The following is a 56,508-nucleotide window of genomic DNA, read 5'->3' on the forward strand; positions in this document are numbered from 1 at the left end:
GACCCCGTCCTCGGTCCGCACGCGTACGAGCACGTGCTCGGCCGTGTGCACTTCGCCGCTGGCGAACCGCAGCGGCTTCCGGTACGGGATGGCGAACGGAATCGCCTCGATGGCGGTGATCTTCATGATCGTTCCTCGGAGGTGGTGGGGCTCGCGACGTCCGGGGCGGACCCGATGGCCAGGTGCCCGGTCAGCGCCTCGATGAGCCGGTGAAGAAGCGGGGAGGAGTCGTCGGCGCGCCACGCCAGGGCGAGGTCGACGGTCACGGCGTCCCGGACGGGGCGGAACGCCACCCCGTGCAGCGCGACCGACTTGACGGAGGACGGGACGAGCGCGATGCCGAGGCCAGCCGCCACCAGGGAGAGCACGGTGCCGGTGCCCGCCCCCTCGTGGGCGCGGCGCGGGGTGAACCCGGCGAGATGGCAACTGCGCCGTACGGCCTCGTTGACGATCGACCCTTCGCCGGTGTACATGACGAACGCCTCGTGCCTGAGCTCGTCCATGGTGACGTCGTCCCGGTCCGCGAGACGGTGACCGACCGGCACCACGAGGATCAGCGGCTCCGCCGCTATGGTGCGGGTCTCGATCAGGTCGTCATGGCGCAGCGGCGGTCTGAGCACGCCCACGTCGACACGTCCGTCGAGCAGCGCGTCCTCCTGCTCTGGCGTGAGCATGTCGCTGTGGACTTCCAGGGCCACGTCACCGAGGTGTTCCCGGACGATCCGGGCGATGCCGGGGAGGTACTGGTACGCCGCGGTCCCGGTGAAGGCCACGCGCAGCACCCCGGCCTTGCCGGCGGCGATCTTCCGGGCGCGGGCGACGCCGTCGTCGAGCGCCCTGAGCAGCCGGGTGACGTCGTCGTGAAAGGACTGCCCCGCGGGAGTCAGGCTGACCCGGCGGGTGGTCCGGGTGAACAGCTCGGCGCCGAGCTCCGCTTCGAGCTGGCGGATCGCCTGGGACAGCGGCGGCTGGGCCATGTGCAGCCGCTCAGCCGCCTTGCCGAAATGACACGTCTCGGCGACCGCCGCGAAGTACCGCAGGTGTCTCAGCTCCACTGAACGCCCTCCTCGGACACGTGTACGGCGGCGAGTACGCGTACCGTCCCAATGTGCCCTCACCCTAGGCGGGCGGATTAATCCGCGACAAAAGCTGAGTTGTGCCGGATTGAGAGTCATGGCGTCTCATTCAGCCCTGGTCGCCGCCGCCGACGGGGAGCACGCTCCCCGCCACGTAGCTCGCCTCGTCGGACGCGAGGAAGACGATCGGACCCACCTGCTCCTCGAGCGTGCCGTACCTCTTCATGAGGGAGGAGTCGACGGTCTGGTCGACGATGGCCTGGTACCAGGAACGCTCCTGCTCGTCCTTCGCCTCGGGGCCGCGCCTGACCCGGCGCTCCGGCGCCTGGGTACCGCCGGGAGCGGTGGCGACGACGCGCACCCCCTTCGGCGCGCACTCCATGGCGAGGGACGCGGTGATCGCGTTCACCCCGCCCTTGGCGGCCGCATAGGGGACGCGGTGGATCGAGCGGGTCGCGATGGAGGACACGTTGACGATCACCCCGCGCCCGGCGTCGATCATGTACGGCAGCGCCGCGCGGCATGACCAGAGCGTGGTGAACAACGACCGGTCGATCTCGGCCCGGATCTCGTCGGGCGCGTAGTGCTCGAAGGGCTTCGCCCAGATGGTGCCGCCGACGTTGTTGATCAGCACGTCGATGCGCCCGAACCTCTCGACGACCTGTGCGTACCCGTCCGCGCAGGAGTCGTAGCGCTCGAGGTCGACCTCCAGCGCGACCGGCTCGCCGCCGAGGCCGCGCAGGCTCTCGGCGACCTCGTGGATCAGAGGAGAGCGATCCACGAGCACCACCGTGCCGCTCTCCCGGAGCAGCCGCCGGGCGACGGCCAGCCCGATTCCCTGGACTGCGCCGGTGACGATGACGACCTTCCCCGCGAACCGCTCGGGACTGAAGATCTCTCGTGCGCCGCTCATCGGGCCACTCCCGCGTTCGCCGGTTCCTCCACCGCTGCCACGCGTCCGGCCGCGGCGTCCTTTCGCTTGAGGTACGTCGCCCACAGCGCGGTGCCGGTCGGCGCGAGGATCGCGGTGACCACGACCGACGCCGCGACGAGGAGGGTCGCGGCCGGCGCGGCCTCGGCGTAGGCCGGGTTGACGCTGGCCACGATCGCGGGCACGGCGGCCGCGTTCCCGGCCGTGGTGGCCGCGGCGATCCCGGCCACTCCGCGGCCGCCGGTCAGCACGTCGGCGACCATCAGGACCAGGCCGGTCACTACAAAGACGAAGACGCCGAGGAGGACGCCGAGCAGGCCCGCCGACCAGACGGCCGTGAGGTCGATCGTCGCACCGAGCGAGAACGAGAAGAGGGGAATCAGAGCCGGGCAGATCCCGCCCATCCAGGAGCGGATCTCCGGGTCGAGGTTGCCGAGGATCGCGCCGACCAGGAGCGGGATGATCGCCCCGACGAGCGCCTGCCAGGGGAAGGCGGCAAGGCCGGCGGCGCCCAGCGTCACCATGGTCAGGAACGGCCCGGACTCGATCGACATGATGGCGTAGGACGCGACGTCCTTCGCCTTGCCGAACTGGCCCATCAGGGTCATGTACATCGAGCCGTTGGTGTCGTTCATCGCCGCGACCAGGGCCAGGACGGAGATGCCCGCGAAGAAGCCCGTCTCGACCGGCCCCTCGCCGAGCACCCGACCGAGCACGATGCCGACGACCGCGGCGGTGAGCGTCTTGGCGGCGAAGAGCGCACCGCCCTTCTTGATGATGTACGGCGTGGCCTTGAACTCGATGGTCGTGCCCATGCACACGAAGAACACCGCGATGATCGGCAGGGCGCCGGTGAACAGCGCGCCGGTGAAGGAGCCGAAGTACTGGCCTGCGCCGGGAAACGCTGTGTGGATGACGGATCCGATGAGAAGAGGGACCACCATCATTCCCCCGGGGATCTTCTCCAGGGAACGTTTGATGGGCACGGACATCTAGGGCTCCTTGCCTGTGGGTGAGGTCGGACTCCGGGGCCCCCGTGCCCTTGTGGGTCGTCGCGTTCCCACCAGGTTAGGAACCGGTCACCGGCCCGTGAAATATCGATTTCAGCCGCATTGAGACGCAGCACGTCATAAACCGGTCACCATGTGACGAACGGCCCCGGCCAGTCCTCTGGCGGGCGGCCCGAGGCCCCGGGCACGATCCCGAGTCCAGGCAGGTGGATGACCTGTTCCGAGCCGCGTGAACGCTTCTCCGAAAGCCCCAGCCACCAGGGGCGCACGCAGCGGGAGAGCGGCACCGGATGGACGAGGCTGCCGGGCCGGATCGGTCACGATGAAGTTCTGCCGGAGGGTGTGCCCGGCGCCCGTCGGGAACGATCGGGACCGAACTGATCGGCCCGCCCTAGCCGAGGGCCACGAGCTGTACGGAACTCCATCCGTGACGGTGACGGATTAATCGATGGATTCGCTGGTCGGGGCGCACGCCCGCCTGCGCGACCACTTCCCCGACGAGGAGCGCAGGGCCGGTCTGGTACGGCTCCGGTTCCGATGCCGGTTCGACCGCCGATGCGAACACCGCTCTCGGCACCACCGGCACCGGCACCGGCACCGGCGTCGTCTCGCTCGACCATCTGCGTGAGGCCCGTGGATCCCGGTCGGATCAACGGGCCAATCCCGCGATCCTCCGCGAGGGCCTGAACCGGCTCGACGCGCTCCTGGCCGGTGGTGGCACCGTAGTGTGGGACGCCACGGCCCTGAACGGGCGGCAGCGCTCGCTCGTGCACGCGGTGGCCCGCCGTCGCGACGCGCTGACGACGCACGCGGTCATGCTGGTCACCGGCGATGAGCTGGCCCTGCGCAACGCCGGACGCGCGGACCGGGTGCCGTCCGAGGTGCTCTCGGCCCAGCTCCGGCGCTTCGCACCGCCCTTCCCATGGGAAGCCCACCGCACCTGGTACGCCGGGCCGGACGGGCGGGTCCACGACACCGCGGGAGCCATCGAAAGTACGGACTGAGCCCATGCGAACGAGCGAAGAGATCTATCACCGGGTCCGGTGGGACCCGCGCTTCGATCCGGCGCGTTTCGTGCTGGGGATCAACGTGCGGGGAGCCGCCCCCAAGCGCGTGCCGCTGCCCGCGTTCGTGCCGGGGGGTGACATCCCCTGGCATCGGATCCTGTTCGTCGAGGCGGACGGCGAGATGGTCTGGGATCGGGCATCCGGTCTCGACCGCCTCGACGAGTCCCGGGCCGGGCGTGTACAGGAGCCCCGCAGGTTGCGGGAGCCGTCCTTCGCCGCGTGCACCCCGTTCGCCTGGGACCCGGTCGCCGGTTGGTGTCCGGCCCCTGCCGTTCCCGCCGGGAAGCCCCTCGCGCCGGGCGCCCTCGGGACACGCCTGCGCGTGCTGACCTGGAACACCCTGTGGAACCGCTACGACAGCGACCGGATCGACACCGCCCGGCGCAGGCCGCTGCTGCTGGACGCGCTGGCGCGGGCCGACGCCGACGTCATCGCGCTGCAGGAGGTCGAGACGGGGCTGCTCGACATGCTGCTGACGACCCCGTGGGTTCGCTCCGCGTACACGCTGGGCACCGATCCGACCGGCCGGGACGTCGACGACAACGGTCTCCTCCTGCTCAGCCGCCTGCCCGTCCGGGAGGCGGGCCGGCATTCCCTCGGACCGCACAAGGCCGTGGTCGCCGTCACCGTCGAGACCGCCGCCGGGCCGATCGTGGTGGCCGCTACGCATCTCACCAGCGACCACTCGGAGGACGGCGCGGCCCGGCGCGAGGCCGAGCTTCTCCGGCTCGCCGAGGTACTGCGCGGCGTGGACGGCGACATCGTCCTGCTCGGCGATCTCAACGACGGCGGCGACGGACCCGCCGCCGTGCTCGACCTGCGCGACGCCTGGACCGAGGTGCACGGGCCCGACGACCAGACGCCGACCTTCGATCCACGGGCCAATCCGCTGGCCGCCGTCTCCTCGCTCTCCGGCCGCGCGTCCCGGCTCGACCGCGTACTGCTGGGCGGGCACGACCTGCGAGCCGACACGGCGGACCTGAGAGGCGACTCCCCCGCGACGCCGGACGGCCTGTTCCTGTCGGATCACTACGGCGTCGCCGTGGACCTCGTCATCGGAGAGAACGAGCACGGGCGGCCCGGCCTCCTCGACGCTCGCCCCACCGCGCGTACGGCGGTGGCGTGGATCCCGCCGGAGGAGCTCTGGCCCGCGATCCAGGAGATCCGCCGGGGACACGACCCCAAGGTGGACCGGTGGCCGCCCCACGTCACGCTGATGTTCGGTTTTGTGCCGGAATCCGACTTCGAGGAGGCGGCGCCTCTCGTGGCGGCCGCCGCGGCCGCGACCGCCCCGTTCACCGCCCTCCTCGAAGGCGTACGCGCGTTTCTCCACCGTGACGGCTCCACGGTCTGGCTGGACCCGGCTGCCGCCGGGCGGGAGCCGTGGACGGAGCTGCGCGGCGCGCTGGAGCGTGCGTTCCCCCGCTGCCGGGGCCGTAGGGAGGGCTACACGCCGCACCTCACCCTCGGGAAGGCCCGCGACCCGGAACGGCTCATCGACGAGTGCGCGGCACGACTCGGCGGCAGGTCCGTGCGCGTCGGACAGCTGGTCCTGCTGTCCCGCCGGGGCGACGAGCCGATGCGGTCCCGAGCGGCCATCGCCCTGGGAACCGGCGAGGTGCGCTGGATCACCGAGGACTCCTGCGGATCCGGCCCGCACGCCCCGGCGCGTGAGCGCGGAGTGGGAGAGGGTTCCCGATTCGCGGACCTGCCCACGGCGCGGGAGATCGTGGCACGGCTGCGGGGCTCACTGGCCGAAGGCGTGATTCACGTCGCCGGGTCGCGACGACTCGGGTGCGCACTGCCCGAGGCGGACCTCGACCTGGTCGTGGCCCTGCCGGGTGAGCCCGATCTCGCGGACGTCGAGGCGCGCGTGGCGGCCGCGCTGCCGGAGGCGAGGGGGATGCGGCGTGTGGTCGGTGCCCGGGTCCCCGGCGTGCGGCTGCGCGTCGGCGATCTCGACGTCGATCTGGTCATCGTCCCAACCGCCGACATGCTTCCCGCCGAGGCGGTGATCCGCCGTACCGAACTGGGTGAGGAATCCGCCCTCGCCCTGAGCGCGATCAGCGACGCCGACGCCATACTGGCCGCCGTCGCCGGCCGGGCTTCCGGCACGGAGGGCGTCGGCGGAGCGGGTGATAGCGCCTTCACCCGGCTGGCCCGAGTCGTGAAGGCGTGGGCGAAGGCGCGCGGGCTGGACTCGGCTCCGTTCGGCGGGCTTCCTGGCCTGGCCTGGGCCATCCTCGTGGCGCGGACGATGCGGGAGGCCGGGGAACTTCCGCCCGGCGACCAGCTGCGCCACTTCTTCGGCATGTGGGCGGCATGGGACTGGCGGCAGGCGATCACCCTGTGGCCGGAGGACGCCTCGGGCGGAGAAGGCGGAGAAGAGAGACCGCCCCGACCCGGCCCGACACCGGGCGGGCGCCCGAGCGAGCCGCCGGACACGGCGGCGGGCGATGGCACGGGCGAGCCGCCGGACGGGAGCACGGGTGCCGCTGTGCGGATCATGACTCCTACGGCCCCGGTCCGCCTGTGCAGCGAGCAGGTCGGCGCCGGCTGGCGGGATCTTCTGACGCGGGAGCTCTACAACGCCTGGGAGCTCACGGAAGCGGCGGCGAAAACCCACCGCGATCCCCTGCCGGAGCTGCTGTCACCGCCGCCGCTGCATCGGCGACACGCGGCCTGGGCGGTCGTGACCGTACGGGCCGGGCGGGCGGAGGAGTTCGACGTGACGCTGGGACGGGTCCGGGGCCGGATGCGGGCACTGCTCACCCACCTGGAACGCGCGGGAGTCCATGACGCGCACGCCTGGCCCCAGCCGTTCGACACCGGGCCGGGGCGGGCGCGGTTCGCCATCGGACTCGGCCGCACACCACCGGCCCCGGCCGCACTGGCCCAGACAGCGGGCCCGTGGGCCGCCGGCCTGCGCGGAGTCGCCGTCGAGTGGACCGAGGGCGGCGCCGTACCGACGCTGGGCAGCGCTTCTCAGTGATCGGCGCGCGGACACCGACCGTCCCGATGGGGTGGGCGTGCTGGTGAGCGGTCATGCGGCTGGTTCTCAGCCGAGCAGTTCCACCGAGCGGGCGGCGGCGTGGAGGAAGACCGGGTCGCCGGTCCGCGCGTGCTGACGGAGCGCCGCCTCGGTCAGCTTGATGGCGTGGGCGTCGCCGGTCTCGGCGGCCCTTCCGGCCAGTTCGACCGGCGCCAGGGGGTCGCCCGAGGGAAGCGGCTCGACCGTGCCCTGATAGGCGAACCCGCTGTACAGCGCGGCGGCCACCTGCCACAGGGCGTCGTACGTGGGCCGCCACAGCCCCCTGGGCAGGTGCTCCAGCACCGACGACACGGCCACCGGCGCCGTCACCGCGTGGATGAAGTCGATCGGCGCGTGCCTGCCGTGCGTCAGGAACACCCCGGCGAACACCCGGGTCAGTTCGGTCAGGTCGGCGGCGACGTCCGTGGGCGGACGCAGCGAGGACACGACTCCGGCGAACTCCGGAAGGTCCCGCAGATGTGCGAGGTGCGCCACGATGAGCTCGGTCGGCGCCAGCTCCAGGATCGGCAGGACCGCGACCGCCTGTTCCAGCGTCCGCACACCGCTGGTCAGCGGCCGCCCTGGCAGCTCGACGTACCCGGCCGCCCAGTAGGCCAGCGCCTGGGCGAGCTCGGTGACCCTCGGCTGAGTCGCCTGCTCGGCCAGCGCCCTGACGGCGTGCGAGGTGCGGATCACGCCGTGGGTCGCGCCCGCGGCCAGGCCGGGGGTGAGCCGCGGCCACCACTCGGCCAGGACCTCACTCCAGGGAGCCTCGGCCAGGCGCTCGGTGAAGTAGGCGGTCCAGTCGCCGACCCTGCGCCGGTCGCCGAGCGCCACCCGCCAATCGGTGATGCGGCCGCGTGCGTCGGGGCTGTCTTCGAGCCGGGGCAGGTAGCCGGAGACCCAGTCGGGGATCGTCTCCGCCGCGCCCAGCCGTACCAGGGCCTCCACCACCATCGGGCCGTGGTTGGACAGGCCGCCGCGGAACTCGGGGCCGGTAGGCGCCAGCCGTACCAGCGCTTCGTCAAGATGATCCATATCGCTTCCCTTCTATATAGGCTCACCACTATATAGCTCAGAGGCGATATGCTCTCCGCCGTGGACATCGAGGTGCTTCGCGCGCTGGCCAATCCGGTACGGCTCGGGATCGTGCGCAGGCTCGCGGTCGAGCCCGACACCTGCGCGTGCGACTTCACCGACGAGTTCTCGGTGAGCCAGCCGACGATCTCCGCGCACCTGAAGGTGCTGCGCGAAGCCGGGCTGGTGCGTACGCGGCGCGAGGGCACCACCATCTGCTACTCGCTGGTGCCGGAAACGCTGGCCGGGCTCGCGAACGAACTCCACCAGTTGGCCGACCTCCAGGAGCTTCAGAAGAACCAGAGGTAGGCCGGGCTCGAGAGCTTCAAGAGCCGGCCGCTTTCCCAGACCAACAGGCCCGAACGCCGGTCGCCGTAGGCGATCACCAGGTGCGAGACCGGCCGGTTGTGCGGTCGCTCCAGATCGCGGCGGTCAGCGCGACGGACCGAGGCTTTCGAGATGGGCGGCGGCCACCCGCTTGGGAACGGCCATCCGCCACGCGTCGATGACGATCTCCCGCATCTCGACCTCGTCGATCGCGGCCATCGTGAGCCGGACCCAGTTGTACCGCTCGTCGGACGGGCGCGGCATGTGGAACTTCTCGGGCTCGGCCGCGATGAGCGCCGCGCGTTCCTCCTTGGGGAAGGCGAACCCCATCGTCGTCTCGTCGGGTGAGAACGCGAGGTAGACGATCCGGCCCACGCGGAACTTGATCCGGTCCCTGATCAGATGCTCCGAGGTGCGCGGCAGGGCCAGCGCCACCCGGCGCACGTCGTTGACCGTGATCATCGGCAACCACCTTCTCCAGTGCGTGCGTCTCTCGGCGTGACTCGTACCGAACGAGTCCGACCAGCATGCCCGCCGGGCGGCGCGCGCATAAGGCCCTCCGCGTGTGACCACGACGAGCGGCGGACCCGGCCGGTGGTGGAGTCGCAGCGTCCCGAGCTGCTGCCGTTCGACCTCTCCGACGAACTGCACCTGCGCAGCGACGCCCTGCAGGTCGCCTATCGCCGGCGCCGCGCCCAGCTCATCGAGCGCGGGTGGTGGGTCGGCGGGGACGACGTCGTCACCGGCGACGGCCCGCGCCGTACCGCGACCGTCATCCCCTCTCCCGCTCGGCGGGACGATCCCGAGCTCGCACGCGCCTGGGTGCACAATGCCAGGGGTGGGAGCGGCGCGCCTGTCTCGGACGATGCCACCTGATCACGGTGCCGGCAGGACCCGAGGCCGCGGGCGCGTCCTGGAGAAAATCTCTGGGGTGCTGTCGATCTGGCCGCATCCCGTTCGTCGTCATGGTGGGCGGCGCTTTGCCCCGCCAGGAAACAACGGGAATCTGACAGGAGTTCAAGCCGTGAAGTACATGCTGCTGATCAACGCCGGCACGGTCGACGCGAACGGTGCGGCCGCCGAGTGCGAGGTCCAGGAATGGATGGACTACGACAAGGCGGTACGGGACGCGGGGATCTGGGTCTCGGGGGAGTCGCTGGCAGACCTGGTCACCGCCACCACGGTCCGGGTCGGCCCGGACGGCGAGCGGTCTGTCGTCGACGGGCCGTTCGCTGAGACCCGCGAGGTGCTCGGAGGTTTCTACGTCATCGACGTCCCGGATCTGGATGTCGCGCTGAACTGGGCGGCCCGCTGCCCCGGAGCGCGCGGCAGCGGCTCGGTCGTGGTGCGGCCGGTCGCCGATTTCGGGGCCTGAGCGAGGTGCAGGAGCAGGCACCCGGCACCGGCAGGGCCGTGGAGTCGGTGTTCCGCGAGGAGCACGGTCGCCTGCTGGCCTCTCTCGTTCGCCGATTCGGCGACCTCGAGCTGGCCGAGGAGGTCGCCTCCGAGGCGATCGAGGCGGCGCTGGTGCACTGGCCGGTGCAGGGTGTCCCGGCCAGGCCCGGCGCCTGGCTGCTGACGACGGCCCGGCGCAAGGCCGTCGACCGGCTGCGCCGGGACCAGGCTTACGCCGCCCGGCTCGCCGTCCTGCAGGTGGATGCGGACCGGTCTGCTCCCGCCCCGCCTGCGGACGCCGGCGCCGACCTTCCCGACGAACGACTGCAACTGTTCTTCACCTGCGCCCATCCGGCCCTGCCGAGCGAGGCGCGCGGGGCGCTGATGCTGCGCTGCCTCGCCGGGCTGACGACACCAGAGGTTGCGCGCGCTTATCTTGTCCCGCCGCCGACGATGGCCCAGCGGATCGTGCGGGCGAAGAAGAAGATCCGTGAGGCTCGGATCCCGTTCCGGGTGCCCGGTGCCGACGAGCTGCCCGAGCGTCTGCCAGGAGTGCTTCAGGTCCTGTACTCGGTCTTCACGGAGGGGTACGCGGCCAGCTCGGGCCCCGATCTGCAACGGCCGGACCTCGCCGAGGAGGCCATCCGGCTGACGCGGATTCTGCGACGGCTGCTGCCCACCGAACGGGAGGTCACCGGGCTGCTGGCGCTCATGCTGTTGGTCCACGCGCGGCGCGCGGCCCGCACCGGCCCGGACGGGGAGCTGGTGCTGCTGGAAGACCAGGACCGCGGCCGCTGGGACCGCACCATGATCGCCGAGGGCCTCACGCTGGTGGCCGCCGCACTGACCGGCGGCCCGCCCGGGCCGTACGGAGTGCAGGCCGCGATCGCTGCCCTGCACGACGAGGCGGCGGACCTGGCGACCACCGACTGGCCCCAGATCGTGGCGCTCTACGACGTCCTGGTCTCGCTCACCCCGTCCCCCGTCATTGCGCTGAACCGGGCGGTGGCCGTGGCGATGTGTGACGGCCCGGAAGCGGGCCTGGCCTTGCTCGACGAACTGGCCGGGGAGGAGCCGTTGCGCGACTACCACCCCTACCACGCTGCCCGGGCGGACCTGCTGCGGCGGCTCGGACGACTCGCCGAGGCTTCGACGGCCTACCGCCGGGCACTCGAACTGGCCGGCACCGAACCCGAACGGGCTCACCTGCGGCGCCGGCTCAGCACGTCCGGATCACCCGCCCCGAACGGCGCAGTGGACACATGAGTGCCCAGCACCCTCTACGTCAAGGACTGCCTGCACCGACCCGATGATCTACGAGCACTGCGTGTCGTATATATTCAGAATATGGTGAATATATCTGGAGTGTTCCGCGTGGCGGGCTGTGACCTCCGCTACTGGGATCACCCAGGAGAGGGCATCCCCGTAGTGTTCTCGCACGGCGCGGGCGCCGATCACGTGATGTTCCAGGCGCAGGCCGACCACCTCGCTGGTCTCGGCCACCGGGTTATCACGTGGGACATGCGCGGCCACGGGGCGTCCCGGCCCACGGGCGCGCCCTTCACGGCGGCGCGGGCGATCGCCGATCTCCTCGCGCTGCTCGAACACCTCCGGCTCGACCGCGTCGTCCTCGCCGGCCAGTCACTCGGAGGCAACCTCAGCCAGGCTGTCGTCCGGCTCCACCCGGAGATCGCCCTGGGGCTGATCGTCATCGGCTCGGCGTGGAACGCGGCGCCGCTCTCGCGGCTCGAGCGGCTGCTGCTCCGAACGGCCGCCCCGGGCCTGTCGATGATCCCCGCCGGACGTCTGCCCGCCGTGCTGGCACGCGCGTCCGCCATAACGGAGGGCGCGCGAGAGGATGCCCGCCGGGCGTTCTCCCAGCTGACGAAGCGGGAGTTCCTGGACGTCTGGCGGGCGACCACCGACCTGCTCGACCCGAATCCGGCGTACCGGACACCGGTGCCGCTGTGCCTGATCCGCGGCGAGCTGGACCGGACCGGCAACATCGCTTCCGGGATGCCTCAGTGGGCGCGGGTCGAGGGGATCGACGAGATCGTGATCCCCGGCGCCGGACACATCGCGAACCAGGACGCCCCCGACACCGTGAACGCCGCCATCGAGTCGTTCCTTCTCGGCGCGGCGGCGCGGGAGGTCCGGAACGGTGAGTGAAAGGTGAGTGAAAAGCACAGACGCGATGCGTTCATCACATCTGTCGGCGACCTTCTCGCCTCCTGGAACCTCCCGCACGCGACGGGACGGACCTACGGCCTGCTCCTGATCACCGAGGAGCCGATCTCCCTCGACGAGATCGGGGCGCGGATCAGCCTGAGCAAGGGGGCGGTCAGCACCGCCGTACGCCAGCTCGACTCGTGGGGCCTGGTCAGGGTCATCCCTCAGCCGGGCAGCAGGAGGCTCCTGATCGAGGCCGCGGGCGGTATCGAATCCCTCCTGGAAGCGAGCCACGCCCGTGCCCGCACTTTGATCGCCGCGCTGCGTGAGGGGGAGGCGCTGGTCGCCCCCGGCCCCGCGAGGTACCGCCTCCACGACGTCGTGGGCCTCTTCGCCGCCTACGTCGACGTCGGACAGCAGATGCTCGAACGGCATCGCCGGGGATCGGACGCCTCCTGACCCGCGGCCCGTGGCCCGTCGCCCAACGTTGGTCAGGTGATCGATCTCAGGCCGTGAGCGGTACAGGGAGGCGATCAGGACAGATCATCGCGGGTTCCCTCACGTCCCGCCGCCGTGGCGCGACCGCCGCCCGCACTTGTCCCACTGAGCGGGACCCAGGGCGCACAAGATCACATACTGGCTGGTAATCGAGTTGGGACCGCTGGCACGACCTGCCCGGCGCCGTACCAGATCTCCGCGATCCGCAAGGAGGAGCCAGTGCCCGAGGACGGCAGCCGCCCTCTGCTCTCCGACGACCGCCCCGCCCGTCAGATCACCTTCGCCGAGCTGGTCGCGGCACGCGCCGACGACGACCGCCCTGGGCTGAAGTTCGAGGACCGGTCCTGGACCTGGCGGGAGATCGTCACCGAGGCCAGGCTGCGCGCCGGGCTCGCCCGCGACCTGAGACGGCTCGGCCCCTGGCACATCGGCCTGTTCCTGGAGAACACCCCCGAGCACCTCTTCTGGCTGCTCGGCGCCGCCCTGGCCGGGGCGACCGTGATCGGGGTCAACCCGACCCGGCGCGGTGCCGAGCTGGCCGGCGACATCGACTTCACCGACTGCCAGCTCCTGATCACCGAGACCGGACGGCGGCACCTGCTCGACGGTCTCACGCTGGACTGCTGGGACCGGGTGCTGATCACCGACTCGGACGAGTGCGCCACGGCTCTCGCCGGAACCGCGCCGCTGGCCATATCCGCACACGCCGCCGTGGACGCGGGCGGGGCCGTGGTGCCTCCTGAGACGTACTTCTCGTTGATCTTCACCTCCGGGACCACGTCCGCGCCGAAGGCGGTGATCTGCACCCAGGGCCGGATCGGGCGAATCGCCCTCCAGCAGCGCCGCCGCAGGAATCTCGGTCCGGACGACGTCTTCTATGTCGTGATGCCGATGTTCCACTCGAACGCGATCATGGCGGGCATCGCACCGGCCGTCGCCTCCGGCGGATGCGTCGTGCTGCGCCGCAAATTCTCCGCGTCCGCGTTTCTGCCCGACGTCCGCAAGTACGGGGTGACCTTCTTCAATTACGTCGGCAAGCCGCTCAACTACATCCTCGCGGTGCCGGAGCGGCCCGACGACGCCGACAACCCACTGCGCATCGCGTTCGGCAACGAGGCGGGCGACCGCGACATCGAGGAGTTCGGGCGGCGTTTCGGCTGCACGGTCATCGACTCGTACGGCTCCAGCGAGGGTGAGATACGGCTCAACCGCGTTCCGGGTACGCCACCCGGCTCCCTGGGGGTGTCGGAGGCGGGCACCATCGTCGTCGATCCCGAGACGCTGAAGGAGTGCCCGCGCGCGGAATTCGACGAGTCGGGCGCCCTCCTCAACGCCGAGCAGGCCATCGGGGAGATCGTCAACACGGTCGGAGCCGCCGCGTTCGAGGGCTACTACAAGAACCCCGAGGCCACGGCGGCACGGATCCGGGGCGGCTGGGTGTGGTCGGGCGACCTCGCCTACCGCGACGCCGAGGGTTTCTGGTACTTCGCCGGGCGGAACAGCGACTGGCTCCGGGTTGACGGCGAGAACTTCGCCACCGCGCCCGTGGAGCGACTGCTCGCCCGCTTCGAGGCGTTCGCCGATGTCGCGGTGTACGCCGTCCCCGACCCCGCGGTCGGTGACCAGGTGATGGCGGCGGTCGTCCTCGCCGACGGCCACGCCTTCGACGCGGAGCGCTTCGCCGACTTCCTCGGCCGCCAGCCGGACCTCGGGACCAAGTGGGTGCCCCGGTACGTCCGGATCATGGCCGACCTGCCCCGCACGGCCACGAGCAAGGTGGTCAAGCGGCCGCTGCGGGACGAGGCATGGCACACGGCCGACCCCGTGTTCGTACGGCACGGCACCGCCCTCGCGTACGAGCCGATCGTGCCGGAGACGACGCCGTGACCGGCGTGACCAGCGACGCCTTCCGCGGCCTGCGAACCCAGGGCTGATGGAGGCCCGGGCGGCTCCATAACGGGGCGGCTCCACGGTCTCCGGAGCGATCAGCTCCGGTACCGCACCGCCCCCCTCGGAACCGCCTTCACTTCCGCCTTGGTCGGGGAGGATGGAGCCGTGGTTGATCCCGACACCGACGGGCCGACGACCGAGTTCGCCAGTAGACAGCCCGCGCCGTCCCTGCGGAGATTCGTCGCCGCCTACAGCGGATATCGCGAGGCCGGCGTGGCTCCGGCCATGCACCGGGGGCTGCCCTCGCCGTACCTCACGCTGATCATCACACTCGACGATCCGCTGGTGGTGGCCGCGCATCCGGACCCGCTCACACCGCCGTGCACGTACGACACGCTCGTGGGCGGCCTGCACAGCACACCGGCGCTGATCACGCATGACGGCCGGCAGTCCGGGGTCCAGCTGGCCCTGACGCCGTTGGGCGCCAGGGCGCTGCTCGGCCTGCCGGCCGGGGAGCTGTCCGGCATCGACCTCCACGGGACCGACGTCCTCGGCCGCACGGCGTACGAGCTGCGCGAGCGCCTCCTGGAGGCGACCAGGTGGACCGAGCGGTTCGCCGTGCTCGACACGATGCTCGGTTCGATGCTCGGTTCGACGCTCGGTTCGACGCTCGGTTCGACGCTCACCTCAGGTCCCGGCACGGCCCTCGGCGGCGGACCGGTGACACGTCACGGCGCCGAGGCGTCCATACCCGCCGAGGTCACGTGGGCCTGGCGGCGGCTCCTGGCGACCGCGGGCGGAGTCGGTGTGTCCGAACTGGCGCGCGAGGTCGGCTGGAGCACCCGTTACCTGGGACGGCGGTTCCGCGAGGAGATCGGCCTGGGCCCGAAGGAGGCGGCCCGAGTGGTGCGCTTCGACCGAGCCCGCCGTACGCTGCAGCGCCTGTCCGTCGAGGGTGCCGCTCCGACCCTGGCCTCGCTCGCGGTGGAATGCGGCTACTACGACCAGGCCCATCTCGCCCGCGAGTTCGGCACTCTCGCGGGATGCTCCCCGAGCCGGTGGCTCGCCGAGGAGTTCCGAAACGTCCAAGCCCCGCCCGCGTCCCCAGCGGGAGACTGGCTCACATGACTGACAACACACCATCACCGCAGGTCTGGCCCTCGCTGCGGGCTCGCGACGCGCGCGGCCTGATCCGCTTCCTCGTCGACGCGTTCGGCTTCGAGGAGACCGCCGTGTACGGCGAGGGCGAACGGGTCGATCACGCCCAGCTGTCGTGGCCTCTCGGCGGCGGCATCATGCTGGGCTCCGTCCGGGACACGCCGGACGACAAGTGGAATCTGACACCCGGTGCGTTCGGCGCGTACGTCGTCACGGACGATCCGGACGCGCTTCACGCGAGGGCGACGGCGGCGGGAGCGCAGGTCGTCCAGGAACCGCACGACACCGACTACGGCTCACGCGACTTCGCGGTCCGTGATCCGGAGGGCAACCTCTGGTCGTTCGGCACCTATCGGGGCGAGCCGCGCAAAGGCTGAACACGACAGTGGTCCGGGCCTCACCCGGGGGAGGCCCGGCATAGCGATCACACATGTCCCAGCAGTGCCATATGCCCCAAGAGCGGGTCCTTTAAGTAGCGTGTACCGATCAGGCAGTACCGCCCGCTCTGGAGGAGTTCGTGTCGACATCCGCCCATCCCCTGGTGCTGCTCGACGTGGACGGGGTACTCAACCCGTTCCACCGTCCCTCCCCGCGGTTCACGCGGTACGAGTGCGTCGTCGACGGCTGCTCGTACCAGGTCCTGCTCAACGAACGGCACGGCACGGAACTGCGCTCCCTGGCCGATGACACCGGCGCGGAGCTGGTCTGGGCCACCACCTGGGAGGAGAACGCCAACGAGGAGATCGGCCCACGTCTCGGCCTGCCTCGGCTGCCCGTGATCAAGGTGACGGCGGGGGCGGGCGCGACGCGCGGGGAGCTCTTCAAGACCGGCCCGGTCGCCGAGTACGTCCGCGGCCGGCCGTTCGTGTGGTTCGACGACGAACTCACCTCGGCCGACTGGGAGTACCTGACCGGCCACCCGGACGTCGCCGACTTTCTGCTCGTCGAGGTCGACCCCCGGAACGGGCTGTCCGGCTGGGACATCGACCGCGCCCGCGAGTGGCTGACCACTCCTCGCGGCTGAGCCGCCGGTCGTCCGGCCACGGTCGGGCGGTCGAGGCGAAGCAGCCGCGCCCTCCGCTACGCGCTCATCCGAACCTCCGGTCGATCGTGTAGTCGGCCGCACGCGAGACCGATTCAGATCGCCGAGTTCTCCAGCCAGCGGGCGAGCAGGCCCTCGTCGCCGAAGACCTCGAACCGGCCCGCGTCCGGCCGCAGCCTCCCGTAGACGAGCAGCAGCAGGTCGCTCGCGGCTCCCCGCACCGCGACCGTGCCCTTGCCGTGTCCGCGTTCCCAGGTGAACCCCTCGGGATGGAGCGTGACCATCCATTCGCCGTCGGCGTCCGTCGCGTGCAGGTGCAGTGTCTCGCCGTCGCCGCGGAGCTGTCCGGTACGCTCGGCCGCCCAGACGGCGAACGCCAGGTTGCCGAGGAACTCGTCCACGCCGTCGATCGCGGTCCCGGCGTCGATCTCGGGCTCGCGGCCCAGCGCCAGCTCGGCGTCGGCGAGGTGGACCACCAACTCGTGCAGCATCCGGCGGGACCAGAAGCGGGCGTGCTGGTCGCCGCCCCAGGCCCAGACCGGCGTCTCCGGCGTGGTCGCGCGCAACGTCGCCAGCAGCCGCGCGGCACCCGCCGCGAGCCAGGCCGCGGCGTCGTCCCCCTCCCCGAGCCGGTCCATCGGGACGTCACGCGCTCCGACACGCTCCGGAGCGCGGGTGCGCACGAGGTGCTCCACCCAGCGCTGGGTGATCCCCACGTGCTTGGCCAGCTTGGCGATCGTCCATCCGGGACAGGTGGGCACGGGAGCGGCCGGGTCGGCCTCCGCGACCAGCGCGACCAGCCGGGCCGCGTCCGCCTCGATCGCGGCGCAATACTCCTCATGGGGCCGGTCGCCGTGGATCAACTCAGTCATGTCGCCGACCGTACCCCTCCCGTCCCGGAAGCGGTACGGCCCCGCGCCCGGTCAACCGGTGATCAGGGCGACGACGACCGTGCCGGGCGCGAGCTCGCGCGCCAGCGCGTAGATCCCGTACATCATCTTGGCGACGTAGATCAGGTCGAGCCGGAGGCCGTGCCGTACGGCGAAGTCGGAGGCGAACTCTTCGAGCTCCGGCCTGCTACGGGCGTAGCCACCGAAATGGAAGCCGCACTCGATCCGCCAGTTGCCCGTGACCCGGCCGAGCGCCTCGCGCTGGAGCCGGGCGACCTCTCCGGCCAGGAACTCGCCGCCTTTCAGCACCGAGAACCCGACGGCCTCCCGGCCAGGGGCGAGCCCGGCCGCGATGCCGGCGAGCGTCCCGCCGGTGCCGACCGGGCAGCAGACGAGGTCATAGCTGTCGAGCTGCGCGTCGAGCTCGGCCGGGATCTCGGCGCACCCGCGTACGGCCGCCGCGTTGCTGCCGCCCTCGGGCAGGAGGCGGAAGTCGCCGAACTCGGCGCGCAGCGCGTCGATCACCTCGGGCGTGTGCTTACGCCGGTACGTCGACCGGTCCAGGTAGGTCAGCCGCATCCCCCGGCTCACCGCGTACGCCAGGGAGGGGTTGAGCGGCAGGTGTTCCTCGCCGCGGATCACGCCGATGGTCTCGAACCCGTAGGCCGCGCCCGCCGCCGCGACGGCCCTGATGTGGTTGGAGTACGCCCCGCCGAACGTGAGCACCCGGCCGGGCCCGAGGTTGTACTTCAGCTTGCGCCACTTGTTCCCGGAGATCTCGGGATGGATGAGGTCGTCGCGCTTGAGCAGCAGCCGGACCCCTCCGAGGCGCTCGTCGCGCACCTCCTCGATCGGCGAGGGCACACGCGCCACCGTGATCGCCGACCCCGCCAGACCTGCCGGGACTTTCATATGGTCAAGGCTGGCACACGAGCGCTGACTCGCTAACCTACGTGCAAGCCGTTTGTTGAGGAGTGTTCGATTATGCGTGTTGTTGAGGCTTTCCGTGCGGCGTACGGAAGCGACCCCGCGGGTGTCTGGCACGCGCCGGGCCGGGTCAACCTGATCGGCGAGCACACCGACTACAACGACGGCCTCGTGTTGCCCTTCGCCGTCCCGTGGGGCGTGACCGCCGCGGTCAGCCCCCGCCCCGACGGCGTCGTACGGCTGGCTTCGGTCCAGGCGCCGGGCGAGGAGCAGGTCGTCGACGACCTCGACCAGGCGCGCGGCTGGGCCCGCTACCCCGTCGGAGTCGTCTGGGCACTGCGGCGCGCGGGCCACCCGATCGGCGGCGCCGACATCGTGATCGACGGCGACGTGCCCAGAGGAGCGGGGCTCTCCTCCAGCGCCGCGCTGGAGGTCGCGACCGCGCTCGCGCTCGACGACCTCCACGGACTGGGCCTGCCGCGGATGGAGCTGGCCAAGATCGCACAGCGGGCCGAGAACGACTTCGTCGGCATGCCCTGCGGGATCATGGACCAGGCGGCCTCAGCCCTCGGCGAGGAGGGCCGTGCGCTGTTCCTCGACTGCCGCTCGCTCGGCTACCGGCCGGTCCCGCTCGACCTGGCGGCGCACGGCCTGCGGCTACTGATCATCAACACCGGCGTGCACCACGAACTGGCCGACGGGCAGTACGCCAGGCGTCGCCAGGACTGCGAGAACGCCGCCAAGCGGCTGGGCGTGCCCGCGCTCAGGGACGTCACCGACCTCGCCGGGGCGCTGGCCAGGCTGACCGGCGACGAGCGGAAGCGGACCCAGCACGTGGTCACCGAGAACCACCGGGTCGAGGCGCTGGTCGGCCTGCTCCGGGCGGGAGCCGTACGCGAGATCGGCGCGCTCCTGAACGCCTCGCACCTTTCGCTGCGCGACCAGTTCGAGGTGTCGTGTCCCGAACTGGACGTGGCCGTCGAGGCGGCGGTCAGGGGCGGCGCGCGGGGCGCCAGGATGACCGGAGGCGGCTTCGGCGGCTCCGCCATCGCCCTCGTTCCCGAAGAGCGCCTCGCGGCCGTCCGGGACGAGGTCCTGCGGGCCTACGAGGACCGTGGCTGGGCCGCCCCCGCCTTCCTGGAGGCGACGCCCGCCCCCGGCGCCCGGCGCCTCCGCTGACGGATCACGCCCCGGCGCACGGCGGATCCCCCAGGGGACCGGCCGCGGCCGGATCGGGAACGCCTCCGCCCGGACCGCGGCGCCCTCACAACGGCCGGAAGTTCGGCGGGCGGCGCTCCAGGAAGCCGGCGACGCCCTCGGCGAAATCGGGCCGTCCGAACGACTCCATCATGAGCCGGACGGCCCGGTCCCTCGACTCGTCGATGCCGCGCTCCCAGTCGCCCCACACCTGCCGCTTGATGATCGCCATCGACGCGGGCGAGCTGTGCGCCGCCAACTCTCCGGCGTACGCCAGGACCTCCTCAAGGAGCCGCTCCCCCGGGACGGCCCGGCACGCGAGGCCCAGCGCGTACGCCTCGGAGCCGGTGAAGGTGCGGCCGGACAGTAGGAGCTCCATGGCCGCGGCCTGACCGGCGAGCTTGGGGAGGATCCAGGCCAGGCCGTACTCCGCGATGAGCCCGCGCCGGGAGAACGCGGTGGTCCATTTGGCGTCCTCCGCGGTGAAGACGAGATCGCAGACGAGGGCGTAGACCATGCCCAGACCGGCGCAGGCGCCGTTCACCGCGGCGATGACCGGCTTGCGGATGGTCATCGGGAAGGTGGCGGGCCGGGGATCCGGCTCGAAATCCGGCAATCCCGTCCGGACCCCGGCATGACCCTCATCACGGTTTCCCGCCCGGAGTTCGGCGTGATCTTCATCACCGTCTCCGGCCAGGGGCTCGGCGTGATCCACGAACCGCGCCCCCGCTTCGTCGCCCGCGCGCGCCGCGGCCGCCTGAATCGCAGCGAGCGCCTCGAAGTCGGCGCCGGAGCAGAATCCCCTCCCCGCGCCCGTGACGACGATGACGCGGACCTCAGGATCGCGCTCGGCCTCTTCGAGCAGATCGAAGTAGCGCCGCCCCATCTCGGGAGTCCAGGCGTTCAGCCGCTCCGGTCGGTTGAACGTCAGGACCCGTACGGCGTCATGGTTCTCGGACAGCACCAGCATGTCGGCCTCCCTGCACCGAACTACGTTCTACACCAGTGCGGGCGACGTGATCGACCCCGGGAACGAAAGCGAGCCCGGAACTGAGCGAAGCCGGAAGCGAGCGAGCCCGGCGGCGAACGACTGCGGGACCGAAGGGACCCGGAAACGAACGAACCCCGAAACGCCGCGAGGCCGGGTGATCTTTCGATCACCCGGCCTCGGAGCCGATGGCTCCCGCGATAGGACTCGAACCTATAACCTGCCGGTTAACAGCCGGCTGCTCTGCCGATTGAGCTACACGGGATTGCAGCGTTGCCCCGCCCTTCCGGCCTTGCGGCTTTCCTTGCGGCGCGGAACTAGATTAGCGCACTCCGAGGGGTTCGTGTCACATCGGTTGCGCTTGGATAGAGCGTGGCCCCCAGGGTAGGAGGCCGGAGACATTGAGTGGGGAGGTGGAAGATGCGCTACAAGGTGATCTTCGCTGCCGGGTTGGCCATCGGTTACGTCCTTGGCACTCGGGCCGGGCGGGAACGGTACGAGGAGATGAAGCGCCTGGCACAGCGGGTGTCCGACAGCCCGACGATCCAGGAGGCCGCGGGTCTGGTCGGTGCCCAGGCGGCCCGGGTCGCGGACAAGGCCAAGGGCTTGATGGGCGACAAGTTCGGCGGCAAGGTCCCGTTCATGCGCAAGCCCGAGCACGAGCCGTGGTCGGCGGAGTCGGCGGAGAAGGTGCCCAGCGGACCCGGTTGGCCCGACCCCGGAACGACCTGATCGCAGCCACGCCTGACGGCGTGTCGCGCCGGCGACCGGTCGCCCCCGACCACCCGGCGCCTCAGACACCGAGGCTGCGGCGCACCTCCTCAAGCGCCTGCTCGGCGAGGGCGCGCAGTCCCGGGTCGCCGGGATCGAGGCCGGGGTCGAAGACGAACTCCCAGCGCGGCTCATCCGTCCCCGGAACGCGTCTGGCGACCAGCCGCACTCCTCCTCGCGCGTCGAGCGGTACGTGCCTGCTGGCCACGATGGAGGAAGTGACCCGCTCGCGGATGGTCTCCGGCAGCAGGCCGGGCTCCGGAAGCGGCACGCGGTGTGTCTCGCCGTCCGTCATCGCGACGGTGACACCCGTCTCGTCCCACGTCGCCTTGTCCATCAGATGCCAGGGCAGCCGGTGCCCGCCGGGCAGGTGCAGGGCCAGCGTGGTCGCGACCGCGTAACCCCCGCCTTCACCGGCTCCACCGCCCGCGCCGCCCGCGCCGCCGGCTCCTTCGCCCGCCGTGCGGGCGTGGCTGAGCAGCCGCTCGCCCGGTTCGAGGGCGAGAGCCGTACGGACCTCGGACGGCAGGCGGCCTCCGAAGAGGGCGCCGGCGAGGCCGGAGAGCGCGCGGGAGAACGAGGATCCAGCCAACGGGCACCGCCAGGAAACGCGACGATTCGGTACAGCCGCAGGCTAGGCTATCTCCCGAGCAGATCAAGGGTGAGCGCGGCCGACCAGGAGAAGTCCCGGCACCCGTGCCCGGTCCCGTCGAAGGGGTCGAAGCACTCGCGGAACCCGCCCTGCCGGACCAGCCGCAGCGTGCTCGCGACAAGCAGGTCCCGCAGCCGGTCGAGACCGTGTACCTCCGCCGCCCTGCCGAGCAGCCAGTTCGTGCTGATCCAGGACGGGCCACGCCAATATTGGGCACGGTCGAACTCCGGTGCCCTGATCTCGCAGCTCGGCACCGGATATCCGGCCGCGCCCATGAACCGGGTGGATTCCAGAAGCGCGGTCATCGCTTCGACGACATGGCCGGGCATCCCGGGATCGAGCATGGGGCCGAACCCGCCGATGGTGCAGACCGGGACTAGCCGCCCGGCGCGGACGTCCCTGGCGTAGAAGGCGTCGTTGTTCCACAGCCGGTCGAGCAGCGCGGCCCTGATCCGCGCCGCGGCCTCCTGGAACGGCTCGGGATCGGCTCCCACGACCTCGGACGCCAGCCGCGCCAGGGCGTCGCAGGAGAGCAGCCAGATGCCGTTGAACATCGGGTCCTCGACCGCGAACGGGTGCTCGTCCCGGAAGTAGGACGGCGCGTACCCGTGCTCCCGGCACTGCACCGCCAGCCAGAAATACCGGTCGTGGTAGCCGGACCCGCACCTGCCCGCGGGCAGCTCCGCCAGCGGCGCGTCCCATGCGGGGCTGTCGTCCATGCCGGACTCCCACGGGTGGACGATCGCGGCCAGCCCGGCGCCGCCGGCGTCCCTGGTCTCCAGATAGGCGTGCTGGGCCACCAGGGACGGCCAGATCCGCCGTACGAGCCGGGCGGCGAGGTCGCGGTCGGCGGCGTGCCGCCAGATCCACCAGGCGGCGTACGCGTGCAGGGGCGGCTGGGTCAGCCCCGACGTGAGCGCACCGCGCGGCGCGTCCGGGACCTCCTCGGAGCGCCACATGGACGGCCCGGGGAAGTAGCCGTCGGCGTGGTGGAACACGATGTGCGGGACCATGCCGGTCCGCCACTGGCCGCTGAACAGCGAGAGCAGCTCCTGCCCGGCCCGCGCCGTGTCGCGGCGGGCGAGGCCGATCGCGACGAACGCGGAGTCCAGGCTCCATTGGTGGGGATAGATGCCGGGCGCGGGCACGGTGGAGACGCCTGTCCAGTTCGCGTCGAGGACGGCCAGGGCGGCCCGCCCGAGCGCGGCGTCGTCAACAGCGGGACGCCCTTCCACCGGTCCAGATTAATCCCATAAAGCCAAGAAATCATTGAATATGACGGCCCAATTCCAGATGGTGAGCCATGTTTCGGCAGCGCAGCGGCGAGAACTCGCCGGCCTGCTGATCTCGCAGGCCGCCCCCGGTGACCCGGCGTCTGCCAACGAATACGCGAGCGGCCGCCTCGCAGACCGTGAACCTGCCGGACGTCACGATCCGGAAGCGGCCGTCTCGGTCGCCGCGGGCCTCACCAGCCCACTCATCGGCGGAGGGACGCCCACCCGCCGGAAGTCACTCCAGGTAGTCGCGGAGCATCTGGGCCCGGGTCGGGTGGCGCAGCTTGGCCAGCGTCTTCGACTCGATCTGCCGGATCCGCTCGCGGGTCACGCCGAACTCCCGGCCGACCTCCTCCAACGTGCGGGGGTGGCCGTCGGACAGCCCGAACCGGAGCTGGATGATCCGCTGCTCGCGCTCGGACAGGGTGGCGAGGATGTCGTCGAGCTGATCCTGCAGCAGGATGAACGCCGCAGCCTCGATCGGCACCACGGCGTCCGCGTCCTCGATGAAGTCGCCGAGGTCGGAGTCCTCCTCGCCGATCGGCGACTGCAGCGACACCGGCTCCTGCGCGATCCGCTGGATCTCCACCACGCGGTCGATGTGCAGGTCCATCTCCGCCGCGATCTCCTCGGGGGCGGGCTCGCGGCCGAGATCCTGGTGGAGCTGCCGCTGCACCCGGACCAATTTGTTGATCGTCTCGACCATGTGGACCGGAATTCTGATCGTCCGGGCCTGGTCCGCGATGGCCCGGGTGATCGCCTGGCGAATCCACCACGTGGCATAGGTTGAGAACTTGTAACCCTTGGTGTAATCGAATTTCTCGACCGCCCGGATCAGGCCGAGATTCCCTTCCTGGATAAGATCCAGAAAGAGCATTCCGCGTCCCACATAACGCTTGGCGATCGACACGACGAGCCGCAGGTTGGCCTCGATCAGCCGTTCCTTGGCGCGCACGCCCTCCCAGACGAGATCCTCCAGTTCGAGACGGCCCAGACGTATCACGCGGTCGTCGCACAGCTTGTCCTCCGCGAACAGGCCGGCCTCGATCGCCTTGGCGAGCTCCACCTCCTGCTCGGCGGTCAGCAGCGGAACCCTGCCGATCTCCCGCAGGTAGATGCGGACGAGGTCGCTCGTCGGAGCCCGGCGGCCGGCGTCGTCCGCATCCGGTCTGCTCGGCTCGTCGTCACCCTGGGGTTCGAGGACCTCGACTCCGTTCTCCGCGAGCATGCGCACGACACGCTCCAGCGCGTCGGACGGCAACTCGGATTTGTCGAGCGCGGCGGCCACGTCGTCGACCGTGACGCTTCCGCGCTCCCTTCCCTTCGCGACGAGGTCCGCCACCTGGTCTACCGATGGCGGCCCACTTGGTAGCACCGATGCACCCACGCATCACAGTCTGCGGTATGAGCACAACAAAACGGCAGGCCTATTTTTGGCACCTAAGGTAAGGCAGAAGTCAATACCCGATCGCAATCAAAATCAACGTTTACGCGTTGTCGGGATTGGAAAGGAAAGTAATTCATGCCCCGGCGGCACGATCACGCAACACGCGTCGCTGCTGTTCGAGGGCGATGAGTTCGCCGAAGAGGCGGTTGTACTCCTGCTGCTCCTCCACCGGGTTGAGCCGCTGGAGCCGGGCCTTGATCTGCGCGACGGACCGGCCGACCGCGGTCTCCAGCAGCCGGGCGAGCACGGCCGCGCCGTACCGCTCCTCGCCGCCCGCCTCGGTGCGCAGCTCCTCGACGGCGAACCGGGTGAGCGCCGGGCGCAGCTCGTCGTTCGCCGCCGCGAGCAGGCGCTCGACCCACTCCTGCCCGCCGGGGCCGCCCGAGGCGGTGCCGCCCGCGGCCGCGATCACGCCGTACAGCGCGGTGTGCTCGGGCCGGGTGAACGCCTCCCCGCCGAGCGCATCGAACTCGGGCCCGAGCAGGGCGGGCCGTTGGACGGCCAGCTTCAGGGCCTCCGCCTCCAGCCGGGCGACCGGATCGGCCGCCTCCTGCCGGCCCGTGAGTCCCTGGTCGGGGCCGCCGCCGTACTGCCGGCCCTGCTGTCGTCCGTACGGGCCGCCCTGACCGCCCTGACCGCGCTGGCCGTGCTGCGGACCCTGCTGGCCCTGCTGGCCCTGCTGACCACGCTGGCCGAGATGACCGCGCTGACCGCGCTGGCCGTGCTGGCCGTGATGACCGCCCGGCGCGCCCGGGCCGCCCTGGCCGATGGCCTGCTGGACGCGCTGGATGACGAAGCCCTCGTCCATGAAACCGAGCCAGCGGTCCAGGTCCACGACGTACGTCTTGCGCAGCCCGGGGTCCTTGATCGAGGCCACCACAGGGGCGACCGCGTCGAGTGCGCCGAGCCGCCCTTCGTTGGTGGCCAGGTCGTAGCGGGAGATCACGCTGCGGATGGCGAAGGCGAACAGCGGCTCGCGGCTCGCGATCAGGTCGCGGACCGCGGCGTCGCCCTGCTTCACCCGCAGGTCGCACGGGTCGAGGCCGTCGGGCTGCACGGCGACGAACGTCTGGGTGACGAACTTCTGCTCGTCCTGGAACGCCCGCAGGGCGGCCTTCTGCCCGGCCGAGTCACCGTCGAAGGTGAAGATCACCTCGCCGCGGAACTCGGCCTGGTCGAGCAGGAGCCGCCGCAGGACCTTGATGTGCTCCTCGCCGAAGGACGTGCCGCAGGTCGCCACCGCCGTCGGCACCCCGGCCAGGTGACACGCCATGACGTCGGTGTAGCCCTCGACGATGACCGCCTGGGAGCGGCGGGAGATCTCCCGCTTGGCGAGGTCCACTCCGTACAGCACGGAGCTCTTGTGGTAGATCGGGGTCTCTGGGGTGTTGAGGTATTTCGGACCGTCGTCGGAGTCGAGCAGCTTGCGCGCGCCGAAGCCGATGACGTCGCCGGTGATGTCCCTGATCGGCCAGACCAGCCGGCCACGGAACCGGTCGATCGGTCCTCGGCGGCCCTCCTTGGCCAGCCCGCCCTTGATCAGCTCTTGGGACGTGAAGCCCCGGGCCATCAGGTGGCGGGACAGCGCCTCCCACCCCGCGGGCGCGTACCCGACCCCGAACCGCTCGGCGTCCACCCGCTCGAAGCCGCGTTCCGACAGGAACCGGCGGCCCGGTGCCGCGTCGGGCGAGGCGAGCTGCGCGGCGTAGAACTCGGCGGCGGCGCGATGCGCCTCGATGAGCCGGACCCGCTCGCCCTGCTCGCGCCCGGGGACGTAGCCCCCCTGCTCGTAGCGGAGCTGGATGCCGGCGCGCTGCGCGAGGCGCTCGACGGCCTCGGCGAACGTCAGGTTCTCGATCTTCCGGACGAACGTGATGACATCGCCGCCCTCGGCGCAGCCGAAGCAGTAGTAGTAGCCCCGCGCGGGCGTCACGTTGAACGACGGCGATTTCTCGTCATGGAAGGGGCACAGGCCCTTCAGGTTGCCGCCGCCGGCGTTCCGGAGCTGGATGTGCTCCCCCACCACGTCGGCGATCGGCGAGCGCTCCCGCACGAGCGCGATGTCCTCGTCGCTGATCCGCCCTGCACCGCTACGCCCTGCCACGCTCGCGAGTTTAGGCCCTGAGGGATACGTCTCGGGCGGCGCCCGCCCGAGACCGAATCCGGATAACGGGTCGTGACCGAAATCCAGGTCGGTTACAAAGGAACGGTCATACCTCGCTAACGTCGGGCGGGTGGAGATCATGCGATCGGGCAGACTGGCGGCTGTCGTGGCCGCCGCGGCGACGGCCGGGCTCGCCGCGGCATGCGGAGCACCGGCCGGGGTCGCCGGAGTGAGCACGCTGCCGCCCGTGCCCCGCACCGAGGAGCCGCCCTCCGCCGCGGCGGACGGCGCCGTAGGAGCCCCGTCAGGCGGCGCCGCCGGCGGCAGGAGCACCCACATGCGCTCCGTCGTCCCGCCCCCCAGGCCCGAGCCCGTACGGCTCCCGCCGCCCAAGGTGTCGCAGTACACGTACGCGTTCCCGGTCAAGGGGTGCCGCGTGTCGTACGCGCGGCAGCTGCTCGTGCTGCCGAAGACCACGATCTGGGCGGGCAAGGGCTGCTCGTTCGTCTCGCCCGTCGACGGCGTGGTCCGCGAGGTCAACGTGCAGAACAGATGGGTCCCGTCCACCGACCGCGGACAGGACCGTGAGGGCCGGTTCGTCACCATTCTCGGCGATGACGGCGTGCTCTACCTGGGCGGCCATCTCGACTCGGTCGATCCGGGCGTGCAGCCGGGCGCCAAGGTCAAGGCCGGCCAGCCGCTCGGCCGCCTCGGCAACACCGGCAGCGCCCGTGACACCGCCAGCAACCTCTACTTCGCGATCTCCTGGCCGGTCTCCCCGGAGCACTGGTGGATCAGGCGCGGCATGGTCGAGCCCTGGGACTATCTCGACGCCTGGTACAACGGCAACCGAACCCTGTCCCCGAAGAAGGACGTGTTGGCGCTGCGCAAGCGGGTCGGCCGCCTGCCCGCCTGCGACAAACTGTGCACGCCGAAGCCTCCCGCCGCGAAGAGCGAGAAGAACGAGAAGAAGCCGTCCTCCACCAAACGGCTGGAGCAGGCCGCCGATGACACCACCGTGATCACTCCCGGTTAGGAAGTGCCCACCAGGAGGTCGCGGAGTGGGACGTCCGGGTCGGTGAGCCGGGCGGGATCCACGGCGGCGCCGCCGTACCCCGCGCGCACCAGCGCCTGGATCTCGTCGGTCATGTCCCAGACGTTGACGTTCATCCCGGCGAGGACCCGGTTCTCCTTCAGCCAGAAGGCGACGAACTCCAGACGCTCCACCGATCCCCGGTAGACGACCTCGTCATGGCCCGCGATGTCGCCGGAGAACTCCATCCCCAGCTCGAACTGGTCGGTGAAGAAGTACGGCACGCGGTCGTAGACGACGTCCCGACCGAGCATGGCGCGGGCGGCGGCCGGGCCGCCGTTCAGCGCGTTGGCCCAGTGTTCGACCCGGATCGGGCGGCCCAGCAGGGGGTTCATCGCCTCGGCGACGTCGCCGGCGGCGTAGATGTCCGGGTGCGACGTGCGCAGGGAGGCGTCCACGACGATGCCGCCTGCCACCTCCAGCCCGGCGCCGCGGGCCAGCTCGACGTTGGGGGCGGCGCCGATGCCGACCACCACGTCGTCGGCGGGCAGCACCGCGCCGTCCGTCGTGACCACCTCTCGGACGTGCGCCGTCCCTCGCATGCTCCTCACGGAGACGCCGAGGCGCAGATCCACGCCGTGCCGCCGGTGGAGCTCGGCGAAGATCTCCCCGACGGCCGGGCCGAAGGTCCGGTACAGCGGGGTCGGGTCGGGCTCGACGATCGTCACCGCGCAGCCGGCCTCGCGCGCCGCCGCGGCCGTCTCCAGCCCGATCCAGCCGCCACCGATGATCACGACGTTCCCCTGGTGCGCGAAAGCGGCGCGCAGCGCCTGACTGTCGGCGAGCGTGCGCAGGTAGTGCACACCGTCCAGGTCCGCACCCTCCGCCGGGAGCGGGCGGGGCGTCGCCCCCGTGGCGATCAGCAACTTGTCGTACGGCTGCCGCTCGCCGGTCGCCAGGTGGACGGCATGCGCCCCGGGATCGACGGCGGTGGCCGCGACACCGAGCAGCAGCCGCACGTCGTGCTCGGCGTACCAGCCGGGGTCGTGCACGTAGACCTTCGCCACCTCGGTGGACCCTTTGAGATAGCCCTTGGAGAGCGGCGGACGCTCATACGGACGCTCCTGCTCCGCGCCGATCAGCACGATCTCGCCGGCGAAGCCCTCCTCGCGGAGCGTCTGGGCCGCCTTTGCCCCCGCCAGGCCCGCACCCACTATCGCGTACGTCGACATCTGCACCCCTCACTCCCGGCTTTCGCGCAGTATCCGCCTGTGCCGTCCCGGCGTCGATCGGAACGCGCCGGACTGGTATCAGGTGCCCGGGAAAGGCGGCAGGATTCCCTGTCAGGCCGGACGTCAGGCCAGGCGCCGGCGCCAGGCGACCGCCGAGGCGTCGGTAAGCGAGGCGATCTGGTCGACGACGGCGCGCAGCCGCCCGGCGTCGTCGGGGGCGTTCTCGAAGGCGGGGCGCAGCGCCGGTTCGAGTGTCGCGGGCGCGCCCGCGCCGATCAGCGCGGCCAGTTCGGCGATGAGCTCCCGCTGCCGCGCCTGGGCCGCGTGGTGTGCCTCGCGCGACATCACATAGTGCGCGGTGACGCCCTTGAGCAGCGCGCACTCCAGCCGCGTGCTCCTGGGGACGACGAGGTCCGCCGAGTGTCGCCCGGCCGGGGGTTCCGGCAGGTACGCGTACGCCTCCCGGGTGGCGTCCTGTGCGGACCTGCAGAAGCGGCCGATGAGCGAGCTGGTGAGGCGCTTGAGGGAGGCGAGGTCGTCGAGGCCCCCGACGAACGGCCCGGCGAAGCTCGCGGGCCAGACCGGGTCGGCGACCAGCCGCGCGAACGTCTCCGCCAGCTCGGCGAGGTCGGCGTCGGGGGCGTACCACTTCCGGGTCAGGCGGCAGACCTCCAGGCGCTCCTCGGGGTCGCGGAGCGCCTCGGGGGTGACGTGGCCGCAGTGCAGGGCGTCCTCCAGATCGTGCACGGAGTAGGCGACGTCGTCGGCCCAGTCCATGATCTGCGCCTCGAAGCTGACCCGGTAGTCGGGGGTGCCCTCCCGTACCCAGGCGAAGATGGGCGCGTCATCCGGATAGACGCAGTACGGCCCGCCGGCGCGGGCGTGGGGGACGCCGGGGACCCGGCAGGCGCCGCTCGTCCAGGGGTACTTGCAGACGGCGTCGAGCGCCGCCCTGGTGAGGTTGAGCCCGGCGCTACGGCCGTCCTCGGTGAGGACCTTGGCTTCCAGCCGGGTGAGCAGCCGCAGGTTCTGCGCGTTGCCCTGGAAGCCGCCGCACGGGGCGGCGACCTCGTTCAGCGCGGCCTCGCCGTTGTGGCCGAACGGCGGGTGCCCGAGGTCGTGGGCGAGGCAGGCGGTCTCGACGAGGTCGGGGTCCCGGCCGAGGAGCTTGCCCATCTCCCTGCCGATCTGGGCGCATTCAAGTGAGTGGGTGAGCCGGGTGCGGTTGCTGTGCAGGCTGTGGTCGGACGGCGTGACCACCTGGGTCTTGGCCGCGAGCCTTCGGAGGGACGCGCTGTGCATGACCCGGGCGCGGTCCCGCTCGAAGGCGCCGCGTTCAGGGTTGCCCGGAGGTTCGGGCACCCATCGTGCCTGGTCGTGCTCGTTGTAGCGGATCATCTGTCCTCCCTCCCCATGTCGGGGAAGCAGGAGAGTACCCCTTCGAGTCTCATTTCACGACAAACGCCTTTGAAACCCTCAGTGACGGACGCTCCAATCGAGGGCACGCGCTATGGGAACGCCGGGACGGTAGGCGAGGTGCAGGTAGGTGGGGGCGTCGAGGACCGTGAGGTCGGCCCGTCGGCCGGGGGCGAGGACGCCGATGTCGTCGCGGCGCAGAGCGCTCGCGCCGCCCGCGGTCGCCGCCCACAACGCCTCGGCCGGGGTCATCCGCATCTCGCGCACCGCGAGCGCGACGACAAGGGGCATCGAGGAGGTGTAGCACGATCCGGGATTGCAGTCCGTCGCGAGCGCGACCGTCACCCCGGCGTCGAGCAGGCGCCGCGCGTCGGGATAGGGCGAGCGCGTCGAGAACTCGACCCCCGGCAGCAGGGTCGCGACCGTGGCCCCGTCGGCCAGGGCGTCCACATCGGCGTTCGTGAGGTGCGTGCAGTGGTCGACGCTCGCGGCGCCGAGCTCGACCGCGAGCCGGACGCCCGGCCCGGCGGAGAGCTGGTTGCCGTGCACGCGAAGGCCGAGCCCCGCGGCCTGCCCGGCGACGAGCACCGCGCGGGCCTCCTCCCCGTCGAAGGCGTGCGGGCTGGCCGGCTCGCAGAAGACGTCGATCCACCGGGCGTACGGGGCGCAAGCCGTGAGCATGTCACCGGTCACGAGCCGTACGTACTCGTCGCGGGCGGCCCCGGCGGGCACGACGTGCGCGCCGAGATAGGTCGTCTCCTCGGTGACCTCGCGGGCCAGGCGCAGCGCGCGCACCTCGTCCGCGACCGTCAGACCGTAGCCGCTCTTGATCTCGACCGTGGTGGTTCCCTGGGCGCGCATCTCCGCGACCCGGGCGCGTAGCAGCGCGCGCAGGTCGTCATCGCCCGCCGCCCGCGTGGCGGCGACCGTGGTGGCGATCCCGCCTCCGTCGTACGGGATGCCCTCCATGCGGGCGGCGAACTCCGCCGCGCGGTCCCCGGCGAACACCAGGTGGGCGTGGGAGTCGACGAACCCGGGGATCACCGCCCGGCCTCCGAGGTCGCGCCGGTGGTCGGCGCCGGGCGCCCGCGAGGCGGGCCCGATCCACGCGACGCGCTCGCCGTCCACGACCACCGCCGCGTCACGGAGCAGGCCGAGGGGCGAGCCGTCCCCGGCGGACGGGTCGTTCGTGACGAGCTCGGCGATCCCGGTGAGCAGCGTCGTGGTCATGCGTCCTCCCATAGCGGTTCGACGGCCCTGGCCGGCAGGGCGGCCACGACCTCGAAGGTGACGTCCCTGGCGAGGCCGCCGGCAAGCCGGGCGTCCGCCGCGTGCCATCTCACCGGGCTCATGGGAACTCTTGCGCTCAAAAAGTTCATCACAGTCATCATGCGGCATTCAGGAGGCTCGTCCGGCGACGTCTTCGACGGTGCCGGTCAGCGTGCGGGTCACCGTGCCGGTCGGTATGTGCCACCGAAGCGCCAGGCACGCGAAAAAGACGCGAGAAGCACGTGAAATCGGCCGCATCCCCGAAGCAGGCGGCCGCCTTCCGCTATATCGCCGATCGCATTTCTGTCAATGGCCCGGTGAACCCGGTTCGCCACGCGACGTGTCCGACACGGACGCGACGCGGCGCCGACCGAGATGATCACCCGCCATCACCGTTCGACCTGTTCACGGCGGGTGGCCGCACCCACGGGCTGGGCGGAGGAGATCCGGATCCGGGCCGCACGCGGCACGGCTCGACGGCGGAGAACCATGCTGTCCCCAAGGTGACATCACCCTGAATTATTGACTGCCAATCTCACCATATTCCGCCGTATGACGAGTATCGCAATCTTGCCGACGACCACCCCCGTGGTAACTATCAGTATCCAGACGGTAACCCTCAGTACTGGAGGCTCTCAGTATGAGAAAGGTCCCCCTGCTCATACGGCTGACCGCCGTAGGGGCGGCGTCGGCCACGCTGCTCACCGGCACCGTGACCGCAGCAGCGGCCGCGACGGCCGCCCGACCGCCCATCCCCAGGGGCACGATCCGCGGCGCCAGCGCTCCCGACGGCATCCCCGGCCACTACATCGTCGTGCTCAAGAACACCGGGGACAACCGAAGGCGCGGCGCCGAACGCGTCGCGACTGACCTCGCGGCCAAGCACAACGGCACCCTGCGGCACATCTTCCGCAAGGTGATGATGGGCTTCTCCATCAAGATGAACCAGACGGACGCCGAGCGGCTGGCCACCGACAGCGCCGTCAGCTACGTGGAGCAGGACCAGAAGGTCTCGATCAACGACACCCAGCGGAACGCCACCTGGGGGCTGGACCGCATCGACCAGGCGTCGCTGCCGCTCAGCGGCACCTACACCTACCCGACAACCGCGTCCAACGTGCACGCGTACGTCATCGACACCGGCATCCTGACCACGCACAGCGACTTCGGCAGCCGGGCGAGCAGCGGGTACGACTTCCTCGACAACGACACCGACGCGACCGACTGCAACGGCCACGGCACCCACGTCGCCGGGACCATCGGCGGCAGCACGTACGGCGTCGCCAAGGGCGTCAAGCTCGTCGCCGTCCGCGTGCTCGACTGCTCCGGCAGCGGCGCCGTTTCCGGCGTTATCGCGGGCGTCGACTGGGTGACGGCGAACGCGATCAAGCCGGCGGTGGCCAACATGAGCCTCGGCGGCGGCGCGAGCTCCGCCCTGGACAGCGCCGTGTCGAGGTCCATCGCGTCCGGCGTCACCTACGGCGTGGCCGCGGGGAACGACGGCGCGGACGCCTGCGCCGGCTCACCGGCCCGGGTCCCCGCCACGATCACGGTGGGCGCGACCTCCGCCAGCGACGGCCGGCCGTCCTGGTCGAACTACGGGACCTGTCTGGACGTGTTCGCCCCCGGCGACTCCATCACCTCCGACTGGATCAGCAACACCACCTCGACGAACACGATCAGCGGCACCTCGATGGCCACCCCGCACGTCGTCGGGACGGCGGCGCTGGTCCTCGGCCTCAACCCCGCGGCGACGCCCGACCAGGTGGCCTCGACGATCGTCTCCCAGGCCACATCCGGCAAGGTGACCGACGCGGGAACCGGCTCGCCGAACCGGCTGCTCTACACCGGCGGGCTCGGTGGCACCACGCCCAGCCCGTCTCCGTCTCCGTCGGCGTCACCGACCCCGACGCCCACGCCGACACCGACGCCCAGGCCGACCCCGACACCGACACCGCCGGGCAGCACCACCGTCTACTCCGACGGCTTCGAGACGTTCACCGGCTGGATCACCAACCCCGACCTCACCGACACCGCCACCACCGGCCAGTGGATGCGCGCCCAGCCGCAGCCGACCGGCGCGAACGGCATCGCCACCCAGATCGGCCCCGCCGGCGGCAGGTACGACCTGGTCACCGGGCCGTTGGCCGGAATCGACGCCGGTTCCTTCGACGTGGACGACGGGGTCACCTCGGTCCAGTCACCGCCGATCAAGCTGCCCTCCTCCGGGAAGCTGACCCTGGCCTTCAACTGGTATTTCGCCCACCTCAACAACGCCACCAGCGCGGACTACTTCCGGGTGCGCGTGGTGGGCGCGACAACGAAAACGGTGCTGAAGCAGCTCGGATCGCCGACCAACCGGCCCGCCGCGTGGGCCAGAGCCACCGCCGACCTCTCCTCCTACGCCGGTCAGACCGTGCGGATCCTCATCGACACCGCTGATCTGGACACGCCGAGCCTCATCGAGGCGGCCGTCGACGGCGTGGCCGTCACGCGCACCTGACGCGACGCGACACCGGAAAGACGGCCGGTACGGCTCACAGCGAGTCGTACCGGCCGTCTTTTCACGCCTTCCGTAGCAGCCGGAGCAGCCGCGGCCGGAGCGGCCGCGGTGCGCGACTCAGCGGGTGTCGGAGCCCTCGGAGGCGAGGGCCGCGCGCCCGGCCTCCAGGCGGGCGACCGCGACACGGAACGGCGAGCACGAGACGTAGTCGAGGCCGATCTCGTGGCAGAAGTGCACCGAGGCCGGGTCGCCTCCGTGCTCGCCACAGATGCCGATCTTGAGCTCGGGGCGGGTGCGCCTGCCCTCCTCGACGGCGATCCGCATCAGCCGGCCGACCCCCTCCCTGTCGATCGACTCGAACGGCGAGACGCCGAAGATGCCGAGGTCCAGGTACTTGCCGAAGAAGGCGCTCTCCACGTCGTCCCGGGAGAAGCCCCAGGTCATCTGGGTGAGGTCGTTGGTGCCGAAGGAGAAGAACTGGGCCGCCTCGGCGATCTGCCCGGCGGTCAGGGCCGCCCGCGGCACCTCGATCATCGTGCCGATCAGCGCGTCCACCCCCGCGTCGGCGAGGATGCCGAGCGCCTCCTCGCGCACGCTCTCCAGCTCCTGCACCGCGCCCACCAGCGGGATCATGATCTCGGCCCTGGGGTTCGCGCTCTCCTTGGCCGCGTCGGCGATCGCGCGCACCTGCATGGCGAACAGGCCGGGGATGACCAGGCCGAGCCGCACGCCGCGCAGGCCCAGCATCGGGTTCTGCTCGTGCAGCCGCTTCACGGCGTCGAGCAGCCTGCGGTCCTTGTCCTCCGCCGTGTCGCCGGCCAGCGCCACCTTGACGGACAGCTCGGTGTAGTCGGGCAGGAACTCGTGCAGCGGCGGGTCGATGAGCCGGATCGTGACCGGCAGACCGTCCATCGCGGCGAAGATCCCGGCGAAGTCGGCCTTCTGCAGCGGTTCGAGAGCGTCGAGCGCCGCCTGCCGCTCCTCGCCGGTGGAGGCCAGGATCAGGTCCTCGACCAGCTTGCGCCGGTCGCCGAGGAACATGTGCTCGGTACGGCACAGCCCGATGCCCTGGGCACCGAACGCGCGGGCGCGGGCGGCGTCCTCCGGCGTGTCGGCGTTGGCCCGTACGGCGAGGCGCCGCACCGTGTCGGCGTGCCGCATGATCCGGTCCACCGCGACAACCAGCTCGTCCTCGACCGGGCCGCCCTCGAAGTACTCCATAACCGGCGAGGCCACCACGGGCACCTCGCCCAGGTAGACGGCCCCGGTGCTGCCGTCGATCGAGATCACGTCGCCCTCGTTGACGACGACGCCGCCGGGCGCGGTGAAGCGGCCGGCGCGCGTGTCCACGCCCAGTTCCTCGGCGCCGCACACGCAGGTCTTGCCCATGCCGCGGGCGACCACGGCCGCGTGTGAGGTCTTGCCGCCGCGCGAGGTGAGCACGCCCTGGGCGGCGATCATCCCGGCCAGGTCGTCCGGGTTGGTCTCCCGGCGGACGAGGATGACTGCCTCACCCCGGCCCGCCAGCTCGACGGCCTTGGCCGAGGTGAAGACGGCCTTGCCCACGGCGGCGCCGGGCGAGGCGTTCATGCCCGTGGTGAGCCGGGTGTTGTCGGCGGTGGCGGAGAAACGCGGGAACATGAGCTGCGCGAGCTGGTCGCCGGAGACGCGGCTGACCGCCTCGTCGATGTCGATCAGGCCCTCGTCCACGAGCTGCGTGGCGATGCAGAAGGCCGCGCCCGCCGTACGCTTGCCGACCCGGGTCTGCAGCATCCACAGCTTGCCGCGCTCGATCGTGAACTCGATGTCGCACAGGTCGCGGTAGTGATTCTCCAGCGTGCCCATGATGTCGAGCAGCTCGCGGTAGGAGGCGGGGTCGATCCGCTCCAGGTCCTGCAGCGGCACGGTGTTGCGGATGCCGGCCACCACGTCCTCGCCCTGGGCGTTCTGCAGGTAGTCGCCGTACACGCCCTGATGGCCGGAGCCGGGGTCGCGGGTGAAGGCGACGCCGGTGCCCGAGTCCATCCCGATGTTGCCGAAGACCATCGCGACGACGTTGACGGCCGTGCCGAGGTCGGCCGGAATGCGCTCCTGTCGCCGGTACAGCACGGCCCGCGGCGCGTTCCACGAGTCGAAGACGGCCCGGATCGCCAGCTCCATCTGCTCGCGGGGGTCGGCGGGGAACTCCCGCCCCTTCTCCGTCCGGACGATCTTCTTGTACGTCTCGACGAGGCACTGGAGGTCGGCGGCGTCGAGGTCGGTGTCCTGGCGGGAGCCCTTCAGCTCGTCGAGCGCGGCCTCGAACAGCTCGCCCTCGATGCCCAGCACGGTCTTGCCGAACATCTGGATGAGCCGGCGGTAGGAGTCCCACGCGAAGCGCTCGTTGCCCGCCTGCTTGGCCAGCCCGACCACGGAGGCGTCGTTGAGCCCGATGTTGAGGACGGTCTCCATCATGCCCGGCATGGAGAACTTCGCCCCGGACCGGACGCTGACGAGCAGCGGGTCGGCCGCGTCGCCGAGGCGCTTGCCCATCCGCGTCTCCAGCGCGTCAAGGTGGGCGGCGATCTCGGCGGCCAGGCCGTCGGGCACGTCGCCCTCGGCGAGGTAGTGCCGGCAGGCGTCGGTGGTGATCGTGAAGCCAGGGGGTACCGGGAGACCAAGATTGGTCATTTCCGCAAGATTGGCGCCCTTTCCACCGAGCAGATCCTTGAGATCCTTGTTGCCCTCGGTGAAGTCATAAACAAACTTGCGCACGCGAGCTCCTTCGGCGACTTCAATTACACGGGTCCGTCCGCATTCGCACTGTACCGACCAACATCCCGATGAAACATCACCAGTCGAGAGATATCGTGTTTACGCAGGTAGATGGGCACAATGAGGTCTAATCCACTCTACGTCCGATTAAAAATGATCGATTTTCTCAGATCGGCAAGGAGTGGTATAAACCAATTCGGCGCGACATTGGAGATCATTCATCTCGCGTTAATTGGTGTAGACCATTACGCTTTCCGATGTCATACGGCTTTCGCGGCAGGACACGGCGATCAAGTAACGCGAACACCGAAGCGGCGACGCCTAGGATTACCTCAACCCTCCGAACATGATCTGCAGCGGAGGGTGTTCGCATGTCACCAAAGTTCTGGCATATCGCCATCTCGGGGATCGTGGCACTCGCCGCGACGGGCTGCGGCCCGGGCCGGGCCCAGATCACGCCCACTCATATGGACGGCGTCTCCATCATCCAGTCACCGCAGTCCCTGACCTGGGGGGCGTGCGAGGGGGTTCCCGCGTCGGCGGGCTTCCAGTGCGCGACGCTGAAGGTGCCGCTCGACTACTCACACCCGGAGGGCCAGACGATCGGGATCGCCCTCGTCCGGCACCCGGCCACCGACAAGCAGAACCGGATCGGCTCGCTGGTCTTCAACTTCGGCGGGCCGGGCGGCTCGGGCGTGTCCACGCTGCTGGACGCCGCGTTCGCCTTCGCCACCCTGAACAAGCGCTACGACCTGGTCAGCTTCGACCCGCGCGGCGTGGACCGCAGCAGCGGCATCAGGTGCATGGACAGCGCCGAGCTGGAGCGGTACCTCGCCAGCGAGCCCAGTGCGGACACCACGGAGGAGACCCACCTGCTCAAGGGGTTCGCGAAGGCCTGCGAGCAGAACGCCGGGCCGATCCTGCCGTACGTCGGCACCCTCAACGCGGCCCGCGACCTGGAGACGATGCGCGCCGCGCTCGGCGACGAGCATCTCAACTATCTGGGCTTCTCCTACGGCACGCACCTGGGCGCCCTCTACGCGACGCAGTACCCCAAGCAGACGGGACGCATGGTGCTCGACTCCGCCCTCGACCCGTCGGTGGGCATGCTGGAGACGGCCACCACCCAGGTCAGGGGCTTCCAGAAGGCGTACGGAAACTACCTCAACGCCTGCGTGGGACAGCCGAAGGGCTGCCCGATCGGCAAGACCACCGCGTCGGCGAACGCCGCCGTGCTCAAGCTCATCGACAGCCTGGAGGCCCACCCCGCGCAGTCCGGCGGGCGCACGGTCACCGCGACCGTCGCCAGGACCGCCGTCGCCCAGGCGCTCTACAGCAAGATGGCCTGGCCGCTGCTCACCGAGGCGCTGCACCAGGCCATGAAGGGCGACACGAGCGGCCTGCTGGCCCTCGCCGACCAGTACGGCGGGCGCCGGCCGGACGGGTCGTACTCGACCCTGCAGATGTCGCTGCCCGCCATCCTGTGCGCGGACACCACCGCCCGGCCGAGCATCGAGGAGGCCGAGCGGGTGGCCCACGACCTCAAGAAGGAGTCACCGATCTTCGCCATCACCGTGGCGAGCTCGGGCATCTGCAGCGTGTGGCCCGTCCCGGGCGAGGACACCAACAGGCACATCGACGCCTCCGGGGCCAACCCGATCGTGGTCGTCGGCGTGACCCACGACCCCGCCACGCCGTTCCAGTGGGCGCCGAGACTGACCGAGCAGCTGCGCAGCGCCGTGCTGGTCACGCTGAAGGGCGAGGGGCACGGAGCCTACGGCCAGAACAACCGGTGCGTGGACAACGCGGTCAACTCCTACCTGCTGAACGGCAAGGTCCCGCCCAAGGGTCTGGTCTGCGGCTGACCCCGGGGCCGACGGCAGCGGAAGCGTCGGCGGCACAGTAACGGGAAAGCACCCGCCGGCCGGGCCGGCGGGTGCTTTCCGTGTGCGGCTGATCGCCGCTCAGTCGTTGAGGTGCGTGCGGAGGTAGGACTCGACCTGGTCGAGCGAGACGCGCTGCTGCTCCATGGTGTCGCGCTCCCGGATGGTCACCGCGTTGTCCTCAAGGGTGTCGAAGTCCACGGTGATCGCGAACGGCGTGCCGATCTCGTCCTGGCGGCGGTAACGGCGGCCGATCGCACCCGCGTCGTCGAAGTCGACGTTCCAGCGGCGGCGGAGCTGCGCCGCGAGGTCGCGGGCCTTCGGCGACAGGTCGGCGTTGCGGGACAGCGGCAGCACCGCGACCTTCACCGGGGCCAGCCGGTGGTCGAGGCGCATGACCGTGCGCTCCTCCATGACGCCCTTGGCGTTGGGCGCCTCGTCGACCGTGTAGGCGTCGAGCAGGAAGGTCAGCGTCGCCCGGTCCACACCGGCCGCGGGCTCGATGACGTACGGCACGTAGCGCTCGCCGGACTCCTGCTCGAAGAACGACAGGTCGGTGCCGGACGCCTTACCGTGCGCGGTGAGGTCGAAGTCGGTGCGGTTGGCGATGCCCTCCAGCTCGCCCCACTCAGAGCCGGTGAAGTTGAAGCGGTACTCGATGTCCACCGTGCGCTTGGAGTAGTGGGACAGCTTCTCTTTCGGGTGCTCGTAGAGCCGGATGTTGTCCTTGTTGATGCCGAGGTCGACGTACCAGCGCAGGCGCTCGTCGATCCAGTACTGGTGCCACTCCTCGTCGGTGCCCGGCTTGACGAAGAACTCCATCTCCATCTGCTCGAACTCGCGGGTGCGGAAGATGAAGTTGCCCGGCGTGATCTCGTTGCGGAACGACTTGCCGATCTGGCCGATGCCGAACGGGATCTTCCTGCGTGCCGACTGCTGCACGTTGAGGTAGTTGATGAAGATGCCCTGCGCGGTCTCGGGGCGGAGATAGGCCAGGCCGGACTCGTCCTCCACCGGACCGAGGAACGTCTTCAGCAGGCCGCTGAACTGCCGGGGCTCGGTGAACGCGCCCTTGTTGCCGCAGTTGGGGCAGGTGATGTCCGCGAGGCCGCCCGCGGGCGCCTTGCCGTGCTTCTCCTCGTACGCCTCCAGGAGGTGGTCGGCGCGGTAACGCTTGTGGCAGGACTGGCACTCGGTCAGCGGGTCGGTGAAGGTCTCGACGTGGCCGCTGGCCTGCCACACCTCGGGCGCGAGGATGACGCAGGAGTCGAGGCCGACGACGTCGTCGCGGCCCTGCACCACGGCCTTCCACCACTCGCGCTTGACGTTGTTCTTCAGCTCGACACCGAGGGGGCCGTAGTCCCACGACGCCCGCAGGCCTCCGTAGATCTCGCTCGACGGGTAGACGAGCCCGCGGCGCTTGGAGAGGCTGACGATCGTTTCCATGACGTCGGTGCGACGTGCCATTGGTGAGAACTCCATCCGGCTGGGTGTCGGGTTGGGATCGTGCGCACACGCGCGGGGCCGCCCAACGGGCCTCCCGCTGTCTCGGGCGGCGTCTCGCCCGCTATCTGCTCGATCTCCTCCAAGCTTAGGGGAATCCCGGCGTCACTTGCTCAGGCTTGGTCCAGTAGGCGCGCCGAGTCCGCCCGCGCGTCGTCGATCGGCTCGAACGCGCTCGGCTCGTTGATCATCAAAGTCATCAGCGGGTACATCGCCATCCGGGCCGCGCCCAGCGCCCGGCGGTAGAACCCGGCGCCCTCCCACTCGCTGACCAGGGCCCACAGGTCCGGCTCGTCGACCGACCTGCCGATCTGCCCGCGCACATATCCGGGCTGGGCGGCGAGAACGTCGAGGATGTCCCGGGCCTGCGCGGTGAAGTCGTCCGCCTGCGCGGCGGGCACCGAATAGCGGATCAGAGCCAGCATGCGGCCCAGCATGCCACGCCTCAGGACATGAGCGGGTGCGCCGGCACTAGGCTCGGCATGTGGCAGGTGACACAGGGCCCGGCAAGGGGTCCAGCAAGGGGTCTGGCGGGCCGAGGGTTCCGGCGCATCCCCTGGCCAGGAAGCCGGCCGGGAACCCGGCGCACAACCCGGCACGCGGCTCGGCACGGAGTTCGGCATGGAGTTCGGCACGGCCCGCGGCGGGCAGGGCGGCGAAGCGCCCGCTCCCGCCGGGCGAGCAGTTCTTCACGCCGGGCGCGACGGGGCTGCGGCGGGCGGTGGAGACCAGGAGCGCGACCGCGCTGGTGTTCCTCTTCCAGCTCCCGCGCTGGGTGATCCCGATCGTCTTGGTCGTACTGATGCTGACCGGCGTGGTGGTCGCCGACTGGCGGGGCGGGCTCGCCGTGCTGCCCGTGCTGGCGTTCGTGCTGTGGCTGGCCTACATGTCCTGGCCGTCTCTGCGCGCCGGCGGGCGCCTCCTCCGGGTGGCGTTGGTCACGTTCCTCGTCCTGCTGGCGGCCAGCCGCTTCGGACTGTTCTGATCAGACCTGTTCTCTGATTAGACCTGTTCTGATTCGGTCCACCCTGGTTCAGCGCACCATGTCGGTTTTGACAATGGTTTTCATTTTGCCGGATACTTGTGGCGTGATGTCCCGTATGCGCTCCCTCGGCCTCGCCGGCACCCTGCTGATCGCCACGACCGCCACCGCCGCCTGCGGCGCGGGCAATGCCGCCACCGGCGACGGCAAGCCCGCCGTGATGGCCGCCTTCTATCCCCTCCAGTGGATCTCACAGCAGGTGGGCGGGGCGGACGTCTCCGTCACCGGCCTCACCAAGCCGGGCACCGAGCCGCACGACCTGGAGCTGACCGCGCGCCAGGTGGCCGACATCAAGGACTCGTCCCTCGTCGTCTACATCAAGGGCGTCCAGCCGGCCCTGGACGAGGCGGTGGACGGGCACGCGTCCGGCAAGGCGTTCGACGCCGCCGCCGCGGTGTCCACCATCCCCGCGACGGGGGATGACGAGGGCCACGGGGAGCAGGGGCACGCCGACCACGCCGACCCCACCTACGACCCGCACGTCTGGCTCGACCCGAGCCGCTTCGCCACCGTCGCAACGCAGCTCGGCGAACGGCTGGCCGGGGTCGACCCCGCCCATGCCGCCGCGTACAAGCAGCGCGCCGCCACGACGGCGTCCGCGCTGACCGCCCTGGACGGCGAGTACCGCAAGGGCCTGACGACGTGCGCCGGTCGCGCGATCGTGACCAGCCACTCCGCCTTCGGCTACCTGGCCGACCGGTACGGCCTCGAACAGATCTCCGTCAGCGGCATCGACCCGGAGACCGAGCCCTCGCCCACGCGCCTCGCCGAGGTGGCCGATATCGCCAGGCAGAAGAATGTGACTACCATTTTCACCGAGGAGCTCGTCAGCCCGAAGGTGGCCGAGATCCTCGCCAAGGAGGTCGGCGCCAAAACGGCCGTGCTCAATCCGATCGAGAGCGCGCCCGGCGACGGAGACTACCTCTCCGAGGCACGCCGCAATCTCGAAACGCTGAGGACCGCGCTTGGGTGCTCCTGATCCTGGAAGGGTGATCGCGCCATGTCTGCCGCGTTCACGATGACCGGCGGCGAGGTCGCCCTCGACGGCCGGCCCATCCTGCGCGGCGTCGACCTGTCCGTCGAGGACGGGGAGTTCGTCGTCGTGCTGGGCGCCAACGGCTCCGGCAAGTCCACGCTCGTCCGCGCCCTTCTCGGGCTCGTCCCGCTGGCGGGCGGCTCCGTCATGCTGTACGGCAGGCCGCCCGCGAGGTTCCGCGACTGGAAGCGGATCGGATACGTGCCGCAGCGGCTGTCCGTCGGCGGCGGGGTGCCCGCCACGGTCCGCGAGGTGGTCTCGTCCGGCCGGATCGCCCGGCAGAGCCGCTTCCGGCGGACCAGCGCGGCCGACCGGCAGGCCGTCGCCGCCGCCCTCGACGCCGTGGGGCTCGCCGACCGGGCCGCCGACCCCGTGCAGGCACTCTCCGGAGGTCAACAGCAGCGGGTGCTCATCGCCCGCGCGCTGGCCGGCGAGCCGGACGCCTTCGTGATGGACGAGCCGACGGCCGGCGTCGACGCCGCGAGCCAGCGCCTCCTCGCCGGCACCCTCGCCGAGCTGAGGGAACGCGGCAAGACGGTGATCCTGGTCGCACACGAACTCGGCCCGCTCGAACCTCTGATCACCCGCGCGATCGTCCTCCGCGAGGGTCGTGTCGCGTACGACGGCGTGCCTCCGGCCGCCACCGAGGCCGGGGTCGGGCACGGCGTCGGGCACGGCGTCGGGCACGGCGTCGGCGCGTCCGGGCACGAGCACGTCCACCCCCACGCCCACACGCACACCGGCCCGCTGAGCGGCTGGCCGGACGTCATCGGATCCCGGTCCTCGGTCGGCGAGGCCAGTGCGGCAGGCGAGGCATGAGCGGCATCTTCACGTACGACTTCATGGTCCTGGGACTGATCGCGGCGGTGTTCGTCGGCCTCGCCGCCCCCGTCGTCGGCACGTTCATCGTCCAGCGCCGCCTCGCGCTGCTGGGCGACGGCGTCGGGCACGTCGCGCTGACCGGCGTCGCGCTGGGGTTCCTGACCGGCACCTCTCCCGTGCTGACCGCCGTCATCGTGGCCACGCTGGGCGCCATCGCCATCGAGCTGGTGCGGGCCCGCGGCCGGACCAGCGGCGACGTGGCCCTGGCCCTGCTGTTCTACGGCGGGATCGCGGGCGGCGTGCTCCTCATCTCCCTGTCGCCGGGCAAGAGCAACTCCACGCTGACGTCCTACCTGTTCGGCTCGATCTCGACCGTGGCCGTCGAGGACGTGTGGGTGATCGGCATCCTGGCCGCGGCCGTGCTCGCCGTCGTCGCGATCTTCGGACGGGAGCTGTTCGTACTCTGCCAGGACGAAGAGGTCGCCCGGGCGAGCGGGCTTCCGGTGCGCTTCCTCAGCCTGCTGATCGCGGTGACCGCGGCCCTCACGGTCGTCATCGCGATGCGCGTGGTGGGGCTGCTCCTGGTGAGCGCCCTGATGGTCGTCCCCGTGGCGACCAGCCAGCAGATCATGCGCAGCTTCCGCGGCACCATGGTCCTCGCCACGGCACTCGGCGTGGTCGCCACGGTCGGCGGCCTGACCTCGGCGTTCTACATCGACGTGCCTCCGGGATCGGCGATCGTGTTGATCGCGCTCGCCGGCTTTGTACTGTCCCTCGGGATAGGTAGATTCGTACGGCGAAGCCGTACCTGGGAGTCCACACCATGAGCAAGAGCAGCGACGCCGTTCACGCGATCCTCAGGCAGAGCGAGGGGTTCCGGAGCGCCCAGGACATCTTCACGAAAATGCGGGCGGACGGCGCCAAGATCGGTCTGACCACCGTCTACCGAGCGCTCCAGTCGCTCTCGGACGATGGCCGGGTGGACATGCTGCGCACCGACGAGGGCGAGTCGGTCTACCGGGCCTGCGAGAGCGACATTCACCACCACCATCTCGTGTGCCGCCGCTGCGGGCGCACGGTGGAGGTGGACGGGCCCGCCGTCGAGCGCTGGGCCGAGGCCGTCGGCGCCGAGCACGGCTTCATCGAGGTGACCCACACCGTCGAGGTGTTCGGCACCTGCTCCGGCTGCGCGGCCGCCGCCGGGAGCCGCTGACCGGTTCATGCCGATCTGCCCGCTCGGCCCGCGCCGGGCGCTCTCCGCGAGGTACGCTGCCCCCGCCGACGTAGGGAGATGCCGTGCCGTTCAGCCATGACATGGTGTACTCGCTGGCCACCGTGGTCGATCTGATCAACACCTCGCCCGCGGCGGGCGGCGGTGAGGGCCTGGAGAGCGTCGAGGACCTGCGCGCGTTCGTGCGGCGGCACGTGATCAGCGGCGTGGAGGATCTGGACGCCGACGACCTTTCCCAGGTGCGGGAGCTGCGCGACGCCTTCCACGAGGTCTTCACCGCCCGCGAACGCGACACGGCCGTCTCCCTGCTCAACACGCTGCTCGGCCGTACCCGCATAACGCCGAGCCTCGCCGAACACGACGGTTTCTCGCTGCACATCCACTACTTCGCCCCGGGGGCGTCGCTCGCCGAGCACCTGGCCGCCGACTGCGGGGTCGCGCTCGCCCACGTGCTGGTCGAGGACGAGCGTGAGCGGCTGCGCACCTGCGCCGCGCCCGACTGCTCCCACGTGTTCGTGGACGAGTCCCGCAACCGCTCCCGGGTCTACTGCGACAGCCGTACATGCGGCAACCGGATGCACGTCGCGGCCTACCGCGCCCGCCGCCGCGCCTAACTGTCTCCGGGCGATCTGCTGCAGCAGGTAGCCGCCCCGTCTCATGCAGCTGATCTACCGCTCGGGGCCCAGGTAGGCAAGGACCGCCGCCAGGAGCCGCCGGTCCACGCGTGTCAGCGTGCCCACGCCTCTGGGGCCGCACTCGATCCGGCCGAGCCCTCCGTGCACCGGCACCGTCAGCGTCGCCGGGCCCTCCTGCCTGCCGGCGACCACGCGGGTGCCGTCCGCCAGCGTCACGGCCGCCCATCTGGCCTCCAACGCGGTCCGCACGGCCACGGCCACCCGGCCGAGAGAACGCCAGCTGCGCGACGCCTCCCAGCAGGCTCACGGCCACGCCCCCGACCATCCAGGCGTATTGCCGCCGCTCGACCCGCACGCTGCGCCGCCAGCGGAGTACGAGCCCGCAGAACCCGATCGCCGCCATGATCCACGTGGTGAACTGGCCGACGGCGGCCGACAGGACCGCGAACAGGGTGAGCGTCGACTCCGAGACCCGCAGCGGCCGGCCCGCGGCGTAGCCGCTCAGCACGAGCCCTACGGTGTGCAGGGCGATCGCGATACCGGAGATCCACGCGAACGCGCGCCAGCGGCGCGAGGGCAGCCGTCCTTCGGGGAAGAGCAGCGGGACGAAGATCCAGCCGTAGAAGACAGCGGTAACGGAGAAGAGCGGGGTGACCAGCCAGAGCGGCACCCCGCCCACGATCGACAGCCCCATGCCGGTCAGGCTCAGCCCCAGGAAGAGTACGCAGACCAGGAGCAGCCAGAACGGCGGCTCCCTTGGTGGCCCGTCGCGTGCTCGCCGCGATTGCCTAAGGGGCATCATCCCCATCAGAAGGAGCCTTGTCTTGATCACTTCGTCGAAGCCCGTCCGTTTTCTGGCGGCGGCCGCCGTGGCGGTGACGATGACGGCGGTCTGCGTGGGCCAGACCGCGCCCGTACAGGCCACGACCGCCGTCGTCGCCGCGCCCGAGATCCCCGACACGCCCGCGGGCAGGCAGTTGCGCTGGCTGCTCGACGCGGCCACTCGCCCGCCGATCCCGGAGAGCGAGCTCAAGGAGCACTTCGCCGCCGCGTTCCTCCAGAGCGTCCCCGCCGACCAGCTCAACCGGACCCTGACCGCTTTCAAGGGAATGCGGCTCCAGGAGCTCACCAGGTCGGAGAGCACCCTGCTGACCGCCACGGTCGAGGCGGCCGGCGCCCTGTTCGACCTGTCACTCTCGACGGACGGCGCCGGCCTCCTCAACGGACTGCTGCTCCGCCAGCACATCGCCCCCGCGCCCAAAGACTGGGCGGAGCTGGACCACCGGCTGAGCAGGCTCGCGCCGCAGGCGGGGTTCATCGCCGCGGAGGTGGCCAAGGACGGAACCTGCCGTCCCGTGCACACCGTCGCCCCCGACGCGGCGCGCCCGCTCGGCTCCATGTTCAAGCTCTACGTGCTGGGGACCGTGGCCGAGCGCGTCGCGAGCGGGGCGTTCGGGTGGGACACCCAGCTCACGATCACGCCGGAGCTGAAGAGCCTGGGGTCGGGCGAGCTGCAGAACCGCCCGGACAACAGCAAGGTGTCGGTGCTGGAGGCCGCCAAGCTGATGATCTCCATCAGTGACAACACCGCCACCGACCTGCTCATCCACAAGGTTGGCCGCAAGAACGTCGAGCGTACGGCGCGGGCCTGGGGAGCCCGTGACAAGCGCGACACGCCCTTCCTCACCACGCGGGAGATGTTCGTGCTCAAGGGGGCCGACTATCCGCGGCACGCCAAGAAGTACCTGTCACTGGGAACGGCCGGGCGACGGACGTACCTGGACAGGGTGGTCGCCAAAGTGCCGCTGTCCCGCATCGCCGCGTGGACCGCACCACGTGAGCTGGACACGATCGAATGGTACGCCTCCCCCGCCCAGGTGTGCCAGGCCTTCGCCCGGCTGTCGAAGCTGACCGACAAGCGCGTCGGCGAGGCCCTGTCGATCAACGACGCGGGGCTCGCGCTGGACAAGGCACAGTGGCCGTCCGTCTGGTTCAAGGGCGGGTCGGAGCCCGGGGTGAGCGACCTGGGCCATCTCGCCAGGACGGCGGACGGGCGGTCGTTCGTGGTGACGACCCTGGCGGTCAATCCGACCACCTCGTTCAACGACGGGCGGACGATCTCGGAGCAGCTGGGGCTGACCCGTGGCGCGTTCACGCTGGTCAAAGGGTCCTGAACGCCCGCCAGGCTGAGGAGGGCCTGGAGGTGCCGTCCGACACCGTGTGCCCACCAACGGCGGCCTGGAGCGGCGCGACCCGATCGCGGTCGTGGCCGGCCGGTCAGACCCGGTTGGGGACGGCTCCGCCGTACCTTCTGTCGCGCTTGGCGTACGTCTCGCAGGCCTGCCAGAGGTCACGGCGGTCGAAGTCGGGCCAGAGCTGGTTGAGGAAGACCATCTCGGCGTACGCGGCCTGCCAGATGAGGAAGTTGGACGTGCGCTGCTCGCCCGAGGAGCGGACGAACAGGTCCACGTCCGGGATCTCGGGCTCGTCGAGATAGCGGGCGAAGGTCTTCTCCGACACCTTGTCCGGCTTCACCCGGCCGGACGCGATGTCCTGGGCAAGCTTGACCGCCGCGTCCACGATCTCGGCGCGACCGCCGTAGTTGACGCAGAACTGCAGCGTCATCGTCGTGTTGTGCCTGGTCATCTCCTCGGCGTCCTGGAGCTCGGTGATGACGCTCTTCCACAGCCGCCCGGGACGGCCGGCCCAGCGGACCCGCACCCCCATCGCGTGGAGCTGGTCGCGGCGGCGGCGGATCACGTCACGGTTGAAGCCCATGAGGAAGCGCACCTCCTCGGGCGAGCGCTTCCAGTTCTCCGTGGAGAAGGCGTACGCCGACAGGTAGGGGATGCCGAGCTCGATCGCGCCCTCGATGACGTCGAAGAGCGACGCCTCGCCCATCTTGTGGCCCTCGGTCCTGGGCAGGCCGCGCGCCTTTGCCCAGCGGCCGTTGCCGTCCATGACGATCGCGACGTGGCGCGGCACGAGGTCGCGCGGGATCGGGGGCGGAGTCGCGCCCGAGGGATGCGGAGTCGGAGGACGAACCATGACCACGAGCGTATTGCGTGCGGCAGGGTCCTCAGGCGCGGAAAATGTGCGGGTCCTGTGCGGGTTCGGGGCCGAACCCCCGCACCGGTCCACGCGCCGGCTCCCATGCCGGCCCGCGCACCGGCTCACCCGACGGCGCCCATGGGGATTCCCGGGCGGGTTCCCGCGCCGGCTCGCGCTCGACGTGACGCAGCGAGCGGATCCCGTGCTCCAGATGCCACTGGAGGTAGGCCGCCACGAGGCCGCTGCACTCGGTTCGGTGCCGCGGCTCCGAGGCGTCCGCCAGGGGCCAGTCGCCGCGCAGCAACGCGATCATCAGCGCGATCGTCTCCGCCGCGGGCACCGTCGCGCCCGTGGGCCGGCAGGCGCCGCACACGACGCCGCCGGCGGCGATCGCGAACGCGCGTACGGCCTCGGCCCCGCAACGGGCGCACTCGGACAGGGCCGGGGCGTATCCGGCCACCGCGAGCGAGCGAAGGAAGAACGCGTCGAGCACCAGCCGGGCCTCGTGCTCGCCCTCGACGAGGGTGCGCAGTCCCCCGACCAGCAGCAGGAACTGGCGCAGGGCCGGCTCCTTCTCCCCCAGGGTCAGCCGGTCGACGGTCTCCAGCATGGCGGTCCCGGCGGTGTATCGCGGGTAGTCGCTGACCAGCGCCTCGCCGTACGGCCGGATGGTCTCGACCTGGGTGATCATGTCGAGCGACCGGCCGACGTGGAGCTGGAGATCGATGTGGGTGAACGGCTCCAGCCGCGCGCCGAACCGCGAGGTGGTCTTGCGCACGCCCTTCGCCACGCCGCGCACCTTTCCGGTGCGCTTGGTGAGGACCGTGATGATGCGGTCGGCCTCACCCAGTTTCTGGGTGCGCAACACGACGCCCTCGTCCCGGTACAGACTCACCAGCCCATCGTATGACCTCCCGCTGACTCCCCCCTGAGATCACAAACGGTGAAATTTCGGTAAGGATGCGGACTCGGCGCTGACCGCACATCGCCGTCAAGCAGGACATTTCGGAACGGTCCCAGGAGCCTAGATGCACCGACTTGACCGAAAGGTCACTAAGCTTTGCCCTCTGGCGGACTTCCCCGCGCCTCCCATAAAGGCCCTGCCCCCGCTGTTTGAAAGGGTGCCATGACCCTCGTGGTCCTGCTGGGTTCCTCGCCCGGCCCGATCGGTTCTCAGCCGCCAGGATCCGGCGGCCGGCCCGTCCTGCCGACGGACCTGAAGCTGACATCACTCCCCGGCGCCCCCACGGCGTACGGCAGGCTGCTGGGGCAGGTGGCCTCGCTCGGCCCGCAGCCGATCACGATCGCCCGGTCGGGCGACGCGACCGCCTACCGCGATCAGGGTGGCCGGGTCATCGAGAGCGCGGGCGTCGCCGAAGACCTGTGGGCACTCGCGGACGCGGTCGAGCACACGACCGACAACGTCCTGATCATGCCCGCGAACTCGTTCATCCACGACGAGCTGATCTACCAGATCACGAAGGCCAAGCGGGCCGCGCTCGCGCTGATCCTGCGGGAGGAGGTCGACGAGAACGCGCCCGAGCCGCCGCCGATCGAGGAGGCGGAGCCCGAGATCGGGCGGCAGGTCCTGGAGGGCCTGCCGCAGCGCACCCGCGCCGGCCGCGGCCGCGTCACCTCGGTGGGCACGTCGTACCACGCCATCACCCGGCCGAACGCGGCGCTGCTCGGGCCGATCCACCTCCACCAGCGGCACGTCGCGGTGCTCGCCGAGGTCGCCCGCGAGCTGGCCGGCATGGCGCACCTGTTCGGCCCCGAGGACGACGTCACCGAGCTGCTCGTCCTCGGCCTCGTCCGGCGCGGCGTGTCGATCGGCGTCCGCGGCCGCCGCGACCTGTTCTACCGCCGCCTGCACACGCTGGAGGACACGGCGCAGGCCGAGCGGGACTTCGCCGGGTTCGACGAGGACCGGGCCCGCCTCGACAACGCGGTGAAGGGCGCGGACGGCTTCTTCACCACGTTCTTCGTCAGCACGTACTCCCGGTTCATCGCACGGTGGGCGGCCCGCCGTGGCCTCACCCCGAACCAGATCACGCTGGTCTCGATCTTCTTCGGCCTCCTGGCGGCGGGATCGTTCGCCACCGGCACGCGGGCCGGGTGGATCGCGGGCGGCGTGCTCATCTACTTCGCGTTCGTCTTCGACTGCGTCGACGGCCAGGTGGCCAGATACGCCAGGAAGTTCGGCGTGCTCGGCGCCTGGCTGGACGCCACGTTCGACCGGTTCAAGGAGTACGCCGTCTTCGTCGGCCTGGCGGTGGGCGCCACCGTCTCCGGTCAGTTCGGCGACGGCGAGGGCGTGTGGACGCTCGCCCTGGCCGCGATCGCGCTCCAGTCCGTGAAGCACCTCCTGGACTTCTCGTTCGGCGCGGCCAACCGGCGCAAGGCGCCCGTGCCGCTCCCGACGCTGGACCTGCACGTCGCCGACGACCGCCCGCTGCGCGTGGCCCTCGAGGAGCGCGCGGCCAGCCGCAGCACCGGCGTGCGCGGCCTGCTCAAGCTGTGGACCCAGGCCGGGAAGTTCCGTCCCGTGCACTGGGCGCGCAAGATGATCGTGTTCCCCATCGGCGAGCGCTTCGCCGCGATCGCGATCACCGCGGCCTTCTTCGACCCCCGCGTCACCTTCATCACCCTGCTGATCTGGGGCGGCGTCGCGGCCACCTACACCCTCACCGGACGCATCCTGAGGTCTCTCGCATGATCACCCAGCCGCAGGTCACCCCCACCCCCGACCCGGACGAGGAGCGGCGCCGCATCCAGACGGAGCGGCTGCTCGCCTACCGCGACGACGGCCCCCTCGTGGCCGCGCTCAGGGGCCGTCTCGGCCGGGGCCTGCCGCCCGTGCCCGCGGTTCTCGCGGCGCTGCTCGCCATCATCGCGCTCGCCGTCACCGGTTCGCTCAAGGACGGCCCGATCCTGATCGTCCCGGTGCTGGTGCTGGTCGCGCTGGTCGTCCCCAGCGCGCCGCGTGACCACCTCGGCCGGCTCGACTGGCTGACGCCGCCGCTGCTCCGCGGCGCGGAGTTTCTCACGATCATCCTGCTCGGACTCGCCGCGGGCACGCCCAAGTGGCTGCTGTTCGTGCTCCTCTACGTGATCGGCTACCACACGTACGACACGGTGTACCGGACGCGGCAGAGCATCTGGCCGCCCGCCTGGATTTTCATGGCCGGGCTCGGCTGGGAGGTGCGCCTGCTCGTCCTCGGCGTGGGCGCGGCCGCCGGGCAGCTCGACCTGGTCGCGGGGATCCTCACGGCCTACCTGTTCGTGCTGTTCTCGATCGAGAGCGTGGTGAGCTGGGTCCGCCTGGACAAGGCGTCCGCGCAGGCCAACGCCGACCAGGACCTGGAGCAGTCCCCGGAGGACGCCGCCGAGCAGGTCACCGGCGAAGCCGAGCACGCCTGATCCTGCGACTTCATCTGTACGGCGTCCGCCCGTAGGCCCCCGCCGTCCGTACGTCCCGTCCGCGGCCCCGCGCGATCACCCGATCGCGCGGGGCCGCGGACGCTTGTGGGGTTCCAGACGACGCGGGCAGGACCCCGCCGTACCGGACGGACGGCGTTTCACGCGGGGTGATCCAGGAGGGCCCAGACGATCTTTCCGCTGCCTCTGATCGGGATCCAGCCCCAGGTGAGACTCACGGCTTCGACGAGGTAGAGGCCTCTTCCGGTCTCCGCGAACTCGTCGTCACACGGCCCCGGCAGCGGCGCCCGCTCGCTGGGGTCGCGGACCGCGCAGAGAACGTGCAGGCCCTGGCTGAGCAGCCGGAGCTGGATGGGCGCATCCGGACCGGCGGTGAGCGCGTGGCGCAGGGCGTTCGTCACCAGCTCGGAGACGACGAGCTGCGCGTCGTCGATCAGGCCGCCCAGGCCCCACCCGCCCAGGGTGTGGGCGGTGAAGTCGCGGGCGGCGGAGGCGGAGGCGGAGTCGCCGTGGAGGGCGCAGGTTGCGAGTGGCGCGGTGGGCGGATCCAAGCTGTCAGGACCGAACGCCGGCGTGGCCCACAATGGTGCGGCGCCGGCTCTCCTGCCTGCCAGATCTGCGGTCATCGGGTCCCTACGCGAGTCGAGTGTCACATCGGTGCGCTGCCGCCGTCTATCGTTCCCTGCGCCTTAAGAAGGCAAGCGCCCCCGCACTCGCAAATGTACGAACTTAGAGATGTTCGGCGCTGATTTACCGTAACCATGACGTTGTCTGTCCGAAACCGCGATCATCTATTCGTCACTCTGACGTAATGGGACACTGGTCGACCGTCGACGGAAGTCGGCTGCCGTAGAAAACCGTCAGTGAAAGTCGTAGGAAGTCCTAAGAAGTCGTAGGAAATCGTCAGAAATCCGTCTGCGCAATGGAGTTCATGTGAAATCCCTGCAGGTCGCCCACGCCGAACCCGGATCAGCAGGGCGTCCGCGAGGAGGGCCGACCGTCCTGCGCATGCTTCTCGGCGCCCAGCTCCGCAAGCTGCGGCGGGCGCGGAGCATCACCCCGGAGGAGGCGGGACACGCCATCCGGGCATCGCACGCCAAGATCAGCCGCCTGGAGCTCGGCCGGGTCAGCTTCAAGGAACGCGACGTCGCCGACCTGCTCACCCTGTACGGTCTGACCGACCCGGACGAGCGGGCGACGCTGCTGGAGCTCGCCAGGCAGGCCAACGCCCCCGGCTGGTGGCACAAGTTCAACGACGTCCTGCCGCACTGGTTCGAGGTCTACGTGGGCCTGGAGGAGGCCGCATCGGTCATCCGGAGCTACGAGCTCCAGTTCGTGCCCGGGCTGCTGCAGAGCCCCGACTACGCGCGGGCCGTCATCCTGCTCGGCAACGCCGGCGCTCCGGAGGACGAGATCTCCCGGCGGATCGATCTGCGGATGCGCCGCCAGGAGCGGCTGACCGGCCCGGACGCGGTCCGGCTGTGGGCCGTGGTGGACGAGGCCGCGCTGCGCCGTCCCATCGGCGGCGTCCAGGTCATGCGCGGCCAGATCGAGCACCTGATCGAGGCCACCCGCAACCCCAACGTGACGTTGCAGGTCGTCCCCTTCGACCGGGGCGGGCACTCGGCCGCGGGCGGGCCGTTCACCATCCTCCGCTTCGAGGAGTCCGAGCTGCCCGACGTCGTCTACCTCGAACAGCTCACCAGCGCTCTCTACCTGGACAAGCCCGAGGAGACCGACGCGTACATGCAGGTGATGAACACGCTGTGCGTGGAGGCGCGCCCGGCCTCCGGCACGCGGGCCTACCTTGAGGAGATCCTCCGCGACCTGGAGTGATCCGGGCCCGTGCGGTCGGCACCCGGGCGATCAGGAGACGTTCGCGAAGAACTCCTCGCAGATCTCGGTGAACGCGGTGGCGCGGGCGGTCAGCCGCACGCCGCGCATCGAGGCCAGGACGATGTCGAGAAGCGGGACCTCATCGCTGATCGGCCTGGAGACGACGTAGCCGCCGTCGTACGTCTGGTCGGTCGCGGCCCGCTGGTTGAGTATCGAGTAGCCGTGGCCACCGGCGACCAGCGCCCGCACCGTCTCGTAGCTGGAGCTGCGGAAGCGCACGCGCGGCTCGATCGGGTGCAGCGCCCGGAAATAGTCCCGGCTGTGCGGCAGGTCGAGCAGGATCATCGGCTCGGTGGCCAGTTCCACGAGCGAGACCGCCTCGGCCTCCGCCATGGCGTGCCCGGGCGGCAGCAGGACGTACGGCCGGACCCGGGTGAGGACCCGGACGTCGAGGTCGAGGGCCAGGTCGATGGCGTAGAGCAGGGCCACCTCGCACCGGCCGTCCACGAGCGCGCGCTGGACGGCCGAGGTCTCCCCCTCGGAGAGGGTCACCCGCACACCCGGGTGCCGGTCGGCGAACCGGCGGAGCAGCCGGGGCAGGTAGAACGGCGAGAGCGTGGTGAAGCAGCCGACCGCGAGCTCGCCGGTCAGCGAGCCCGCGAGGCCGCGCGCCGACTCGGCGAGCGCCGCCGCGTGGGAGAGGAAGTCCCGCGCCTCCACGAGGAACCGCTCGCCCGCGCGGGTCAGCGAGAGCCCCCTGGCGTGGTGCCGGATGAGCAGCTGGACGCCGAGCTCCCGTTCCACCTGGGCGATGGCCGCCGAGATCGCCGACTGCGCCACCATGAGCTCCCGGCTGGCCGCGGTCATGCTTCCCAGCTCGGCCGCGGTCACGAAGTAACGCAGCTGGACGAGTGTGAAATTAACGTCCGCCACGTTACCCATTGTGACCTCCTGACCGTAGGTCGCTCGCAGAAATCACTTCAAGGCTGTGTCGCGGTTCTGACTGGATTCTTCGCGTTTCAGGCGTTCTCGCTCTGAAAGATCCGTACGCCGACAGCCACACTGGCCACGGCGAGGACGAGCGACACCACGGTTCCCCAGAGGACGGGAGCCGAGGCGTACGACCCGGCGAACAACCCGCGAACGGCCTCGACAACATACCGGAAAGGCGTGAACCTGGACAGGATGTCGAGCCAGCGAGGAGCGAGCGACATCGGCAGGAACGCGCCGGACAGCAGCAGCAGCGGGACGACGACGGTGCTGGTGATGGGGGCGAACAGCTCCTGCCTGATCCGCAGGGCCGCCGCGTACGACAGCGAGGCGAGGCTGATCGCGAGCATGGTCATGAGCATCAGGCCGAGCAGGACCCCGAGGAGCGGCGCGCGGAGTCCGAACGCGTACCCGAGCGCGAGGAGCAGGACGGCCTGGATCAGCAGCACCACGGCGTCCTTCAGCACCCGGCCGAGCAGGAGCGACAACCGGCCGGCCGGAGTGACACGGAGCCGGTCGAGCACGCCGAACCGCTGGTCGAAGACGATGCCGAACCCGGCGAGGCCGGCGCTCATCAGGCCGAGCTGGACGAGCAGGCCGGGCACGAGGACGTTCCAGGAGCCGACCCCGCTGCGGTCGAAGAGCGGGCCGAACAGCACGAGGTAGAGCGCGGGCTGGACCGCGCCGAAGACCACGCCCAGCCGGTTGTGGAAGGTCTCGCCGAGGTAGTGGCGGGTCAGGATCAGGGTGGTCATCAGGATGCCTCCTTCTCGCGCGGCTCCTCGCGCAGCTCACGGCCGGTGACGGCGAGGAAGACGTCGTCGAGGGTCTCCGCGTCGTGGCGGCTCTTGAGCTCGCCGGGCGTGCCCGAGGTGACGATCCGGCCATGGTCGATGATCAGGACGCGGTCGCAGAGGGCGTCGGCCTCCTCCAGGTAGTGCGTGGTCAGGAAGACCGTCATGCCGTGCCGCTCGCGCAGCCTTCGAACGTGGTCCCACATGTTGGCCCGGCTCTGCGGGTCGAGCCCGGTCGTCGGCTCGTCGAGGAACACGAGGGCGGGGCGGTGCAGCAGGCCCGTCGCGATGTCGACCCGCCGCTTCTGCCCACCAGAGAGGGAGACCGGGGTCCGATGGTCGATCCCGGTCAGGTCCAGCTCCGCGAGCAGCTCCGCCACCCGTTCCCGGGCCTCCGTTCGTCCGAGGCCCTGGAGCCGGGCCTGGAGTTCGAGCTCCCTCCCCACGACGGAGAACGGGCTGAGCATCGCGCCCTGGGCGACGTAGCCGATGCGGCGCCGTACGCCCGCGGGGTCCGCGAACAGGTCGCATCCGGCGACGGTGGCGGCTCCGGAGGTCGGCCGGAGCAGTGTGGTGAGCATGCGGAGCGTCGTGGTCTTGCCCGCGCCGTTGGGGCCGAGGAATCCGACGATCTCGCCGCCGGAGACGTCCAGGTCGACGCCGCGCACGGCCTCGACCTCGCCGAACTTCTTGGAGAGTCCTCTCACATGGATCATGCTCGTTACAGTAACACCAACTTTGGTGCCACTTAAAAATTTGTGCCACCCATAGGATGTGCCCATGGAAGGGCTGCGGGAACGGAAGAAGCGCGAGACGCGGCAGCGCATCGCCGACATCGCGATGGGGCTGTTCATGCAGAAGGGCTTCGACAACGTCACGGTCGCCGAGATCGCGCGGAGCGCCGACGTCTCGGTGAACACGGTCTTCAACTACTTCAAGACCAAGGAGGACCTGTTCCTCGACCGGAGCGACGAGGTCGAAGGCATGCTGGCCCGGGTGGTCCGCGACCGGCGGCCCGGCGAGTCCGCCGTCGAGGCGGTGCGCCGCGACTTCTTCGACGCCCTCGACACCGGCGACTGGCGGTACGGCCTCTCGCGGGGCTCCGAGGTCTTCGCCCGG

The 56,508-nt window shown here is 70.7% G+C and carries 53 protein-coding genes, 1 tRNA gene and 1 pseudogene (1 of these 55 only partly in view); 28 read left to right on the forward strand and 27 right to left on the reverse strand.

Features of this window, described 5'->3' with window-relative positions; all coding sequences use genetic code 11:
* Positions 1-122 precede the first annotated feature (122 nt).
* From QSK17_RS09415 to QSK17_RS09425, 3 genes are all read right to left on the reverse strand, one after another.
* Positions 123-1,055 carry a LysR substrate-binding domain-containing protein gene (locus QSK17_RS09415; RefSeq protein ID WP_285704177.1) on the reverse strand — a complete coding sequence of 311 codons (933 nt, stop codon included), beginning with the start codon at positions 1,053-1,055 and terminating at the stop codon, positions 123-125.
* Positions 1,056-1,185: 130 nt separating this feature from the next.
* On the reverse strand, positions 1,186-1,989 hold the full coding sequence (locus QSK17_RS09420; protein WP_285704178.1) for a 1,6-dihydroxycyclohexa-2,4-diene-1-carboxylate dehydrogenase: 804 nt from the start codon (positions 1,987-1,989) through the stop codon (positions 1,186-1,188).
* Positions 1,986-2,999 carry a 2-keto-3-deoxygluconate permease gene (locus tag QSK17_RS09425; protein WP_285704179.1) on the reverse strand — a complete coding sequence of 338 codons (1,014 nt, stop codon included), beginning with the start codon at positions 2,997-2,999 and terminating at the stop codon, positions 1,986-1,988. The genes QSK17_RS09420 and QSK17_RS09425 overlap by 4 nt, the downstream gene beginning before the upstream one ends.
* A gap of 470 nt (positions 3,000-3,469) precedes the next feature.
* Between QSK17_RS09425 and QSK17_RS09430 the strand changes: the two genes are divergently transcribed.
* Together QSK17_RS09430 and QSK17_RS09435 are read left to right on the forward strand one after the other, a co-directional pair.
* Entirely contained in the window at positions 3,470-4,021 is a 552-nt protein-coding gene (locus QSK17_RS09430; protein ID WP_285704510.1) for an AAA family ATPase, read from the forward strand.
* Between the two features lie 4 nt (positions 4,022-4,025).
* Entirely contained in the window at positions 4,026-7,076 is a 3,051-nt protein-coding gene (locus tag QSK17_RS09435; RefSeq protein ID WP_285704180.1) for a poly(A) polymerase, read from the forward strand.
* Between the two features lie 66 nt (positions 7,077-7,142).
* On the opposite strand, the gene QSK17_RS09440 is transcribed toward QSK17_RS09435, so the two are convergent.
* Entirely contained in the window at positions 7,143-8,153 is a 1,011-nt protein-coding gene (locus QSK17_RS09440; protein WP_285704181.1) for a questin oxidase family protein, read from the reverse strand.
* Positions 8,154-8,213: 60 nt separating this feature from the next.
* Here QSK17_RS09440 and QSK17_RS09445 point away from each other — a divergent pair, with 60 nt between their 5' ends.
* Positions 8,214-8,501 (forward strand): ArsR/SmtB family transcription factor, encoded by a 288-nt coding sequence (locus QSK17_RS09445; protein WP_285704182.1) that lies wholly within the window; start codon positions 8,214-8,216, stop codon positions 8,499-8,501.
* Between the two features lie 123 nt (positions 8,502-8,624).
* Here the strand turns inward: QSK17_RS09445 and QSK17_RS09450 are convergent, their stop codons facing one another.
* Entirely contained in the window at positions 8,625-8,981 is a 357-nt protein-coding gene (locus QSK17_RS09450; RefSeq protein ID WP_285704183.1) for an MmcQ/YjbR family DNA-binding protein, read from the reverse strand.
* Between the two features lie 132 nt (positions 8,982-9,113).
* On the opposite strand from QSK17_RS09450, the gene QSK17_RS09455 reads away from it, so the two are divergent.
* From QSK17_RS09455 to QSK17_RS09495, 9 genes are all read left to right on the forward strand, one after another.
* Positions 9,114-9,395, forward strand: coding sequence for a hypothetical protein (locus tag QSK17_RS09455; RefSeq protein WP_285704184.1), 282 nt, complete (start codon positions 9,114-9,116; stop codon positions 9,393-9,395).
* Positions 9,396-9,552: 157 nt separating this feature from the next.
* On the forward strand, positions 9,553-9,894 hold the full coding sequence (locus QSK17_RS09460; RefSeq protein ID WP_285704511.1) for a YciI family protein: 342 nt from the start codon (positions 9,553-9,555) through the stop codon (positions 9,892-9,894).
* Between the two features lie 5 nt (positions 9,895-9,899).
* Positions 9,900-11,180, forward strand: a complete 1,281-nt coding sequence (locus QSK17_RS09465; protein ID WP_285704186.1) for an RNA polymerase sigma factor — start codon at positions 9,900-9,902, stop codon at positions 11,178-11,180.
* 81 nt (positions 11,181-11,261) lie between these two features.
* Positions 11,262-12,083: an alpha/beta fold hydrolase gene (locus QSK17_RS09470; protein ID WP_285704187.1), complete on the forward strand. Its 822-nt coding sequence runs from the start codon at positions 11,262-11,264 to the stop codon at positions 12,081-12,083.
* A gap of 3 nt (positions 12,084-12,086) precedes the next feature.
* On the forward strand, positions 12,087-12,542 hold the full coding sequence (locus tag QSK17_RS09475) for a GbsR/MarR family transcriptional regulator (RefSeq protein WP_285704188.1): 456 nt from the start codon (positions 12,087-12,089) through the stop codon (positions 12,540-12,542).
* A gap of 258 nt (positions 12,543-12,800) precedes the next feature.
* Positions 12,801-14,468: an AMP-binding protein gene (locus QSK17_RS09480; protein ID WP_285704189.1), complete on the forward strand. Its 1,668-nt coding sequence runs from the start codon at positions 12,801-12,803 to the stop codon at positions 14,466-14,468.
* A gap of 168 nt (positions 14,469-14,636) precedes the next feature.
* A complete protein-coding gene (locus tag QSK17_RS09485; protein ID WP_285704190.1) occupies positions 14,637-15,599 on the forward strand; it encodes a helix-turn-helix domain-containing protein in 963 nt (320 codons plus the stop codon).
* On the forward strand, positions 15,596-16,006 hold the full coding sequence (locus QSK17_RS09490; RefSeq protein ID WP_285704191.1) for a VOC family protein: 411 nt from the start codon (positions 15,596-15,598) through the stop codon (positions 16,004-16,006). The genes QSK17_RS09485 and QSK17_RS09490 overlap by 4 nt, the downstream gene beginning before the upstream one ends.
* Positions 16,007-16,146: 140 nt before the next feature.
* On the forward strand, positions 16,147-16,653 hold the full coding sequence (locus QSK17_RS09495) for an HAD domain-containing protein (RefSeq protein ID WP_285704192.1): 507 nt from the start codon (positions 16,147-16,149) through the stop codon (positions 16,651-16,653).
* 113 nt (positions 16,654-16,766) lie between these two features.
* Here QSK17_RS09495 and QSK17_RS09500 read toward each other — a convergent pair whose 3' ends face one another.
* Together QSK17_RS09500 and QSK17_RS09505 are read right to left on the reverse strand one after the other, a co-directional pair.
* Entirely contained in the window at positions 16,767-17,543 is a 777-nt protein-coding gene (locus QSK17_RS09500) for a maleylpyruvate isomerase family mycothiol-dependent enzyme (protein ID WP_285704193.1), read from the reverse strand.
* A 51-nt stretch (positions 17,544-17,594) separates the two neighbouring features.
* On the reverse strand, positions 17,595-18,473 hold the full coding sequence (locus tag QSK17_RS09505) for a 1-aminocyclopropane-1-carboxylate deaminase/D-cysteine desulfhydrase (RefSeq protein WP_285704194.1): 879 nt from the start codon (positions 18,471-18,473) through the stop codon (positions 17,595-17,597).
* 72 nt (positions 18,474-18,545) lie between these two features.
* On the opposite strand from QSK17_RS09505, the gene galK reads away from it, so the two are divergent.
* Positions 18,546-19,667: a galactokinase gene (gene galK / locus QSK17_RS09510; protein WP_285704195.1), complete on the forward strand. Its 1,122-nt coding sequence runs from the start codon at positions 18,546-18,548 to the stop codon at positions 19,665-19,667.
* 85 nt (positions 19,668-19,752) lie between these two features.
* Here the strand turns inward: galK and QSK17_RS09515 are convergent, their stop codons facing one another.
* Both QSK17_RS09515 and QSK17_RS09520 read right to left on the reverse strand, forming a co-directional pair.
* Positions 19,753-20,655: an enoyl-CoA hydratase-related protein gene (locus QSK17_RS09515; RefSeq protein WP_285704196.1), complete on the reverse strand. Its 903-nt coding sequence runs from the start codon at positions 20,653-20,655 to the stop codon at positions 19,753-19,755.
* 207 nt (positions 20,656-20,862) lie between these two features.
* Positions 20,863-20,938, reverse strand: a tRNA-Asn gene (locus QSK17_RS09520).
* A 155-nt stretch (positions 20,939-21,093) separates the two neighbouring features.
* On the opposite strand from QSK17_RS09520, the gene QSK17_RS09525 reads away from it, so the two are divergent.
* Positions 21,094-21,405 (forward strand): YtxH domain-containing protein, encoded by a 312-nt coding sequence (locus QSK17_RS09525; protein WP_285704197.1) that lies wholly within the window; start codon positions 21,094-21,096, stop codon positions 21,403-21,405.
* Between the two features lie 61 nt (positions 21,406-21,466).
* Here the strand turns inward: QSK17_RS09525 and QSK17_RS09530 are convergent, their stop codons facing one another.
* The 4 genes from QSK17_RS09530 to dnaG form a co-directional block, all read right to left on the reverse strand.
* Complete coding sequence (locus tag QSK17_RS09530; protein WP_285704198.1) at positions 21,467-22,036, reverse strand: hypothetical protein; 570 nt, start codon at positions 22,034-22,036, stop codon at positions 21,467-21,469.
* Positions 22,037-22,083: 47 nt separating this feature from the next.
* Positions 22,084-23,331, reverse strand: coding sequence for an MGH1-like glycoside hydrolase domain-containing protein (locus QSK17_RS09535; protein ID WP_285704199.1), 1,248 nt, complete (start codon positions 23,329-23,331; stop codon positions 22,084-22,086).
* A gap of 274 nt (positions 23,332-23,605) precedes the next feature.
* A complete protein-coding gene (rpoD, locus tag QSK17_RS09540; protein WP_285704200.1) occupies positions 23,606-24,712 on the reverse strand; it encodes an RNA polymerase sigma factor RpoD in 1,107 nt (368 codons plus the stop codon).
* A gap of 178 nt (positions 24,713-24,890) precedes the next feature.
* Entirely contained in the window at positions 24,891-26,921 is a 2,031-nt protein-coding gene (dnaG, locus tag QSK17_RS09545; RefSeq protein ID WP_285704201.1) for a DNA primase, read from the reverse strand.
* A gap of 139 nt (positions 26,922-27,060) precedes the next feature.
* Between dnaG and QSK17_RS09550 the strand changes: the two genes are divergently transcribed.
* Positions 27,061-27,957 carry a M23 family metallopeptidase gene (locus QSK17_RS09550; protein ID WP_285704513.1) on the forward strand — a complete coding sequence of 299 codons (897 nt, stop codon included), beginning with the start codon at positions 27,061-27,063 and terminating at the stop codon, positions 27,955-27,957.
* Here QSK17_RS09550 and QSK17_RS09555 read toward each other — a convergent pair.
* The 4 genes from QSK17_RS09555 to QSK17_RS09570 form a co-directional block, all read right to left on the reverse strand.
* The gene (locus tag QSK17_RS09555; protein ID WP_285704514.1) at positions 27,954-29,186 is read right to left on the reverse strand and encodes an NAD(P)/FAD-dependent oxidoreductase; all 1,233 of its coding nucleotides are present in this window, start codon (positions 29,184-29,186) and stop codon (positions 27,954-27,956) included. The two genes, QSK17_RS09550 and QSK17_RS09555, sit on opposite strands and share 4 nt — an antisense overlap.
* A gap of 123 nt (positions 29,187-29,309) precedes the next feature.
* Positions 29,310-30,584, reverse strand: a complete 1,275-nt coding sequence (locus tag QSK17_RS09560) for a deoxyguanosinetriphosphate triphosphohydrolase (protein WP_285704202.1) — start codon at positions 30,582-30,584, stop codon at positions 29,310-29,312.
* 78 nt (positions 30,585-30,662) lie between these two features.
* Positions 30,663-31,844: an imidazolonepropionase gene (hutI, locus tag QSK17_RS09565; RefSeq protein ID WP_502889174.1), complete on the reverse strand. Its 1,182-nt coding sequence runs from the start codon at positions 31,842-31,844 to the stop codon at positions 30,663-30,665.
* Positions 31,829-31,954: a hypothetical protein gene (locus tag QSK17_RS09570; protein WP_285704204.1), complete on the reverse strand. Its 126-nt coding sequence runs from the start codon at positions 31,952-31,954 to the stop codon at positions 31,829-31,831. Before QSK17_RS09570 ends, hutI begins: the two co-directional genes overlap by 16 nt.
* Positions 31,955-32,511: 557 nt before the next feature.
* On the opposite strand from QSK17_RS09570, the gene QSK17_RS09575 reads away from it, so the two are divergent.
* Positions 32,512-34,374: a S8 family peptidase gene (locus tag QSK17_RS09575; protein WP_285704205.1), complete on the forward strand. Its 1,863-nt coding sequence runs from the start codon at positions 32,512-32,514 to the stop codon at positions 34,372-34,374.
* Between the two features lie 117 nt (positions 34,375-34,491).
* On the opposite strand, the gene ppdK is transcribed toward QSK17_RS09575, so the two are convergent.
* Positions 34,492-37,128, reverse strand: a complete 2,637-nt coding sequence (ppdK, locus tag QSK17_RS09580) for a pyruvate, phosphate dikinase (protein WP_285704207.1) — start codon at positions 37,126-37,128, stop codon at positions 34,492-34,494.
* Between the two features lie 371 nt (positions 37,129-37,499).
* On the opposite strand from ppdK, the gene QSK17_RS09585 reads away from it, so the two are divergent.
* Positions 37,500-38,993: an alpha/beta hydrolase gene (locus QSK17_RS09585; protein WP_285704208.1), complete on the forward strand. Its 1,494-nt coding sequence runs from the start codon at positions 37,500-37,502 to the stop codon at positions 38,991-38,993.
* Positions 38,994-39,092: 99 nt separating this feature from the next.
* Here the strand turns inward: QSK17_RS09585 and QSK17_RS09590 are convergent, their stop codons facing one another.
* Together QSK17_RS09590 and QSK17_RS09595 are read right to left on the reverse strand one after the other, a co-directional pair.
* On the reverse strand, positions 39,093-40,478 hold the full coding sequence (locus tag QSK17_RS09590; protein WP_285704209.1) for a glycine--tRNA ligase: 1,386 nt from the start codon (positions 40,476-40,478) through the stop codon (positions 39,093-39,095).
* A 149-nt stretch (positions 40,479-40,627) separates the two neighbouring features.
* The gene (locus tag QSK17_RS09595) at positions 40,628-40,939 is read right to left on the reverse strand and encodes an antibiotic biosynthesis monooxygenase family protein (RefSeq protein ID WP_285704210.1); all 312 of its coding nucleotides are present in this window, start codon (positions 40,937-40,939) and stop codon (positions 40,628-40,630) included.
* A gap of 59 nt (positions 40,940-40,998) precedes the next feature.
* Here QSK17_RS09595 and QSK17_RS09600 point away from each other — a divergent pair, with 59 nt between their 5' ends.
* From QSK17_RS09600 to QSK17_RS09625, 6 genes are all read left to right on the forward strand, one after another.
* The gene (locus QSK17_RS09600) at positions 40,999-41,499 is read left to right on the forward strand and encodes a DUF6703 family protein (RefSeq protein ID WP_285704211.1); all 501 of its coding nucleotides are present in this window, start codon (positions 40,999-41,001) and stop codon (positions 41,497-41,499) included.
* Positions 41,500-41,605: 106 nt separating this feature from the next.
* Complete coding sequence (locus tag QSK17_RS09605; RefSeq protein ID WP_285704515.1) at positions 41,606-42,535, forward strand: metal ABC transporter substrate-binding protein; 930 nt, start codon at positions 41,606-41,608, stop codon at positions 42,533-42,535.
* A 21-nt stretch (positions 42,536-42,556) separates the two neighbouring features.
* Positions 42,557-43,411, forward strand: a complete 855-nt coding sequence (locus tag QSK17_RS09610; RefSeq protein WP_285704212.1) for a metal ABC transporter ATP-binding protein — start codon at positions 42,557-42,559, stop codon at positions 43,409-43,411.
* Positions 43,408-44,241, forward strand: coding sequence for a metal ABC transporter permease (locus tag QSK17_RS09615; RefSeq protein WP_285704213.1), 834 nt, complete (start codon positions 43,408-43,410; stop codon positions 44,239-44,241). Before QSK17_RS09610 ends, QSK17_RS09615 begins: the two co-directional genes overlap by 4 nt.
* Entirely contained in the window at positions 44,238-44,627 is a 390-nt protein-coding gene (locus tag QSK17_RS09620) for a Fur family transcriptional regulator (protein ID WP_285704214.1), read from the forward strand. The genes QSK17_RS09615 and QSK17_RS09620 overlap by 4 nt, the downstream gene beginning before the upstream one ends.
* A gap of 83 nt (positions 44,628-44,710) precedes the next feature.
* Complete coding sequence (locus QSK17_RS09625; protein WP_285704215.1) at positions 44,711-45,259, forward strand: CGNR zinc finger domain-containing protein; 549 nt, start codon at positions 44,711-44,713, stop codon at positions 45,257-45,259.
* Positions 45,260-45,313: 54 nt separating this feature from the next.
* Here QSK17_RS09625 and QSK17_RS09630 read toward each other — a convergent pair whose 3' ends face one another.
* On the reverse strand, positions 45,314-45,529 hold the full coding sequence (locus tag QSK17_RS09630; protein ID WP_285704216.1) for a hypothetical protein: 216 nt from the start codon (positions 45,527-45,529) through the stop codon (positions 45,314-45,316).
* A gap of 575 nt (positions 45,530-46,104) precedes the next feature.
* Here QSK17_RS09630 and QSK17_RS09635 point away from each other — a divergent pair.
* Entirely contained in the window at positions 46,105-47,454 is a 1,350-nt protein-coding gene (locus QSK17_RS09635; protein ID WP_285704217.1) for a serine hydrolase, read from the forward strand.
* Positions 47,455-47,557: 103 nt separating this feature from the next.
* On the opposite strand, the gene QSK17_RS09640 is transcribed toward QSK17_RS09635, so the two are convergent.
* Together QSK17_RS09640 and recO are read right to left on the reverse strand one after the other, a co-directional pair.
* Positions 47,558-48,328 (reverse strand): isoprenyl transferase, encoded by a 771-nt coding sequence (locus QSK17_RS09640; RefSeq protein WP_285704219.1) that lies wholly within the window; start codon positions 48,326-48,328, stop codon positions 47,558-47,560.
* Between the two features lie 175 nt (positions 48,329-48,503).
* Positions 48,504-49,226 (reverse strand): annotated as a pseudogene (gene recO, locus QSK17_RS09645) (DNA repair protein RecO); the annotation flags it as partial.
* A 231-nt stretch (positions 49,227-49,457) separates the two neighbouring features.
* Between recO and QSK17_RS09650 the strand changes: the two are divergent.
* Positions 49,458-51,047: a CDP-alcohol phosphatidyltransferase family protein gene (locus tag QSK17_RS09650; protein ID WP_285704220.1), complete on the forward strand. Its 1,590-nt coding sequence runs from the start codon at positions 49,458-49,460 to the stop codon at positions 51,045-51,047.
* Complete coding sequence (locus tag QSK17_RS09655; protein ID WP_285704221.1) at positions 51,044-51,751, forward strand: DUF5941 domain-containing protein; 708 nt, start codon at positions 51,044-51,046, stop codon at positions 51,749-51,751. Before QSK17_RS09650 ends, QSK17_RS09655 begins: the two co-directional genes overlap by 4 nt.
* A 158-nt stretch (positions 51,752-51,909) precedes the next feature.
* On the opposite strand, the gene QSK17_RS09660 is transcribed toward QSK17_RS09655, so the two are convergent.
* Positions 51,910-52,395: an ATP-binding protein gene (locus QSK17_RS09660; RefSeq protein ID WP_285704222.1), complete on the reverse strand. Its 486-nt coding sequence runs from the start codon at positions 52,393-52,395 to the stop codon at positions 51,910-51,912.
* Between the two features lie 316 nt (positions 52,396-52,711).
* On the opposite strand from QSK17_RS09660, the gene QSK17_RS09665 reads away from it, so the two are divergent.
* Complete coding sequence (locus QSK17_RS09665) at positions 52,712-53,605, forward strand: Sco1979 family transcriptional regulator (RefSeq protein ID WP_502889184.1); 894 nt, start codon at positions 52,712-52,714, stop codon at positions 53,603-53,605.
* Positions 53,606-53,635: 30 nt separating this feature from the next.
* Here QSK17_RS09665 and QSK17_RS09670 read toward each other — a convergent pair whose 3' ends face one another.
* From QSK17_RS09670 to QSK17_RS09680, 3 genes are all read right to left on the reverse strand, one after another.
* Entirely contained in the window at positions 53,636-54,547 is a 912-nt protein-coding gene (locus QSK17_RS09670; RefSeq protein WP_285704223.1) for a LysR family transcriptional regulator, read from the reverse strand.
* 77 nt (positions 54,548-54,624) lie between these two features.
* The gene (locus QSK17_RS09675; RefSeq protein ID WP_285704224.1) at positions 54,625-55,350 is read right to left on the reverse strand and encodes an ABC transporter permease; all 726 of its coding nucleotides are present in this window, start codon (positions 55,348-55,350) and stop codon (positions 54,625-54,627) included.
* Positions 55,350-56,105 carry an ABC transporter ATP-binding protein gene (locus QSK17_RS09680; protein ID WP_285704225.1) on the reverse strand — a complete coding sequence of 252 codons (756 nt, stop codon included), beginning with the start codon at positions 56,103-56,105 and terminating at the stop codon, positions 55,350-55,352. Before QSK17_RS09680 ends, QSK17_RS09675 begins: the two co-directional genes overlap by 1 nt.
* A 64-nt stretch (positions 56,106-56,169) precedes the next feature.
* Here QSK17_RS09680 and QSK17_RS09685 point away from each other — a divergent pair, with 64 nt between their 5' ends.
* On the forward strand, positions 56,170-56,508 hold the 5' portion of the coding sequence (locus tag QSK17_RS09685; RefSeq protein ID WP_285704226.1) for a TetR/AcrR family transcriptional regulator. It continues 324 nt past the right edge of the window; the window shows 339 of its 663 coding nt (coding positions 1-339); the start codon lies at positions 56,170-56,172; the stop codon falls past the right edge of the window.

Source organism: Microtetraspora sp. NBRC 16547 (genome assembly GCF_030268965.1).
In the GTDB taxonomy this organism is placed as follows: Bacteria; Actinomycetota; Actinomycetes; order Streptosporangiales; family Streptosporangiaceae; genus Microtetraspora.

Excerpts from the sequence above, each read along its gene's own strand:
- QSK17_RS09500 (WP_285704193.1), bottom strand. The coding sequence starts at position 17,543 with ATGACTGAGTTGATCCACGGCGACCGGCCCCATGAGGAGTATTGCGCC.
- QSK17_RS09595 (WP_285704210.1), bottom strand. The coding sequence starts at position 40,939 with ATGCTGGCTCTGATCCGCTATTCGGTGCCCGCCGCGCAGGCGGACGAC.
- QSK17_RS09450 (WP_285704183.1), bottom strand. The coding sequence starts at position 8,981 with ATGATCACGGTCAACGACGTGCGCCGGGTGGCGCTGGCCCTGCCGCGC.
- hutI (WP_502889174.1), bottom strand. The coding sequence starts at position 31,844 with ATGGGAGGACGCATGACCACGACGCTGCTCACCGGGATCGCCGAGCTC.
- QSK17_RS09620 (WP_285704214.1), top strand. The coding sequence starts at position 44,238 with ATGAGCAAGAGCAGCGACGCCGTTCACGCGATCCTCAGGCAGAGCGAG.
- QSK17_RS09525 (WP_285704197.1), top strand. The coding sequence starts at position 21,094 with ATGCGCTACAAGGTGATCTTCGCTGCCGGGTTGGCCATCGGTTACGTC.
- QSK17_RS09680 (WP_285704225.1), bottom strand. The coding sequence starts at position 56,105 with ATGATCCATGTGAGAGGACTCTCCAAGAAGTTCGGCGAGGTCGAGGCC.
- QSK17_RS09440 (WP_285704181.1), bottom strand. The coding sequence starts at position 8,153 with ATGGATCATCTTGACGAAGCGCTGGTACGGCTGGCGCCTACCGGCCCC.
- QSK17_RS09675 (WP_285704224.1), bottom strand. The coding sequence starts at position 55,350 with ATGACCACCCTGATCCTGACCCGCCACTACCTCGGCGAGACCTTCCAC.
- QSK17_RS09435 (WP_285704180.1), top strand. The coding sequence starts at position 4,026 with ATGCGAACGAGCGAAGAGATCTATCACCGGGTCCGGTGGGACCCGCGC.
- QSK17_RS09575 (WP_285704205.1), top strand. The coding sequence starts at position 32,512 with ATGAGAAAGGTCCCCCTGCTCATACGGCTGACCGCCGTAGGGGCGGCG.
- QSK17_RS09655 (WP_285704221.1), top strand. The coding sequence starts at position 51,044 with ATGATCACCCAGCCGCAGGTCACCCCCACCCCCGACCCGGACGAGGAG.
- QSK17_RS09650 (WP_285704220.1), top strand. The coding sequence starts at position 49,458 with ATGACCCTCGTGGTCCTGCTGGGTTCCTCGCCCGGCCCGATCGGTTCT.
- QSK17_RS09490 (WP_285704191.1), top strand. The coding sequence starts at position 15,596 with ATGACTGACAACACACCATCACCGCAGGTCTGGCCCTCGCTGCGGGCT.
- QSK17_RS09505 (WP_285704194.1), bottom strand. The coding sequence starts at position 18,473 with ATGAAAGTCCCGGCAGGTCTGGCGGGGTCGGCGATCACGGTGGCGCGT.
- QSK17_RS09670 (WP_285704223.1), bottom strand. The coding sequence starts at position 54,547 with ATGGGTAACGTGGCGGACGTTAATTTCACACTCGTCCAGCTGCGTTAC.
- QSK17_RS09515 (WP_285704196.1), bottom strand. The coding sequence starts at position 20,655 with ATGCTGGTGCTGTCCGAGAACCATGACGCCGTACGGGTCCTGACGTTC.
- galK (WP_285704195.1), top strand. The coding sequence starts at position 18,546 with ATGCGTGTTGTTGAGGCTTTCCGTGCGGCGTACGGAAGCGACCCCGCG.
- QSK17_RS09660 (WP_285704222.1), bottom strand. The coding sequence starts at position 52,395 with ATGACCGCAGATCTGGCAGGCAGGAGAGCCGGCGCCGCACCATTGTGG.
- QSK17_RS09590 (WP_285704209.1), bottom strand. The coding sequence starts at position 40,478 with ATGGCACGTCGCACCGACGTCATGGAAACGATCGTCAGCCTCTCCAAG.
- QSK17_RS09425 (WP_285704179.1), bottom strand. The coding sequence starts at position 2,999 with ATGTCCGTGCCCATCAAACGTTCCCTGGAGAAGATCCCCGGGGGAATG.
- QSK17_RS09560 (WP_285704202.1), bottom strand. The coding sequence starts at position 30,584 with ATGATCCGCTACAACGAGCACGACCAGGCACGATGGGTGCCCGAACCT.
- QSK17_RS09555 (WP_285704514.1), bottom strand. The coding sequence starts at position 29,186 with ATGTCGACGTACGCGATAGTGGGTGCGGGCCTGGCGGGGGCAAAGGCG.
- QSK17_RS09615 (WP_285704213.1), top strand. The coding sequence starts at position 43,408 with ATGAGCGGCATCTTCACGTACGACTTCATGGTCCTGGGACTGATCGCG.
- QSK17_RS09570 (WP_285704204.1), bottom strand. The coding sequence starts at position 31,954 with ATGAGCCCGGTGAGATGGCACGCGGCGGACGCCCGGCTTGCCGGCGGC.
- QSK17_RS09550 (WP_285704513.1), top strand. The coding sequence starts at position 27,061 with ATGCGATCGGGCAGACTGGCGGCTGTCGTGGCCGCCGCGGCGACGGCC.
- QSK17_RS09605 (WP_285704515.1), top strand. The coding sequence starts at position 41,606 with ATGTCCCGTATGCGCTCCCTCGGCCTCGCCGGCACCCTGCTGATCGCC.
- QSK17_RS09585 (WP_285704208.1), top strand. The coding sequence starts at position 37,500 with ATGTCACCAAAGTTCTGGCATATCGCCATCTCGGGGATCGTGGCACTC.
- QSK17_RS09460 (WP_285704511.1), top strand. The coding sequence starts at position 9,553 with ATGCTGCTGATCAACGCCGGCACGGTCGACGCGAACGGTGCGGCCGCC.
- QSK17_RS09640 (WP_285704219.1), bottom strand. The coding sequence starts at position 48,328 with ATGGTTCGTCCTCCGACTCCGCATCCCTCGGGCGCGACTCCGCCCCCG.
- QSK17_RS09610 (WP_285704212.1), top strand. The coding sequence starts at position 42,557 with ATGTCTGCCGCGTTCACGATGACCGGCGGCGAGGTCGCCCTCGACGGC.
- QSK17_RS09470 (WP_285704187.1), top strand. The coding sequence starts at position 11,262 with ATGGTGAATATATCTGGAGTGTTCCGCGTGGCGGGCTGTGACCTCCGC.
- QSK17_RS09420 (WP_285704178.1), bottom strand. The coding sequence starts at position 1,989 with ATGAGCGGCGCACGAGAGATCTTCAGTCCCGAGCGGTTCGCGGGGAAG.